Here is a 55,565-nt window from a genome sequence, read left to right on the forward strand (position 1 = left end):
GCTGGTGAAGTTAAAGAAATCTTTGGCGAAATCGAATACCGCACCGTGCGCGAGAACATCGTTAACGGTAAGCCGCGTATCGATGGCCGTGACACCCGTACCGTACGCGGCCTGAACATCGAAGTTGGTGTGCTGGACAAGACCCACGGTTCGGCGCTGTTCACCCGTGGTGAAACCCAGGCTCTGGTGGTTGCCACCCTCGGTACCGCGCGTGACGCTCAGCTGCTCGACACTCTTGAAGGCGAGCGTAAAGACCCCTTTATGCTGCACTACAACTTCCCACCGTACTCGGTTGGTGAGTGCGGTCGTATGGGCGCTACTGGCCGCCGCGAAATCGGGCACGGTCGTCTGGCTCGTCGCTCCATCGCTGCCATGCTGCCGGCTGCTGACGTGTTCCCGTACACCATCCGTGTGGTTTCGGAAATCACCGAATCGAACGGTTCCAGCTCCATGGCTTCCGTTTGTGGTGCTTCCCTGGCTCTGATGGACGCTGGTGTGCCGATGAAGGCGCCGGTTGCCGGTATCGCTATGGGTCTGGTTAAGGAAGGCGAGAAATTCGCTGTTCTAACCGACATCCTCGGCGACGAAGATCACCTGGGTGACATGGACTTCAAGGTAGCGGGTACCGCCAACGGTGTTACTGCACTGCAGATGGACATCAAGATCCAGGGCATCACCGAAGAGATCATGGAGATCGCTCTGGGCCAAGCCTTGGAAGCGCGCCTGAATATCCTCGGCCAGATGAACCAGGTCATCGCGCAGTCGCGTACCGAACTGTCGGCCAACGCACCGACCATGATCGCGATGAAGATCGATCAGGACAAGATTCGCGACGTGATCGGTAAAGGTGGTGCAACCATCCGCGCGATCTGCGAAGAAACCAAGGCCTCGATTGATATCGAAGACGACGGTTCGATCAAGATCTTCGGCGAAACCAAGGAAGCGGCCGAGGCTGCGCGTCAGCGCGTACTGGGCATCACCGCGGAAGCTGAGATCGGCAAGATTTACGTCGGCAAGGTTGAGCGTATCGTCGACTTCGGTGCCTTCGTCAACATCCTGCCGGGCAAAGACGGTCTGGTGCACATCTCCATGCTGAGCGACGCTCGTGTTGAGAAGGTGACTGACATTCTTAAGGAAGGTCAGGAAGTTGAAGTTCTGGTGCTGGACGTGGACAACCGCGGCCGTATCAAGCTGTCGATCAAGGATGTAGCTGCTGCCAAGGCGTCGGGCGTTTAATCGCCGGATTGCTTAAGCGCAGAGTAGAGGGTCCTTCGGGGCCCTCTTTTTTTTGCCCATAAAAAAGCGCAGTGGGATCACCCCGTAGCTGCGGCACATGTCGTGCAATATGCCTTGCTTGGCCGGCCGTAACATGCAGATTGCACGAGCACTGGTGATTTTATTTTTTGTTAAGTTATTGATATTTAAAGGATATATTCTTTTAAAAAGGTTGGCACAGCGCTTGCGATAGTACTGGGGAGGCTGCAGCTCGTAGTGGCTTGCAGATTGTTCAGTACACGCAGGAGGCATTACCCATGAAAAAGCCAATCAAGCATTTTGCAGTAACCGCCATGACCGCCACCGCGCTGGGCCTGTTGCTCGCTGGGCCGGTTCTGGCTGCGGGTACCCCAGCGGTGCAGCCAACTCTGCTGGCCGCCGATGACACGAATGACACCATGGATAAGGCTGGAGACGCAGTCAGCGATACTTGGATCACCAGCAAGGTGAAGTCGACTTTTCTGGCTGACAGCAGCTTGAGCGGTATCGATATCAAGGTGGAAACCAACCAGGGCGTGGTTTCGCTCTCCGGTGTTGTTGCCACCGATGCTGAGCGTGACCTGGCTATTGCCAAGGCATCCGAGATCAAAGGCGTTAACTCGGTATCAGCCGATGCGCTGAAAACTGCCGATTAATCCACGTATGTAAAGCCAGGCGAGTTAGTTGCCTGAGCGCCACGCAACGACGAGGAATGCAAGATGAATAACGACATCATCAAAGGTAAATGGAAGCAGCTCAGTGGTCGTATGAAGGAGCGTTGGGGCAACCTGACCGACGATGACTTAGACGTCGCAGATGGCCATAGCGAGTACCTAGCCGGCAAGCTGCAAGAGCGCTACGGCTGGACCAAGGAAAAGGCTCAGGATGAGCTGCGTGATTTCAGCAGCAAGCTGTAATCCGCTGTTAAAAAAAGCCCCGCAGGTATGTCCTGCGGGGCTTTTTTATGGGCGCTGGCAAGGCTTAGCTCCCGCGTTTACTTTCCACACTCTTCAAACGACCGCCTTCGAATCGCAGGTAGTAGTTCATACCGTTACGTGGGCCATAGACCCACTCCTCGACGAGGAACTCGTTATTGCCGTGGGCATCCAGGGTGTAACCCAGCATGTCGCGGGCAATGGGGTCGCCGCACTTGCTGGCAACCTCCGTCGTTCGGTCGCCGGTGCTGGCGATGCCCTTTTCGCAGCGCAGTGTGCTGGCCTGGGCGCTGCTTGCCAGAGCGAGTAGGGTGAGGCTGAGCGCTATCCGTTGCATGGTGCAATGTCCTTATCGGAAGTTTTGGGTGAGTGCGGTGGAGCTGCTAGTTGCGGCGTTTACTGTCGATCTTGATCAGTCGATTGCCTTGGAAACGCAGAAATTGGTACATGCCGTTGCGCGGTCCGTATGACCATTCTTCGACCGCGACTTCATTGTAGAAACCATATTCATCCAGCACTTCGCGGTAGCCGAGAAAGTCACGGCTCAGTGGTTCGCCGCATTTGCTGCTGACTTCGCTGGTGGTGTCATCGAGGCTGACCAGACCACTATCGCAGCGCAGGGTCGATGAGGCCTGTGCGCAGAAGGGCATAAGTAACAGCAGGGCACTAATCAGGGCTTTCATTGGTTAGCGACTACGACGACGTTCGATGGCGCGCAGGCGCGTGCCTTCGAAGGTAAGAATACTCAGCATGCCGTTATCCGGGCCATAAACCCACTCCTCGATTTGATATTCACGGCGCTCGTTCGGGCCGAGGGAGTAGCCGACCAGATCACGAAAGGCTGGCTCACCGCATTTCTGCATCACCTCGAAGCGCCGGTCACCCAGGCTAACCAGTTGGCTGCCGCAGCGTAACGTTTCGGCCCGGGCCAGGGACGATACCCCTATCAGGGTAAAGAGCAGCGTTGTCGCCAATATGCGCATATACGGAACCTTACTCGCTACCGAGGTGCAGGGTGGTGGCGACGCGGCCATCGGCGCCAGCCTGTGCAATGTTGACATCCAGCAGGTAGATGCGTTCGGCGGCCAGACCGCCACGTTCGACCAGATAGCTCTTTATTTCTGCTGCCCGTGCCTGAGCCAGCTGACGCTGTAGCAATTTGCTCTGTGCCCAGGACTGCAGCACAGCGTCACGCATTTTCGCGCTGCGCTCTTCATCTTCTAGCTCGGCCCATTCGGGCGGTGGTTGCTGCTTGAGGCGGGTGCGGTAGATGCCTTCGAGCAGCACTGCCTTGTCGTCTTCATCCACCAGCAGGTCACTGGCTTCGGCAGGCACATCATCGCCACGGCGTTGTAGCATCTTGTACCAAGTGTTCTGGTATTCGCGCTCCAGGCGCGCGGCAGCCAGTGGCGGGCCGTCGCTGCTCTGCGCGCTCATGCCTTCGACCTCCAAGCGCAGGGTTGGACGTTCCTTCAAGGCGCTGGCCAGGGTATCCAGCGCACTCTGTGCGTCGCCGTCGAGCTCGCTGTTGCCGGCAGTGAAGTGCACCGTGCTGAGGTCGACATCGCTGCCGCCGCTGACCAGCCCGCCAATAAACTTGAACGGCGCCTGGGCCGCGCGCAGCACTAGATTGCGCAGCGTTTGCCAGACTATCGGCATCACGCTGAATTCCGGGCTGTTGAGGTTGCCCTGCACCGGCAGCTGAATTTCGATATTGCCTTTGGTGTCCTTGAGCAGGGCCACGGCCAGGCGAATCGGCAGGTCCATGGCGTCCTTGCTGTCGACTTTTTCACCCAGTTGTAGGTCTTCTAGCAGCAGCTTGTTCGTGGCGTTCAGCTGGCCTTTTTCGATCTGATAATGCAGATCGAGGTTGAGTCGCCCCTTGCGGATGCGGAAGCCGGCGAACTTGCCGGAATAAGGTGTGAGGGTGGTTAACTCGACATTCTTGAAGCTCGTGGCGATGTCCAGGCTGTTCATCGGGTCGAACGGGGTGAGCTGCCCCTTGATACTCACAGGCGCGTACTTGTCGACCTTGCCCTTGATATCGACGCTAGCGGCTTTCGGGCTTTGGTTATCCAGGGTGCCGATCTGGCCGTTGAGTTGACCAATCGCAGTGGCGAAATTGGGACGTAGGCTGAAGTCGGCGAAGTTGGCCGAACCGTCCTTGATACTAATGCCGCCGATGCGGATCGGCAGCGGTTCGTCAGCCGTTGCTTTGGTGGGTTCGGCGTTGGCCGGTTGAGGCACCATCAGGTCGTTGATATTGGTGCTCAGGTCTTCGTTGATGATAAAGCGCACATAGGGTTGTTGCAGTTTGACCTGGTTGATTGCCAGACCCTTGCCGTGCTGGTAGTCGAGCCCTTCAACCACGACCTGTTGCCACTTGAGAAAATCGCGGTCCTTGAGCGTGTCGAGGGTATGCAGCTGGTTGATCTCGGCTTGCCCGATAATGTCGAAGGCCAGCGGCTCGACGCTTTTCAGGTCAACCGCCAGGTCGCTGCCGAGCTTGCCGCTGCGCATTTCCAGACGGACAAAGGGGCTTAGGTAGGTCTGCGCCAAGCGCAGGTCGATATCGCGAGTGGCAACCTGCAGTTTGGCCGTGGTGGGGGTCAGTTGCACCTGGCCATCGGCCTTGATCTGCCCGGTCTTGTTTACCCCGGTATCGAGCTTGAGGGCAAAAGGCGATGTGCCCAGGCTGTCGAAGTCGCTCAGATCGAGATTGAGTGGAGCGAGGTCAATTTTGACTTCAGCACCGCCGGCACGGTCGGCCAGGTGCACCTGATAGTCGCGCAATTGCACGTCACGCAGGATGACTTGCCAAGGTTTGCTGGGCTCTTCCGGCTGGCCAGCAGTGGCGGTTTCTAGCTCCGCTGATTGTTGTGCTGTAGTCGGTTCAATTGGGTTCTTTACCGGCTCGGGTTCCGTCGCTATCGAGCCTGCGCCACCCTCATTTGGAGCCGGAGCCGGAGCCGGAGCCGGAGCCGGAGCTGGTTTAGCGGGTTGGCTGGCCAACAACTTTTGCCAGTCGAGCTGGCCATCGGCTTCGCGCGCGGCCCAGGTTTCCAGCTTCTGGCTACGAATCTTGCCAACGATGACCAGCTGCTTGACCAAGTCCACGCTGGTTTCGCTGATATCCAGGTTTTCCAGGCGCAGCAGCGGTTTGTCAGTCGGGCTCTTGATGGCAAGGCTGCTGACGCTGAGCTGGGTGTTGCTCAGCAGCAGTTCGGTACCTTTGGCGAGGTTTAGGCTGTAGTCGCTACTGAGGTTGACGGTGCCATCCTCCAGCACCAGTGGTACGGCATCGCGCACATAGGGCCACACGCCTTTCAGCTTGCCGTCAGTGACTTTCAGGCTGCCGCTGGAGCTGATCGGCACCAGGCCGATTTGCCCGACCCAGTCGATACGTCCGCCCTGGGGGCCAGTGGCGACCAGATTCATGTCGGCATTGTCGCCTTGCAGGGTGCTGAGGTTGTGCAGTTCGAAATTCAGATCATCGTAGATAAACTCAATCGGCTCGCTGGGGCGCAGATCCTGAAAGTGCAGGTTGCCACCATTCAGCTTGATCCGCGAAATACGCAGCGGGAACGGCTCGCCGGTCGGTTCTTCGACTGCAGGCGCTTTACTAGGCGGGACTTTGAACAGTTGCGCCAGATTGAACCGGCCGTCCTTACCGAACAGCACTTCACTGTGTGGCTGGTCCAGCTCGATATCGGCTAGATGCAATGCGCCGGTCCACAGGCTGTCGAGTTGCAGGTTGGCATACAGGCGTTCGAAGGCGATCTGCTGCTGCTCGGCTTCACCAATCCGCAGTCCCCATAGGCTGAGCTCCAGGCTGAACGGGTTGAACTGCAGACGTTGTAGCGTGGCGGGTACTTCGGCGTATTGAGCCAGCTGCTGGTTGGCAATGCGCAGGCCGATACCGGGCAGAATCAGAAAGCCCAGCAGGCTGTAAAGGGCAACGGCGATGGCAATGGCGCTGGCAGCGCGCTTTATTCCTTTAAGCATAAAAACGTCATCTATCCCGACGAGAAGTGCCTTGGAGTATGGCACGCGTGCGCAGTTCCGCGCCGGCTCTAGGCGGCGTTTTTCTGCGCCCGTGCGGGGCTCAGAACTGCAGGATCAGGGTTTTTAGTGGCGGTTGGCCGTCTTGAGAGGGGAAGTCGCTTGCTGGTGGCAGTACCTGGCAATCCCGCACCGCACGTCCGAGCTTTTCCGCGCAGCGCAGCACCTGTTCGCGCCAATCGGCCATGGCGACTTTTGCCAGGTTATTGCAGCAGATCAGCACGCCATCATCGGCGGTGGCGAGGATCGCTGGCTTGAGCAAGCTCTGGTAATCGCGCAGCAGATCGACCGTACCGAAAGCGCTCTTGGCCCAGGCGGGCGGGTCGAGCAGCACCACATCGAACTGACGTTGCTCAAGGCGCGGATAATGCGGCAGCTTTTGCCCGCGCCGGGCGTTGATTGGCAGGCCGGCGAGTTGGCGGATCGCCGGGAAATAGTCCGACTGGACAAATTGCATGGGCGCAAGCTCGGGATTGAGTGCGCCATTCTCGCGACCGACCGCCAGATTGCCTTCGGCAAAATCCAGATTGACGACTTCACTTGCTCCCCCTGCGGCCGCGCTCAAGCCGACGCCACAGGTGTAGGCGAACAAATTGAGCACCGACTTGCCGGCGCTGTGAGCTTTGACCCAGCCACGTGCGTTGCGCAGGTCGAGAAACAGCAGCGGGTCTTGCCCGGCATGGCGGCCGCGTACGCGGTAATTAAGGCCCCACTCATGGCCGATCAAGTCTTCCAAAGCAGCAGGCTCGGCGTGGTAGACCGAATCAGTGCGGTCGATCCGTGAGTTGTCCTGGGAACGGTCGTTGTACACCAGCAGCAGTTGTGCGCCGAGGCTGGCCTGGCACTGTTCGGCCAGTTGCAGCAGTTCGTTGCGGCTCAGGCTCTGGTGGAAACTCTGCACCAGCAATTGTGGGCCGTAACGGTCGATGGTCAGGCCGCCGGCGCCCTCCTGGCTACCATGGAACAAGCGGTAACAATCTGTGCCTTGGCTATGCAGTTCGGCCAGCAGGTCTTGGCGGTTGAGCAGTGCGGCGCGCAGCGCCTGATCGAGAGAGGACATGCGCGGCGACTCGAAAATGGAGGGTGCGCAGTTTATCAAGATTCATCTGCCGGGACGCAGGCTCGGCAAAAACAGCAAGGGCACCCTAAGGTGCCCTTTAATTTGCGAGTAACTATGTAATCAGACGATGCGGTTGACGCCGGTGCGGTCGGCGCCATCAGCGGCTACGCGGTTGCCACCGGTGCGGTCTGCACCACCCTCGGCGATACGGTTGATGCTGGTACGGTCAAAACCGTCGGCTGCGATACGGTTAGCACCAGTACGCTCAGCGCCGTCAGCAGCTACGCGGTTACCGCCGGTGCGATCAGCGCCACCTTCGGCGATACGGTTAATGCTGGTCCGGTCAAAACCGTCGGCTGCGATACGGTTAGCGCCAGTACGGTCGGCGCCGTCAGCGGCTACACGATTGCCGCCGGTGCGATCAGCACCACCTTCGGCGATACGGTTGATGCTGGTACGGTCGAAGCCGTCGGCGGCGATCCGGTTGCTCAGGGTGCGTTCGGCACCATCAGCAGCGAACACATTGCTGGTCAGGCTGGCGGCAAGCAGGGAAGCGATCAGGTACTTGTTCATCTGGGTGTCCTCGGAAGAGTGGGGTAAGTGGCTACGGGGCTAATGTTGCGCCGCAGCCCGACTCTTGAGAAACGCAGGTGGTCAATAGCAATCATCATTGCTGTCGATGGTAAATAAGAAAGCCGGCCCTCTGATTGATGGGACCGGCTTTTTCTAGCTATAGCTAAGCGCTGTTATCAGGCCCGTTCGATCGCCAGTGCCACGCCCTGACCGCCGCCAATGCACAGGGTGGCGAGGCCTTTCTTGGCGTTGCGTTTGATCATCTCGTGCAACAGGGTCACCAGCACGCGGCAGCCAGAGCCGCCAATCGGGTGGCCGAGGGCGATGGCGCCGCCGTTGACGTTGACCTTGCTGGAATCCCAGTTCAGCTCTTTGCCGACTGCCAGGGCCTGCGCGGCGAAGGCTTCGTTGGCTTCAATCAGGTCCAGGTCGGCCAGCTGCCAGCCGGCCTTGGCCAGGCAACGCTGGGTGGCGCTGACCGGGCCGATGCCCATGATGGCCGGGTCGACGCCAGCGTTGGCGTAGCTGGCGATCTTTGCCAGTACCGGCAGGCCGAGGGCCTGGGCTTTTGCAGCGCTCATCAGCAGTACGGCCGAGGCCCCGTCATTCAGGCTGGAGGCGTTGCCAGCGGTGACGCTGCCGTCTTTTTTGAATGCCGGTTTCAGTTTGCCCAGGGACTCGGCGGTTGTCCCGGCGCGGGGCTGCTCGTCAGTAACGAAGGCCAGCGGATCGCCTTTGCGCTGGGGAATCATGATCGGGGTGATTTCATCGACAAAGCGTCCGGCTTCGATGGCCGCCACGGCTTTTTGCTGCGAGGCGGCGGCAAAGGCGTCCTGCGCTTCGCGGCTGATGTCGTACTTGTCCACCAAGTTCTCGGCGGTGATACCCATGTGGTAATCGTTGAAAGCGTCCCACAGGCCGTCGGTGATCATCGTGTCGATCACTTTGGCATGACCCATGCGCAGACCTGTACGCGCGCCGGGCATGACGTAAGGGGAGAGGCTCATGTTCTCCATGCCGCCGGCGATGATGACGTCGGCGTCGCCACAACGAATCGCCTGAGCACCCAGGTGCAGGGCCTTGAGGCCCGAGCCGCAGACCTTGTTCAAGGTCAGGGCCGGCACAGCGTGGGGCAGGCCGGCAAGAATCGCGGCTTGGCGCGCCGGGTTCTGGCCGCTGCCGGCGGTCAACACTTGGCCGAGGATCACTTCATCAACCTGCGCGCCGTCCAGGCCTGTCTGTTCAAGCAGGCGGCGGATCACTGCTGCGCCCAGCTCAGGGGCCGGGATATTCGCCAGTGAACCTTGGAAGCTACCGATGGCGGTGCGGGTGGCGGCAACGATGACGACGTCTTGCATAGCGTGATCCTCTCAAATAGCCGGTGCGGGCTAGGCCGCGAAAGGCCGCTATGGTGGCACAGCGGCTTTGTGCACGACCAGTACGCGAACTGGCCAGTCAGCTGTTGAATGGCGGTTGCAGGCGTTTGCGCGCGCGGTGGATGGCGCCACTGCGTACGGCCCAGCGCAGCACAGGGGAAAGGCTATGTACGCCGGCCTGGATCATGCGGCTGCGCGCCGGGCTGACCTGTTGGCCAAGCATCTTCTGTCCCCAATCGGGCAACAGGTCGATGCCCGCTTGCATCAATAATTTGGCCACTGGTGCTGCGATAACGCTGGGGGCAGGTGCGTTTAACAGAGTGCGCAGAATCTCCAGCGAACGTTCGTCGCAGAGCAGATCAGGGCGCACAGCCGCTAGGTAGGCCGCGACCTCAGCCCGCGAGCGTGGCACCTGTGTGGCGCCCAGGCGTTCGGCGATCAGAGCGATTTCCGCGTAGTAGCGGTCCTGATCGGCTTCGCTCAGTTGCGGGTTACGGTAACGCAGATGGGCCTGGAGGAAACTGTGTACCTCGGCCACATGCACCCAGGTCAGCAGCGCTGGATCACTGGCAGCGTAGGCTCGGCCATCTGGAGCTGTGCCCGAAACCTTGAGGTGAATGGTTTTGACCTTGTCGATCAGCCAATCTGCATCGGCGCGCGAACCGTAGGTGGTGCCGGAAATAAATTGCCCGGTGCGGCGCAGGCGACCGAGTAGGTCGTCACGAAAGTTCGAGTGGTCCCACACGCCGGCCAGGGCCAGTGGATGCAGGGCCTGCAAGAGCAGGGCGCTGATGCCGCCGATCAGCATGCTGGTGAAGTCGCCATGTACCTGCCAGCTCACCGAGTCCGGGCCGAACAGGCCGGGGTCGCCGTGGGGCTTTTCAAAGTCGATCTGGCCAAGGGCGATGCCGCTCAGGCTAAGGACTTGGCTCTCGATACGGCGGCGAAGGAATTCCATAGGGGCTCTGTGGGACGGCCACGCCGTAAGCATGGCCGCCCCACGTTTGGGTTTAGCGGTTCAGGCGTTGCTCGATCAGCCCGTCAACCACCGTCGGGTCGGCCAGGGTCGAGGTGTCGCCCATGTTTTCCAGCTCGTTGCAGGCGATCTTGCGCAGGATGCGCCGCATGATCTTGCCCGAACGGGTTTTCGGCAGGCCGGGCGCCCACTGGATCAGCTCGGGTTTGGCGAAGCTGCCGATTTCCTTGCCGACCAGTGCCAGCAGTTCCTTCTTCAGCGCGTCGTTGATTTCCACGCCATTCATCGGCGTGACGAAGGCATAGATGCCCTGGCCTTTGAGATCGTGCGGGTAGCCAACCACCGCGGCTTCGGCGACAGCGTCGTGCAACACCAGGGCGCTTTCCACTTCGGCGGTACCGATGCGGTGGCCGGAGACGTTGATTACGTCATCGACTCGGCCGGTGATCCAGTAGTAGCCGTCCTCGTCGCGGCGCGCGCCGTCGCCGCTGAAGTAGTAACCGGGGTAGGGTTTGAGGTAGGTGTCGATCATCCGTTGGTGATCGCCGTAAACGCTGCGGATCTGGCTTGGCCAGCTGTCCTTGATCGCCAGCACGCCTGAGCCAGGTCCGTCGATCTCCTTGCCCTGTTCATCCAGCAGCACCGGCTGCACGCCAAAGAACGGGCGGGTCGCCGAGCCGGGCTTGAGGTCGGTGGCGCCCGGCAGTGGGGTGATCAGAATGGCGCCGGTCTCGGTCTGCCACCAGGTGTCGACGATCGGACAGCGACGTTCGCCGACCACGTTGTAATACCACTCCCAGGCTTCCGGGTTGATCGGCTCGCCGACGCTGCCGAGCAGGCGCAAACTGGTGCGCTCGGTGCATTCGACCGGGCCGCTGCCTTCGCGCATCAGCGCGCGCAGGGCGGTGGGCGCGGTGTAGAAGATATTCACCTGGTGTTTGTCGATCACCTGCCAGAAGCGCGAGGACGTCGGGTAGTTGGGCACGCCTTCGAAGATCAGGCTAGTCGCGCCGTTGGCCAGCGGGCCGTAGACGATATAGCTGTGCCCGGTGACCCAGCCGACGTCGGCGGTGCACCAGTAGATATCGCCTTCGTGGTAGTCGAATACGTACTTGTGGGTCATGGCCGCCATCAACAGATAGCCGCCGGTACTGTGCAGCACGCCCTTGGGTTTGCCGGTGGAGCCAGAGGTGTAGAGGATAAACAGCGGATCTTCGGCGTCCATCGGCTCCGGTGGGCAGTCGCCGCTGACATCCTTGAGTGCCTGGTGGTACCAGATATCGCGGCCCTCCACCCAGTCGATCTCGCCTTGGGTGCGCTCAACCACCACAACGGTGCTGACTGCCGGGCAACTTTGCAGCGCCTTGTCGACGTTGGCTTTGAGCGCTACGTATTTGCCGCCGCGTACGCCTTCATCGGCGGTGATCACGGTGTGGCAGTCGGAGTCCAGGATGCGGTCGCGCAGCGCGTCCGGGGAGAAGCCGCCAAATACCACCGAATGCACTGCGCCGATGCGCGTGCAGGCGAGCATGGCGTAGGTGGCTTCGGGGATCATCGGCATGTAGATGCACACGCGGTCGCCTTTCTTCACTCCACGGCTCTTCAGCACATTGGCCAGTCGGCAGACGTTGTGGTGCAGTTTGTTGTAGGTGATATGCGCTGATTCGCTGGGGTTGTCGCCCTCCCAGATCAGTGCGATCTGTTCGCCGCGTTGTTCCAGATGGCGGTCGATGCAGTTGTAGCTGACGTTCAACTGGCCACCCTTGAACCAGGAGCCTTGACCACTGAGCAGGTCGCCCTGCTGCACGCTGGTCCAGGGTTTGCTCCAGTCGAGGAATGCCTTGGCCTGTTCGGCCCAGAAAATTTCCGGCTGTTCAATCGACTGCTGGTAAAGGCGCAGGTAGTCGTCGTTGTTCAGATGGGCGCGTTGGCGCACGGCGTCGGGCACGGGGTGGCGGGTAATGTCGAACATGGCGGGTCCTTGTCGTTGTGTTCCGCGATGCCCATAAGGGTGCACCCAAGCGAGTGCTTGGTACAAGTGCTGTGGCCGCTCAGGGCGCCGTGACCGAGGCAAGGTAGGGGCTGGGGTATTCCAGCTGCAGGGCGACCAGGCGCGCAGTCGCTGCGCCATGACGATTGGCAATATCCGCCAGGGCTTGGTGCAAGGCATGGCTTGCCGGGCCCTTGCCGATGCTCAGGCTGTGCATGCCCGGCTCGCCGTGTACGCGGTCAGGTATCAGGCGCAGGCCGCTACGTGTTAGCAGTGGCGCAGCGGCAATGCTTAGCACCTGTGAGCGGTAGGTTCGCGCGTGAGCGTCGGCAGTCAAGGCCAAGGCAATTTCATCAATCCCGGCCTGTACGGGGATGATCAGCGTTTCATGCCCCCAAAACGCCAGCCAGTTGCCGGCCAGGGTCAGGTAGTCGGCGCGCTGCAGGGTAAAGGCGCGGCTATCGTGTGTGGCCGACCAATCGGCCAGCCCAAGTTCATCGGCCAGCTGTTGCGCCCGTGTGCGTCCGGCAATGGCCTCGACCAGAGCCAGGGTTACCGGCATGGCCGCGCTGACTCCCGAGCTGCTGATCATCGCGCCATCGACCACATAGCGGCGTTGTTCCAGCCACTGGGTCTGTGGGAATTGTGCCTGGCGGTTGCTGGCCGAGTACCAATGCCCGGTGGCGCGCCTGCCGTTCAGCAGGCCGGCGTGGGCCAGGCTGAATACGCCGTCGCAGATTCCCAGCAGGGTCGCGCCTTTATCCGCTTGCGCACGGATCCAGGCGAGCAGGCGCGCGTCGTCATTATGGTGAGTGGCCGCGACGATCAGATAGTCGGCGCCCTGCGGATAGCGTGCATCGAACTCGGCCGTGCTGAAATCGGCGGCAAAGCTCAACGCCGGCAGCATCTTGATGGCGCCAGGATCGGGGGCGACGGCCAGCACCTCGGCAATATCGGCGCGCTTGAGAATCCCGTAGGGCACCACGAAGTCGACCAGTTCAGTCATGCGGTTCTCGCCCAGCACGGCGATTACCGGACGCTCGCGGCCGTGGCGCGGCACATAAGCGGCGATGGCTTCGTTGTTTACCTGTGGCGGTGTTGCGGCGCGCGCTGTGGTTGTTTCGAGCAATAGGCTGAGGCACAGGCTGAGCAGCAGAAGGCGAGTAGGCATGGGTAGTCTCCAGTCGAGGTTTGAGTCTCGCCTGGCTGTGCTTGGCAGTAATGCCATTGTTGAGTGAATATCTGCCAGTGCCACAGGCTCGCGCGCCTTTGAACAGGCGCCAAGGATGATTGAGATGCACGAATTGCCACTGTCGCCGCCTGGTGAGCTGCAGGATGTTTTGCTGCTGGTCTTCGACAACTTCCAGTTGCTCGATGCCAGTGGGCCGCTGGAAGTCTTTGCCGTGGTTAATGACCGGCTGGCGGCTGCCGGCTTGCCGCCGCGTTATCGCCTGCGCCTAGTCTCGCAATATGGCGGCGAGGTGCGTGCTTCGGCGGGTGTGGTGGTGCTCACAGAGCCCTTACCGCCGATTGCTCAGCTGGCTGGGGCGACGCTGCTGGTGGCCGGTGGTTTCGGCGTGATGCAGGCGCTGGCGGGTGGGCAGCTGGCCGCCTGGTTGCGTCAGGCCGCCGGGCAGCTGGCGCGCTGTTGTTCGGTGTGCACTGGGGCATTTTTGTTGGGCCAGGCCGGGCTGCTGGATGGCCGTATGGCGGTTACCCATTGGCGCTATGTCGAGCTGCTGCAGCGCAGCTTTGGGCAAACCGAGGTGTGTGCCGATGCGCTGTTTATCAAGGATGGCAACTGCTACAGCTCGGCGGGCGTGACCGCCGGGATTGACCTATGCCTGGCCCTGGTAGAAGAGGATTGCGGGCCGACAATGGCCTTGGATGTGGCCAAGGACTTGGTACTGCCACTCAGGCGCAGTGGTGGGCAACGCCAGTTCAGCGCCGAGTTGCTGGCGCAGGGCGGGGCGCCCGGCGGCCTGGCGGAAAGCCTCAAACAGTGGTTGCAGCCCAGGCTGCAGCAGCAACTGGATACCCAGGCGATGGCGGCGGGGCTGGCGCTGTCAGTGCGTACCTTGCACCGTCGTTGCCGCGATGAGCTGCAGATGACGCCGGGGCACTTTCTGCAGCAACTGCGCCTGGAGGCAGCTTGTCGTCAGTTGGAGCAGGGCGCCCGCTCCCTCAAGCGCGTGGCTGAGCAGTGCGGCTTTATTTCGCTGTACAACCTGCGGCGCTGCTTTAGTCAGCGCCTGGGGGTTACTCCCGATGAGTATCGTCAGCGATTCTGCCGCAGCTAGCCGCGGTGACGATCACGGAAATGCTGGATCAGACCCTCGGTCGAGGCGTCACTGGCAGGCTCCTCGAGCTGCCCGGTCAGGCGTTGATAAACGCCCTGGCCCAGCTCCTTGCCTAGTTCGACGCCCCACTGATCGAAGGCGTTGATGCCCCAGATGGCGCTTTGCACAAAGACCTTGTGCTCATACAGCGCCACCAGTGCGCCGAGGCCGAACGGGTCGATCCGGTTGAGCACAAGGATATTGCTCGGCCGGTTGCCGGGAATCATCTTGTGTGACGCCAGGCGTTGTACTTCAGCTTCATCCAGCCCCTTGCCGCGCAGCTCGCTTTCAGCTTCGGCGCGGGTCTTGCCGTGCATCAATGCCTGGCTCTGCGACAGGCAGTTGGCGAACAGCCACTGATGATGGTCGGCCAACGGACTGAAGCTGTTGACCGGGACGATAAAGTCCGCCGGGATCAGCTCGGTGCCCTGGTGCAGTAGCTGGTGGTAGGCGTGCTGACCGTTGCAGCCGACGCCGCCCCAGATCACCGGCCCGGTGCTGAAATCTACCGGGCTGCCGTCCTGGCGCACACTTTTGCCGTTGGATTCCATGTCCAGCTGTTGCAAGTGTTTGGTGAAGTTACGCAGGTAGTGATCGTAGGGCAGGATCGCCTGACTTTTCGCGCCCCAGAAGTTGCCGTACCAGATACCCAGCAGGGCCATCAGCACCGGCATGTTCTCGGCCAGCGGCGCCTGGGTGAAGTGCTGGTCCATGGCATAGGCGCCGGCCAGCAGCTCCTTGAAGTTGGAGATGCCGATGGCCAACGCAATGGGCAAGCCGATGGCCGACCACAGCGAATAACGCCCGCCGACCCAGTCCCACATCGGGAAGATATTTTCCTCCTTGATGCCGAAATCGATCGCGGCAGTGGGGTTGCTGGTGACGGCAATAAAATGTTTGTGCAGTTCAGCTTCCGGGGCGCCCATGGCCAGGTACCAGTCGCGTGCGGCCAGGGCGTTTTTCAGGGTTTCCAGGGTGCTGAAGGATTTAGATGACACGATAAACAGAGTGGTTTCCGGGTCCAATCGCGCGGTCAGCTCGCGAAATTCGCTGCCATCGATATTGGCTAGGTAATGGCAACGCACGCCGCGTTGGGTAAAGGGACGCAGCGCTTCGGAGACCAACTGCGGGCCAAGGAATGAGCCACCGATACCGATATTCACCACTTCGGTGATCGGTTTTTCACTGTAGCCGCGCCATAGGCCGCTGTGGATGCGGCTGACCAGTTCGGTCATCTGATGCAGTACGCGGTGGACTTGCGGGATCAGGTCGACGCCATCGAGTTTCAGGCAGCGGCCAATCGGGCTGCGTAGGGCGGTGTGCAGTGCGGCGCGGCCCTCGGACGCGTTGATCTGCTCGCCGCTGAACAGCGATTGAATGGACTCCTCCAGCCCGGTCTGTTCGGCCAGTTGCACCAGCAGTTCGAGGGTCTTTTCGTCGATCAGGTTCTTCGAATAATCCAGCAACAGACCGCAGCTGCTTAAGGAGAAACGGTTAAAGCGTTGCGGGTCACTGGCAAAGGCCTCACGCATGCTGAAGTCGTTCATCTGCTCGCGCTGCTCGCGCAGCGCCTGCCAGGCGGACAGGGTGGTGACGTCATGTGGCTGCTGGGAATAGGCCATTGGTGCGTGTTCCTTGTGCTGGGTGCGGCAAATCATACAAAAAAGCCCGGAGTGATCCGGGCCTTGAGTGTAACTGGAGGGTGTGGGGGGGAGGCAACCTGCTGCTCAGGTTGGCGCATCGAGGTCGAAGGCCAGGTTGTCGATCAGCCGGGTGTTGCCGATAAAGGCGGCCACCAGAATCACCAGCTGACGATCATCGGCGGTGGCCGGTCGCAGGCTATTTGCTTCGCGCACTTCCAAGTAATCCGGACGAAAACCAGCAGCACTGTGTTGCCGCTGCGCTGCGGTAATTAGCGTGGCGTAGTCACGTTCGCCAGCGCGAATCGCCGTGGCCATCTCCTGCAACGAACGGTACAGCGCCGGCGCCGCTTCACGCTGTTCGGCGTTCAAGTAGCCATTGCGCGAGGACAATGCCAAACCATCTTCGGCGCGAACGGTGGGTTCGCCGATGATCTGGATCGGCATATTCAGATCACGTACCAGGGTGCGGATCACTGCCAGTTGTTGGAAGTCCTTCTGGCCGAAAATCGCCAGATCCGGCTGCACCATATTGAACAGCTTGCTGACAACGGTGGCGACGCCTTCGAAGTGTCCAGGGCGGCTGGCGCCGCACAGTCCTTCGGAAACGCCTGGCACGCTGACGCGGGTCTGGCCGTCCATGCCGTGCGGATAGATTTCTTCGACATCGGGGGTAAACAGCAGGTGGCACCCGGCTTCGACCAGTTTTTCCTGGTCGGCGAGCAGGGTTCGCGGGTACTTGTCGAGGTCTTCGCTAGGGCCGAACTGCAACGGATTGACGAAGATGCTGGCGACCACGAAGTCAGCGCGCTGGGCGGCTTTCTCCACCAGTGCGGCGTGGCCGGCGTGCAGGTTGCCCATGGTCGGGACGAAGGCGATCTGTTTGCCTTCGGCGCGTGCCTGGGCGACAGCGGCGCGCAATTCGCGCACGCTTTTAACTGTGTTCATGCAGAAAATCCGTGTTCGGCTGCTGGGAAGCTCTGGTCTTTGACCGCTTTGACGTAGGCGCTGATGGCGTGCTGGATGCTGCTCTGGCCGGCCATAAAGTTCTTCACGAACTTCGGCGTGCGGCCGCTCAGGGACAGCCCAAGCATGTCGTGCAGCACCAGTACTTGGCCGTCTGTTGCGCCACCGGCACCAATGCCGATCACCGGGATCTTCACTGCCTGGCTGATCTCGGCGGCCAGCTCGCTGGGAACGCATTCCAGCAGCAGCATGGCCGCGCCGGCTTGCTCCAGGGCCATGGCGTCGGCGCGCATCTGCCTTGCCTGGGCTTCCTGACGCCCCTGAACCTTGTAGCCGCCGAGGATATTCACTGCCTGCGGGGTGAGACCGAGGTGGGCACAGACCGGTACGCCACGTTCGGCCAGTTGGCGAATCGGTTCGGCCAGCCAGGCCGCGCCTTCGAGCTTGACCATATGTGCACCGGCCTGCATCAGCGCGGCGCTGTTATTGAGGGTTTGCTCAATGGTGGCGTAAGCCATGAAGGGTAGGTCGGCGAGGATCAGCGCGCCCTGGTTGCCACGTTTGACGCAGGCGGTGTGGTACGCCATCTCGGCGACAGTGACGGGCAGCGTGCTGTCATGGCCTTGCAAGACCATGCCGAGGGAATCGCCCACCAGCAGCACATCGACACCGGCCTGGCAGGCCGTCTGGGCGAACGTGGCGTCATAGCAGGTCAGCATGGCGATCTTCTCGCCGCTCTGCTTGAGGCTTTGCAGGGTGGTCAGGGTTACATCAGGCATGAAAACTGTCCTCACTCAGGCGTTCAGTCAGCAGTTGTGCTGCTTCAAGTTGGCCTGCATTGGCCTCGAATTGCACCGGTGCGGGGCAACGGGACGCCTATAGTCCTGATGGGGGGGCTCGAAGTCAATTGCAGGTGTTACCGGCCTGTTACGGGCGTTACCGCCAATGAAATCTGCTGCGCTCGGCTATAGCACGTTCAAGCAGGCTCAACGTGGCGGTTCGCCTATGCGCTCAAGGCCTTCGAAGGGGCAGTCGCCAAGCAGTTCGGTTAGCGCGCGGCCATCCGGCAGGTGCAGCGCGGGGGCAATCTCGGCCAGTGGATAAAGGACAAAGGCGCGGGCGTGCATATGGTAGTGCGGCACGGTCAGGCGTGGTTCATCCAGCTGGCGTTCGCCGAACAGCAGGATATCCAGGTCGAGGGTGCGTGGGCCCCAGCGTTCGGCCTTGCGCGTGCGGCCCTGTTCCAGCTCGATGGCTTGCAGGGCATTGAGCAACTCCAGAGGGCTGAGCTGGGTATCCAGCGCGGCCACCGCGTTTACATAGCGCGGCTGATCCGCCGGGCCCAGTGGGTCGCTGGCATAGAAGGACGATTGGGCGACCAGGCTGGTGTGCGGCAGCGCGGCCAGGGCGGCCAGGGCGCTGCGCAGTTGGAGAAACGGGGTGGCCAGGTTACTGCCCAGGCCGATATACACGCGCTCCATTATTCACTCGCGGCGGTGCTGGCGCCGTCACCTGCAGAGCCGCGCTTGCGTTTGCTGTTACTGCGTTTGCGCTTGCGCGGCCCGGCGGGGCCATCGTCCTTGCTACTGAGGTCGCGGATCATATTGCGCCGTTCGCTGTCGCTGACATCCTGATAACGGGTCCACCAGTCGCCGAGGCCGCCGGTTTGCTCGCCAGCGCTTTCACGCAGCAGAAGGAAGTCGTAACCGGCGCGGAAGCGTGGGTTTTCCAGCAGCATATCGGCGCGTTTGCCGCTGCGACGCGGCAGGCGTTCCTGCATATCCCAGATTTCGCGGATCGGCATGGTGAAGCGCTTGGGCACGGCGATACGCTGGCATTGCTCGCTGATCAGCTCGTGAGCGGCTTCCTGCATGGCCGGGATCGGCGGCATGCCGCGATCCTGCAGCTTGATCACGCGGGCCGGCAGGGCTGGCCACAGCAGTGCGGCAAGGAGGAACGCCGGGGTGACTGTTTTACCCTGTTGAATGCGCAGGTCGGTGCTGTCCAGCGCATTACGGATCAGCTGGTCGGTGTAGTCCGGGTTGAGTTTCAGCGCTTCGGCGCTGGCCGGGAACAGCTGGCCGAACAGGCCGTAATCGACCAGCAGCTCGTAGGTGTACACCGCGTAGCCGGCGAGAAACAGCTTGAGCACTTCATCGAAAAGGCGCGCGGCGGGAATGCCGCCGAGGAGAGGAGCCAGCTTGTAGATCGGTGCGGCGCTGTGTTTCTCGATGTCGAAATCCAGTTTGGCGGCAAAACGCACGGCACGGAGCATGCGCACCGGATCTTCCTGGTAGCGTTGGGTGGGGTCTCCGATCAGGCGGATCAGGTGATTGCGAATGTCGTGCACGCCATTGGCGTAATCGAGAATGCGCTCGGTGCTTGGGTCGTAATACAGCGCATTGATGGTGAAGTCGCGGCGCTGAGCATCGTCTTCCAGGCTGCCATAAACGTTGTCGCGCAGGATGCGCCCGCTCTCGTTGCGTGAGGACAGGTTGCTGTTCTCTTCTTCATCGCCTTCGGGGTGATTGGCGCGGAAGGTGGCGACTTCGATGATCTCGCGGCCGAAATGCACGTGAACCAGCTTGAAGCGCCGACCGATTACCCGGGCGTTGCGGAACTCGGCACGCACTTGTTCCGGCGTGGCACTGGTGGCCACGTCGAAATCCTTGGGGTCGATATCCAATAGCAGGTCGCGCACGCAGCCACCGACCAGATACGCCTGATAGCCCGCCTGTTGCAGGCGTTCGACCACGCTGATGGCGTAGCGGCTGATTTCACCGCGCTCGATCGGATGCTGGCTGCTGCTCAGCACTTCGGGTGTGCTGTGCGAGTGTTTGCCACGGCGGATGGGGGTACGAAAGGACTTGAACAGCTTTTTCAGCATGGGAGGCACTGTTTGACTAAATGACTGGCCAGAGTATATGCCGGCCGCAGGAATGGCGCGGATTCTAGCATTGAGTCGGGGGTTGATGCAGGAAACGGCGGGAGACTGCTGCAGGCGGGGAGTTTGAAGCTACTGGGGGAGCCGAAGCTCCCCCCCAAATTGGTGCGTGCTCTTTTTTTATTATTATGGCGGGCTTGTTGTTTTTGTTGATTTACCCGTTCCATCCAGTCAAGGACTTTTGGAAAATTTCCCAAGTTGGGAATCAAGAGCAAACGGATTGCTTTGGATGCTGATGCTGCCATGATCACACAGTGACCCAACCAGTTCTGGCGCTGCCTTAGGGCAGTTTTATTATTCTCAGCCTGGTTTTGGGGCGAACCCCAAAGGCAATTCCTTTCCAAAAGAATCAGTTAGCTGCGCCTCCGCGTTGTTGTTTTTATTGTGCTGGAGTCGGTACGTCTTATTTTTATTAGGTTTGGAGCGTGCTTGTTATTGTTGTTGTGCCAGCAGTAAAGCAGAACCCGTGCCAGCTTTTACAATTCCTTTAAAAACAAGGGCTTGAGCTGGGATGGTGGTGGCGGGGTCGCATAAAAAAGCCGGGTTCTCGTTACCATAAGACCCGGCTTTTGTTACTAAGTGTTGAATGGGTAACAGGCCGTGGAACCTCTCACGCACACATCTGTCACCCTGCAGCGACGCTCTAGCCCGCGGTGGCGCCCGAGGATTTGCGCCGCGGGATGCCCAGGCGCTGGCGGCGCTCCCACAAGCATTTGCGGCTGATACCGAGTTTGCGCGCCAGTTCGGTCTCGGTCATGTGGTCCTGGTGTTCCAGTACGAAGTGCTGAAAGTAGTCTTCCAGTGACAGGTCTTCGGTCGGTTCGCTTGGTTCATGCCCCAGACCGCCACTTTGCGCGGGCAGACCGGTGAAGTCGTCTTCCAGGTCATCCAGCTCGATATCGATCCCCAGCAGCTCGGCCGAGATGCTGTTGCCTTCGCAGAGAATCACCGAGCGCTCGATGGCGTTTTCCAGCTCGCGCACGTTGCCCGGCCATGGGTAATGACGGATGGCCTGTTCTGCATCGTTGGCAAAGCTCAGGTCGAGACGGCCCTGGCGGGTGCTCTGGCGGATCAGGAAGGCACGGGCGATTTCGATTACGTCCGCCCCGCGCTCACGCAGCGGTGGCAGTTTCAGAGCGATCACGTGCAGGCGGTAATACAGGTCTTCGCGGAACTGGCCGATCTTCGACAGGGTTTTCAAGTCGCGGTGTGTCGCAGCGATCAGGCGTACATCAACCTTCTGTGACTGCACCGAGCCAACCCGGCGAATTTCGCCTTCCTGCAATACGCGCAGCAGGCGGGCCTGGGCTTCCAGGGGCAGTTCACCGATTTCATCGAGGAACAAAGTGCCACCGTCAGCGGCTTCGACCAGGCCGGCACGGCCGGCGCTGGCACCGGTAAAGGCGCCCTTCTCGTGGCCGAACAGTTCGGATTCAATCAGCGATTCCGGGATGGCGGCGCAGTTCACCGAAATCAGCGGCGCCTTGGCGCGGCGCGATAGGTTGTGCAGGGCGCGGGCAACCAGCTCTTTACCGGTGCCGGACTCGCCTTGAATCAGTACGTTGGAGTCGGTGGGCGCGACTTTGCGGATCTTGCTGTACATCTCCTGCATGGAGGCGCAGGAGCCGATGATGCCGATTTCGCCGTTACTGTTATCCACCACCTTGTCGGCACTGGCTTTCGTCGTGCCGGTAGCAGGTGCTGGTGCGCTTTTGGCCTGTTGGTGGTCGCGCAGAATGCGTGCCACGGCCTGGAGCATTTCGTCGTGGTCGAAGGGTTTGGCGATGTAATCCACCGCGCCCATCTTCATCGAGTCGACCGCCGAACGCAGGCTGGCGTAACTGGTCATGATCAGCACCGGAGTGCCCTGACCGAGCTTGATCAGCTCGGTGCCGGGTGCGCCCGGTAGACGCAGGTCGCTGACAATCAGGTCGAAGCTGGGGATGCTGAAGCGTTCTTGCGCTTCCTGCACCGAGCCCGCTTCGCTGACTTCGTATTGGTTACGTTCCAGCAGGCGACGCAAGGCAGAGCGGATAATGGTTTCGTCTTCGACGATCAAAATATGAGGCATCAATTCGGTCTCTCGACGGTCTCGGGGCATGCCGCTGGACTAAGGGGCCTGGCAGGCATGCTCGCTGGTAGCTGGTTTAAGTCGCTATGGACGTCGCCTCGACATGCCTCGGCAGGCTGACCCTAATGCGGGTGCCGCGTTGAAGCTCGGGGTCGGCCGGGCTGTCGATTGTTATCTGTCCATAATGCTCTTCCACGATCGAATAGACCAGTGCAAGGCCCAGTCCCGTACCTTTGCCCGGGTCCTTGGTGGTGAAGAAAGGTTCGAACAAACGGTCGATGATTGCTTTGGGAATACCGCTGCCCTCGTCCTCGACGATGAGGTCGACGGTGTGCTCGAAACGTTCGCTCTTGACCCGGATCGCGCTGCCTGGCGGTGAGGCATCGCGGGCGTTGGACAGCAGATTGATCAGCACCTGGGCCAGACGTTGCGGGTCACCCACTACCCAGTGGTCGGAATCGCAGAGGTTGAAAAACTGCACTTCGACGCTGCGCCGGTTGAGCGCCAGCAGCGCAATAGCATCCTGGGCGACCTGGGCTAGGCAAACCGGCTCCTCACTGTTCTGGTGGCTGCCAGAATGGGCAAAACTCATCAGCGACTGGACGATCCGCGACACGCGTTTAGTCTGTTCGATGATCTGTTCGCTGATCTCGGTCAGCTCGCTGTCACCTTCGCGCTCTTCGCGCAGATTCTGCGCCAGGCAGGCGATACCGGTGATTGGGTTGCCGATTTCGTGAGCGACCCCGGCGGCCAGGCGACCGATAGAGGCCAGGCGTTCGGAATGCACCAGCTTGTCTTCCAGCATCTGCGTTTCGGTGAGGTCTTCAACCAGCAATACCAGGCCGCTGTTACCGGGCGCCAGGGGCTCGTCGATGGCCGCCTTGTGCAGGTTGAGCCAGCGTGTCTGGCCGTCGAGGGCCAGGCGCTGTTTGTGCAAGTGCTCGTCGGGCAGTTCGATAAAGTTCTGCAGCAGGCCGCGCCAGGGCTCGCCGAGGGTAGCCAGGCGCGAGCCGACCACGCGCTGCGCGGGGATTTCGGTGAGCTCCTCCATGGCCTTGTTCCACATCAGGATTTCCTGATCCTTGGCCAGCGAGCAGACGCCCATGGGCAACTCCTGCAGGGTCTGACGGTGATAGCGGCGCAGGGTGTCGAGTTCGGCCGCGAGGCCGGTGAGGCGGGAGTGGTAGTCCTCCAGGCGGTTCTCGATAAAGTGGATATCTTCGGTGACATAGGTTTCGCTGCCGGCTTTATAAGGCAGGAAGGTTTCGACAATGTCCTGGGCCACGCTGGGGCCCATCAGCCCGGAGAGGTTGGCCTCGATGCGATCACGCAGGCGGCGCAGGGCATAGGGGCGACCTTCATCGAACGGCAAATGCAGATCGCGCAGCGCCTGTTCTATTTCATGCTGGGCGGTTTTCGCCCCCAGGGGTTTGGCCAGTTGCGCAGCAAATTCCTGCGGCGAGGCGGCCAGCAGTTCACGGCGTTGCGGGCGGCGTACGTTGTCCACGGCGCAGGCTTCGGCGGCACTCTTTTCTTCCGGGCTGGCCTCGGTAAACAGCGACACCAGAGTAAACACCAGTACGTTAGCCGCCAGCGAACCGATGGCTGCCAGGTGCCAGCTGCTGTCATCCAATACATAGATGACGTTGAACCAGGGCAGGTACAGCCCCTGCAGGTTGCCGAGCATCGGCAACAACATGCTCACCACCCACACGCCGATCCCCGCCAGCAACCCGGCGATAAAGCCTTTGCGGTTGGCGGTCGGCCAGTACAGCACCGAGAGCACGCCAGGGAGGAACTGCAGGGTGGCGACGAAGGCAACGATGCCCAGGTTGGCCAGGTCCTGTTCGGCACCGAGCAATAGATAGAAGCCGTAGCCGGCCATGATCACCAGCAGGATCAGCGCGCGGCGGGTCCACTTCAGCCAGCGGTAGATATTGCCTTCCGACGGTGGTTGGTACAGCGGCAGCACTACATGGTTGAGCACCATGCCGGACAGCGCCAGGGTGGTGACGATGATCAAGCCGCTGGAGGCTGAGAGGCCGCCGACATAGGCGATCAACGCCAGGGTCTGGCTGTTGACCGCGATGCCGACGCCGAGGGTGAAGTATTCCGGGTTGGTGGTTGCGCCCAGTTTCAGCCCGGCCCAGAGAATCAGCGGTACCGCCAGGCTCATTAGCAGCAGAAATAGCGGCAGGCCCCAGCTGGCGCTGACCATGGCGCGCGGGTTGAGGTTCTCGGTAAAGGTCATGTGGTACATGTGCGGCATGACAATGGCTGAGGCGAAGAACACCAGCAGCAGAGTGCGCCAGGGACCTTCCTGCAGCGGGGTGTGCAGGCTGGTCAGCGAGGACTGGTTCTGTACCAGCCAGGATTGCAGCTCTTGCGGGCCATCGAATACGCCATACAGGGCGTACAGGCCGATAGCGCTGATTGCTACCAGTTTGACCACCGACTCGAAGGCGATGGCGAACACCAGGCCTTCGTGTTTCTCGCGGGTGGCGATATGCCGGGCGCCGAAGAGGATGGTGAACAGAATGATCAGCCCGCAATAGGCCAGCGCCACGCGCTCCTGCACCGGTTCACGGGTGAGGATGCCGATGGAATCCGCTACTGCCTGAATCTGCAGGGCCAGTAACGGCAACACGCCAACCAGCATAAACACCGTGGTCAGGGCGCCGGCCCAGGTGCTGCGAAAACGGAAGGCAAACAGGTCGGCCAGTGATGACAGCTGGTAGGTGCGGGTGATGCGCAGGATCGGATAGAGCAGCACCGGCGCCAGCAGAAACGCGCCGGACACCCCCAGATAACTGGCGAGAAAACCGTAGCCGTATTGGTAGGCCAGACCCACTGTGCCGTAGAAGGCCCAGGCGCTGGCGTAGACGCCGAGCGACAGGGTGTAGGTCAGCGGATGGCGGATCACCCAGCGCGGGATCAGGCCGTGTTCACTGATCCAGGCCACGCCGAACAGAATAAGTAGATAGGCAGCGCTGATCAGAATCAGCTGGCTCAGGCTAAAGCTCGTCAGCATCACGTTGGCTCTGGAGAATAAAGGTCACGACTATCAGGATCAGCCACAGCAGGTAGGGGCGGTACCAGGCCCCATTGGGGTCGATCCACCAGTCCATGATGGCCGGGGAGAACAGGTAGATCCCCACCACCAGGATCAGCACCAATCGATAGATATACATGCCGCATCTCTTCGCTTAATTGCCGGCGATGGTAACGGATGCATCGCGCTCTGCGTAGGCTGGCTGTTGGTCGGGAGGGTTGCGCTGTGCTGGCGCGGGGCTTGGCTTTTTTTTATTAGTTGGTACTATCGTTCCACTTAATAAGAAAAAACCGCTGGAGATTGCCATGCGCTTTGCCCCACTTTCCGTGCTTGCCCTGTCCTTGCTGCTTGCCGCTTGCAGCGAAGAACCGGCCCCGGTGGCCGATCTGGACTTCCAGAGAGACCTGCAGACGCAGCTGATCAAGGCCAAGCCTGGGAGCGTGATCGAGATTCCTGCCGGCACCTATCAGCTCGACCGCAGCCTGAGCCTGAAAGTCAGCGGTGTGACCATCAAGGGCGCAGGCATGGACCAGACCATCCTCAGCTTCAAGGGGCAGAAGTCCGGCGCCGAAGGCCTGCTGGTGGACGCCTCGGATTTCACCATTGAAGACATCGCCTTCGAGGACACCCTGGGTGACTCGCTGAAAGTGGTGGGCGGCAAGAACATCATCATCCGCCGCGTGCGCACCGAGTGGACCAACGGCCCGGCCACCGAGAACGGCGCCTACGGCATCTACCCGGTGCAGACCGAGAACACCCTGATCGACGGCGCGGTGGCCATTGGCGCCTCCGATGCCGGCATTTATGTCGGCCAGTCGCGCAATGTGGTGGTACGTAACAGCCGCGCCGAGCGCAACGTCGCCGGCATCGAGATCGAAAACACCATCGACGCCGATGTGTATGACAACGTCGCCACCGGCAACACCGGCGGCATTTTGGTGTTCAACATGCCCAACCTGCCGCAGGCCGGCCGGGTGACACGAGTGTTTCGCAATAAGATCGAAGGCAACAACCACAAGAACTTCGGCCACAAGGGCACGCCGGTTGCCAGCGTGCCGGCAGGCTCCGGGGTGGTAATCAACTCCAATGACGATGTTGAGGTGTTCGACAACGATATCGGCGATCACAAGACCGCCAACATCATCATCAGCAGCTACTTCAGCACCGGTTACACCGACCTCTCTACCGCCGAGAACTTTGACCCCTATCCCGAAGGTATCCATATCCACGGCAACCGCTTCGGCCCGGGTGGCGACAGCCCGGATCATCTGGAGCTGAAGGCGCTGAAGGTCAGCCAGTTCGGCTTGAATGGCCGCCTGCCGGATATTCTCTGGGATGGCTACGTCAACCTCGACATTCTGGTCGACGGCAAGCTGCCGGCTGACCGGGCGATCTGCATCAATAACGGCGAGGCGGGGATGATCAACGTCGACGGGCCGAACAACTACAAGAACATCAGCACCGACATGACCAACTACCGCTGCAGCCTGCCGCCGCTGCCAGAGGTCAAGCTGGCCTCGGCTGACGCCGACCAGGGGGCCTGATGCGTCGTCTGTTACTGGGAGCGTTATTGCTGCTCGCCGGTTGCGAGCAGCAGCCGGCGCCGCTGTACCTGCTGCAAGGGGACAACTACCCGGAAAAACTCAGCGAGTGGGGCATGCTGCAACGCGCCGACGGCTTTATCGCACCCACCGCCGAGGCGTTGCCCTATGACCTGAATACCCCGCTGTTTACCGACTACGCGCACAAGTTGCGCAGTGTGTGGATGCCGGCGGGTACGGCGGCGACCTACGGTGAGGCGCACTTTGACTACCCGGTCGGCACGGTTCTGAGTAAGACCTTCTACTACCCCAAGGACGCCCAGGGCCGTCTGTTGCTTAATGAGCAGGATGACCGCGACCCGCAGCGCGGCCTGGATTTGGCACGGGTACAGTTGATCGAGACGCGCATCCTGCTGAAGCAGCAAGACGGCTGGGTCGCATTGCCCTATGTGTGGGATGAACAGCAACAGGAGGCGCACCTGGAGTGGGCTGGCGACAGCCGCCAGCTGAGCCTGCTGAATGCCGAGGGCAAGACTCAGGCGGTGGCCTATCAGGTGCCGGACGCCAACCAGTGCGCTGGTTGCCACGAGGAAACTGCAGGCAAGGGCGTTAATCCGCTGGGCCCGAAGGCGCGCCATCTGAACAAGGACTTCGCTTACGCCGATGGCACGCATAACCAGTTGCAGCACTGGCAACAGCAGGGACGTCTGCAAGGCTTGCCGGCCGAGTTGCAGGGCGTGCCGCAGAACGCTTTATGGCCGACCCCGCGGCCAGACGAGAGCCTGGAGCAGCAGGCGCGCAGTTATCTGGATGCCAACTGCAGCCACTGTCACAACCCCAAGGGACCGGGTCGTACCTCGGGTCTGCTGCTCGCCCCGGCCCCGGCCATCGGCATCAGTTATGGCCTGTGCAAGCAGCCGGTGGCTGCGGGTAAAGGTTCGGGTGACCGGCTGGTGGATATTCACCCGGGCCAGCCGGATAAGTCAGTGCTGCTGTTTCGTGTGGAGAGCGTCGACCCGAGCATCATGATGCCGGAGTTGGGCCGCTCCACTGTGCATGCCGAAGGCGTCGAGGTGCTGCAGCGCTGGATTGCCAGCCTGCAAGGGGATTGCTGAGTCTGAATCTATCGCGCCCCTAGAAAGGGGCGCGGGCAGGCCGCTGTCGGCCTAGCGCTTGATGGTTTTCCACAGGCGCGTGGCTAGATTGACCAGCAGCAGGGCGATGGCGCCGGCGATTATCCCAGCGATGGCGTTGAGTAAGGTTGGTAGCAGGGCCGCGAGCAGGCCGTTGCTAGTTGCCAGTTCGGCGGCGAGGTGTTCGATGCCGTGGTGCAACGCAGGCACACCATGGGTGAGGATGCCACCACCGACCATAAACATCGCCGCGGTGCCGAGAATCGACAGGCCCTTCATCATGTACGGTGCGGTAAATAGAATGCCCCGACCGAAGCTTCGTTGCAGGCGGCCGCCCAAGCCTTCGCCGCCGTGCTGGTTAAGGTACAGACCGGCATCATCCAGTTTGACGATACCCGCCACCAGCCCATACACGCCGATGGTCATCACGATGGCAATGCCCGACAGCACGGCCACTTGTTTGCCGAAACTGGCCAGGGCCACGGTGCCGAGGGTGATGGCGATGATTTCCGCCGAGAGAATAAAGTCGGTGCGGATCGCGCCTTTGATCTTATCCTTCTCAAAGGCCAGCATATCTACTTCAGGGTCGGACACGGCGTGCAGCAGTTCTGCGTGCTGCGCCTGATCGTCGGCTTTGCTGTGGAGAAACTTGTGCGCCAGCTTCTCGAAGCCTTCGTAGCAGAGGAAGGCGCCGCCGAACATCAGCAGCGGGATGATCGCCCAAGGCGCGAAGGCGCTGATTAGCAGGGCGGCAGGCACCAAAATCAGCTTGTTCTTGAACGAACCCTTGGCCACGGCCCAGACCACCGGCAGTTCACGTTCGGCGCGTACGCCGCTGACCTGCTGGGCATTCAGCGCCAGGTCGTCGCCGAGTACCCCGGCGGTTTTCTTGGCAGCGACTTTGGTCATTACCGCTACATCGTCAAGAACGGCGGCAATATCATCGAGCAGGGTTAACAGGCTAGCGCCGGCCATGGGTCGGATTCCTTTCTACGGTTTCTGGGGCGAATCGCCTGGCAGAACTGCAGGCAGATCTGTAGGCAATAGTGCGCAGATTTATACGTGAGTCAGCACGCATCAGCCATAGGCGGCAAACCCAGGTTTGCCGCAGTGCACGAAAAAACCGACGGTGCAGGTCAGTCGCAGCAATTGCCACAGGCTCCGCTGGCGCCACTGGCATAGGCGGCAAGCAGGCTGCGTAACAGGTCATTGAGGGGCATGGACGTATCTCCTTGGTGGGTGGAGTGACGTTACGCCTGTGCTCTGCGGCTGGGCTGTTGATTGTCTTGATGGGGTCCATAGCCAGAAGCCGCTTTGGCGTTATGCACAACCCTGGCGGCAGCGCGCGGCGAGTTGTGCACAAAGACTGTGGGGCGAACTGTGGATAAGGTGGGCGTAGGCGCTTGCAGGCTTAGTGGCGCGGCTTCTTGCGGCCTTTGTACGCTTTTTGATCAGCCCGTTATTGATTGTAGAAACAACAGGTTAGCCTGGTTATTCAGGGTGTTATGGGGTAGCGCTAAAGTTGTCCACGACTACTGTGGGTAGAGCTGTTGATAACTCTGGTATGCCTGGCTGTGAGGCTTATAAGGCCTGGTTTTGCGCGATTTGATCGCTTTTTGAGCAGCTTGCCGAGGTCTCGAAATACGTCATTTACGCTCTGCCGAGTCAAGCAATAATCGCGCTATTTCAAGGGTTTGCCGCAGTGCTGCGGCGCACGGTGGATAACTTATCCCAGGTTGCTGTGGAGCGATCTGTGGATAAGCTGCGTACGCTTGCGTTCAGGCCACAGCATGCGTGGTCTGAACGCGGTAGGTTGTTTTTTATACAGAGTGGGGCGTTTAGTCTTCGAGGGCGCTGATCTGCGTCGAGCGTCCGAGCACCTGCAGGGCGCGGTCCGGGTAGTCGGTGATCAGCGCATGGGCGCCCTGGTCGAGCAGGCGGCGCATGTCCGGCTGTTCATTGATGGTCCACAGCTGCACGTTCAACCCGCGTTGCGCAGCGGTCTTAAGCAAGCCGGGGCTGGCGACTGGTAGGCCGCCGTGGGTTTCGGGAATCTGCAGCGCCTGATAGGACGGCGACAGCAGGCTGCCCAAGCCGACCCAGTTGAGCGCCACCAACAGGCGTACCGAGCCCGGCCCGGCGGAGGTGGCAACGCCAGGGCACTGTTCGCGGAACAACTGCAGGCTGCGGTCATAGAAGCTGCCGACAATCACTAGGTCGCGTTGCTGGTACGCCTCCAGGGCATCACACAGCAGCGCTTCCATGCCGACATCCGGCACCTTGATTTCAATCACCTTGGGGGTGTCGGGAAAGCCGTCGAGTACCTCGGCAAAGCGTGGGATGCGAATGCCCTGGCCACGGTAGGGGTAGCTTTGGCCGCCATCGGCGCTCCAGCGGTAACCGGCATCCAGCGCTTGCAGCTGTTCCAGGCTGAGCGCGGCAACTGGGCCTTCACCGTTGGTGGTGCGCTCCAGGGTGCTGTCGTGGATGACCACCAGCTCACCATCACTGGACAGGTGCAGATCCATCTCCAGCATGTCCACGCCCAGGGCGCTGGCGCGCTGGAAGGCAAACAGGCTGTTCTCCGGCCACAGGCCTTTGCCGCCGCGGTGGGCGATAACCAAAGGTTGTTCGGCAAAGCTGCTGAGTACCGCTGCCGGTTGCGCGGGTTTGCTGGTCATGACCAGTACGCCGAGGGCGATGGCAAGCAACAGCAGTGGAGCAGAGAGAAAGCGGGCGACGCGCAGCATGGTCAGGGTCCAGGGCAGTCAATGGGGGAGGGGGTTTAATACGCCTCGACTATGACAAAGCCATGGCGGCTGAGCGAGAGGCGAAATGCGCCAGCCTAGCGACCTTTGCGGTCAGGGGCGGTTGGTATGGCGGATGTGGGTGGACGTTGGCCGTCCACCCGAGCCAGCAACTCAGCCTGCCAGCAGCCAGGCGCCGGTTACTGCCGAGGCGGCGCCGAGTACGCGCACCACCGGTGCAGCGGCCTGGGGCAGTAGACGCACCAACGCGTAACCACTGGCGTGCAGGGCTGCAGTGGCGACTACGAAACCTGCGGCATAGCCCCAGGGGCTGGCCAGCTCCGGCAGCTCCAGGCCGTGGGCGACGCCGTGAGTCAGGGCGAACAGCGCTGTGAGGGCGATGGATATCACCATTGGTAGGCGAATGGCCACAGCGACCAGCAGACCGAAAGCCAGCACCGAGGCAGCGATACCGGTTTCCATCAGTGGAATCTGCAGGCCGTTAAAGCCGAGCAGGCCGCCGACCAGCATGGTGCCGACAAAGGTCAGCGGCAGCGCCCAGCGCGCCGCGCCGGATTGCTGCGCGGCCCACAGGCCGACGGCGAGCATCGCCAGCAGGTGGTCGAGGCCGAATACCGGGTGCGCCATGCCGGCCATCAACCCCGAGTGGTCGTGGCCGGCATGGGCGAAGGCCACCGCAGGGCTAAGAAACAGGGCAATGGCGAACAGGGTTTTGCGCAGGTTCATGGGGTATCTCCTTGACTGAATGTGAGGCGTAATCACGCTGCGGTGAGCATGCCGTGTCGTTCTATAAAGGCGATGATCTGCTCAAGACCCTGGCCGATCTTCTGGTTGCTGAACACAAACGGCTTGTCGCCACGCATCTTCAGGGTGTCGCGCTCCATCACTTCCAGCGAGGCGCCGACCAGTGGAGCCAAGTCGACCTTATTGATCACCAGCAGGTCGGACTTGCAGATGCCCGGGCCGCCTTTGCGCGGCAGCTTGTCGCCGGCCGACACGTCGATCACGTAGATGGTCAGGTCCGACAGCTCAGGGCTGAAGGTGGCCGAGAGGTTGTCACCGCCGGACTCGACGATGATCAGGTCCAGCCCCGGAAAGCGTCGGTTGAGCTGGTCGACCGCTTCCAGGTTGATCGAGGCGTCTTCACGAATCGCCGTGTGCGGGCAGCCGCCGGTTTCCACACCGATGATCCGCTCCGGCGCCAGGGCTTCGTTGCGCACCAGAAACTGCGCGTCTTCCTGGGTGTAGATATCGTTGGTCACCACCGCCAGGTTGTAGCGCTCGCGAAGGGCCAGGCACAGGGCCAGAGTCAGTGCGGTCTTGCCGGAGCCGACCGGGCCACCGATGCCGATACGCAGGGGTTGGCTGTTCATAGCGTTGTCTCACTCCCATCTTCACTTGAGTGTCGGCCGAGGCTATTGCCATGGGCGACTGAGTTCGTTCGCGTAGGAGCGGGGGCGACGCCTAGTTCCTACAGGTTTATTTGTTATGACCTGAATAGCCGGCTGTACTGGCGCTCATGCGCCATGCTCGCCAGGGCCAGGCCGAACGCGGCGCTGCCCCAGTGTTGTGGTTGCAGTTCACTGGCCTGGCGCTGCGCCTGATCGAGCAGCGGCAGCAGTTGCGAGGTCAGGCGCTGGGCGGCTTGCTGGCCCAGCGGCAGGGTTTTCATCAGCACCGCCAGCTGGTTTTCCAGCCAGCCCCAGAGCCATGCAGCGAGGGCATCCTCTGGCGCGATCTGCCAGGCACGCGCCGCCAGCGCCCAGCCGACGGCCAGGCCGGGTTCGTCCAGCTCACTAAACAGCTGCTGCGCCGGCTGATCCAGCTCCGGCAGGCCACTGAGCAGCTGCTGCAGGGAGTAACCCATCTGCCGGCTTTCCAGGCGCAGCTCGCGGGTTTCGCGGCTGGCGCGTTGTTGTTCGGCCAAGCTGCGCAGCTGCGCCCAGTCCTCGCTCGCGGCGGCTCTGCAATGGGCGAGCAGCAAAGGTGCTTCAAAGCGCGCGAGATTCAGCAGCAGCTGATCGGCAATCCAGCGTTCGGCGCTTTCTGCGTTATCGACAAGGCCCTGTTCCACGGCCATTTCCAGGCCCTGGGAATAGCTGTAGCCGCCAATAGGTAATTGGGGGCTGGCGAGCCGGAGGAGCTGCCAGGCTTTATTCACTTGCGCGCACCAAACTGATGCAGACGCGGGGCGTAGCTGAATTCGGCATCGCCGGCATGCGAGTGGTGATGGCCGCCGCCGTAGGCACCTTGTTCGGGCTGGTAGGGCGCTTCGATCAACTGCACCGTCGCGCCAAGCTGTTCGAGCATGGCCTTGAGCACATAGTCATCCGGCAGGCGCAGCCAGCCATCGCCGAGTTGCAGGGCGACATGGCGATTGCCCAGGTGATAGGCGGCGCGCATCAGTTCGAAAGGGTTGGCGCAGGTGACGTGCAGCAGCGGCTCGGCGCGGGCGACCACGCGGACGATACGGCCGTCTTCGGCTTGCAGGCATTCGCCGTCTTGCAAGGCGGGTTGGCCGCGTTCGAGGAACAGGCCGACATCCTCACCCGTGCGGCTGAAACAGCGCAGGCGGCTTTTGCTGCGTGCCTCGAAGCTCAGTTCGAGTTCGGCGTCCCAGTGCGGCTGGGCGGCAATACGGCGGTGGATCACCAACATGGGGCAGTTTCCGGCAGGTCAATGCCGGTTACAGAGCAAGGGCCTTGCCAAGCTGCCGTTGCGCCACGCAGGGCGGGCCGCGTGGGTGTTGGTGTGGCTGAAATTGGAGCGAGATGGGGTTGGGTTTGGTGCGCGCGCTGGTTTAATGCTCGATTTTGGTGCGGCTAGTCGCGGGTCTGGCCGAGACCCTGCCAATGCTTGGCACCGATAAAGATAAAGCGCAGCTGCTCGATCATCTTCACCTCGGGCGAGGCGTGCATCGGCAGGGGCGCTGCGGGTGGGTCGATCAGCTCGGGCAGGGTGGCGAATACGGTTTTTACCACCAGGTCGGCGATCACGTTCTGCGCTGGGGCGTCGAAGTGCTGCAGTTTCGGCATGGCCGCCAGATCCGCCACCAGGTCGGCAGTGATACGTTCGCGCAGCGCGCCCACGGCCTGGCGCACCAGCAGCGAGCCGCCGTACTGCTCGCGGGCGAGAAACAGAAATTGCGAGCGGTTGGCCGCCACGGCGTCGAGGAAGATGCGCACCGAGGCGTCGATCACGCCGCCCACTTCGAACTCGTGATGACGTACCTGGCGAATGGTTTCGCGGAAGGTCTCGCCGACTTCGGCGATCAGCGCCAGGCCCAGCGCGTCCATATCCTCGAAATGCCGGTAGAAGCCGGTCGGCACGATGCCGGCGCAGCGCGCCACCTCGCGCAGGCTCAGGCTGCCAAAACCACGGCCGCTGTCCATCAGGCTGCGCGCGGCGTCCATTAAGGCGTGGCGGGTTTGCAGTTTTTGTTCGGCGCGCGGTTGTAGTGGTTTCAAACGGGCATGGCTCTGCATTGCGAAATCAGCGCCGCACTCTAACAAATGGCCGTTGTTTACGTCGAACCGCGGTTGCTTATCCGAATTTGAGTGAACGAGTGTTGACTGAATAAACATGCTCTGCCAGTCTAGTGAACAATTGTTCACTGGAGTCTTGCCATGGCCCTTCTTCCTTTTGCTTGGGTACGCGGGCTTGTAAGCCTGCTGTACCCGTTGCGCGTGCTGGTCGCTCATGGCTGGTTGCGAGAAAGTGATGTCGACGCGGGGCTGGCGTTATTGCATCCGGCGCTGCGGCTGAATCGCGCATTTGCCCGGGTGACCCAGCGTCAGTGGGTTGCCGAGGACATGCTCGAATTGACTCTGCAGGCCAACGGCAACTGGCGCGGCGCGCAGCCGGGCCAGCATCTGCAGCTGTATCTCGAACGTGATGGCGTACGCCTGAGCCGCAGTTACAGCCTGACTGCGGTGCAAGCGAAAGGTCGCCTGCAGATCGCGATCAAGCATCAGGCCGCTGGACGCGTTTCGCCCTACCTGCTGGAGCATCTGGCAGTGGGCGATGTGCTGGAGCTGGGCCCGGTGTATGGCGAGCTGAGCTGGCCCGAGGCGCAACAGGGCGTGTTGCTGCTCGCCGCTGGCAGTGGCATCACGCCGCTGCTGGGCATGCTGCGCGCTGCGCTGGCTCAGGGTTTCAGTGCGCCGATCACGCTGCTGCATTACGTCCGCGAGCAGGGCCAGCGCAGTTTTGTCGCCGAGTTGCAGGCCCTGCAGGCGCAGCACAGCAATCTGCAGGTGTGTTGGTCACTGACCACCGGCGGATCTGATCCGGAAGGGTTGGCTGGGCGTTTTGCTGTCGAGCATCTGGCCGAGGTTACGCAGTTGGACCAGCGCCGTGTGCTGGCCTGCGGCCCGGCGGGGTTTGTTGCCCAGGTGCAGCAGTGGTGGCAGGCCGCCAAATTGCCTGGCGCGCTGCAGGTCGAGGCCTTCACTGCGCCCGTAATGCGCGCCGACGTCAGCCTGCGCCAGGTGCGCCTGGGGTTTGCCCGCAGCCACCAGCAGGTGACTGCCAATAATCAGCACAGCCTGCTGGAGCAGGCCGAGGCCCATGGCCTGCAGCCGGTGCATGGCTGTCGCCAGGGTATCTGCGCCAGCTGCACCTGCACCTTGCTGAGCGGCACGGTGCGCGATTTGCGCAGCGGGGTGTTGTTCAGCGAGCCGGGTCAGCCGATCCGCCTATGCGTTAGCGCGCCGCACACCGATGTCGAGATTGATCTTTAACTTGCGAGGGAATCCCCATGCGTCGTGATCGCGAACTTTCCATGGATGAAATGAACGCCTTCGGCAACGAGCTGGACGCCCTGCGCCAACGCACCCTGGCCGATCTGGGCGAGGCGGATGCGCGCTATATCCGCCGGATTCGCGTGGCGGTGCGCTTCTGTTGCTGGGGCGGGCGCGGCCTGCTGATGCTCGGTTGGTTTCCGCCGACCTGGCTGCTCGGCACGCTGCTGCTGGGCCTGGGCAAGATTCTGGAGAATATGGAGCTGGGCCATAACGTCATGCACGGCCAGTACGACTGGATGAATGACCCTGAATTTGCCGGGCGCAGCTATGAGTGGGATATCGCCGGACCCAGTGATTTCTGGCGGCACACCCACAACCATGTGCACCACACCTGGACCAATGTGCTGGGCATGGACGATGACGTCGGTTATGGCGTGGTGCGGCTGTTTCCCGAGCAGCGCTGGAAGCCGTTCTATCGCTGGCAGCCGCTGTGGGTGACGATTCAGGCGGTGCTGTTCCAGTACTCGATCGCGGTGCAGCATCTGCGTCTGGATAAGCTCTACAAGGGCCGGTTGAGCAAGGACGAGGTGCGCCCGCTGATCAAGCAGTTCAACGCCAAGATTCTGCGTCAGTGGGGCAAGGATTACCTGTTCTTCCCGTTGCTGGCGCTGCTGATCGGGGCCAATGCCGTGGCGGTGTTGGCCGGTAATGTGTTGGCCAACCTGATCCGCAATCTGTGGACCTTCGCGGTGATCTTCTGCGGTCACTTTACCGAGCAGGCGGCGGTGTTCAGCAAGGAGTCGGTGGTCGGTGAGAGCCGTGGCCACTGGTACCTGCGTCAGCTACGCGGGTCCAGCAACCTCAACGGCGGACCGCTGTTCCATATCCTCACCGGCAACCTCAGCCACCAGATCGAACACCACCTGTTCCCCGATCTGCCGGCGCGGCGTTATGCGGCGTTGGCCGTGGAAGTACGCGGGATCGCCGAGCGTTACGGCCAGGTCTATAACAACGGCAGCTTGTGGAGCCAATTCGCCACGGTGCTTAAGCGGATCTGGATCTACCGCCGGCGTCCGGTCGAGGCTATGCCGGCTGGCGCTTAACTGCGCGACCCAAGCTCCGTAGGGTGGATGACGCTGTTTTCATCCACCATCCACCATTGCCGTTGGTGGATGGGTGAAGCGTCATCCACCCTACATGGGTTTGGTAAACACGCAGGTCAGATAGCGGTTGCTGAAGCCGTAGCGCAGCATCGAATACAGGCGGCTGAACAGGTACAGCGGGCGTTTGCGGTAATACAGCAGCACAGCATTGCCAACCCCTTCGGAGCGGTGCTGCTTGTGCTGATCGGCCTGTTTCGAAAACAAACCTTTGAACTGCCACCACTGAATCTGTTCCAAATGCTGGCAGGCATGCAGCCCCTGCTGGCGGAACAGTGCATAAAAGCTGCGTTTGCTGAAATCGTGCAGGTGGTGCGGGTTGCCGTCCAGGGTTGGGGTGATCGGCACCGAGGCGATAACCTTGCCGCCTTCAGCCAATAAACGCGCATAGTTGGCCAGCAGCACCTGTGGGCGCGGCAGATGCTCGATGGTTTCCAGGCTGACGATGCAATCGAAGCCTTGGTCGCTGTTGAACTGTTCGGCATCGGCGCATTCGTAACGCAGGTTGGCCAGCTGGTAATGCTCGCGAGCGTAGGCGATGGCCGCAGGGTCAATGTCCACCCCAGTGATCTGCTTGTCTGGGTTGCGCTCGGCCAGCAGCGCCGTGCCATAACCACAGCCGCAGGCCATATCCAGCACGCGCTGGCCGCTGAGGTGCTTGGCGGCGAACTCATAGCGCTGCATGTGAATGTGCAGGCTGGCTTGGTCGTCTGGGTTCTGCGGGTTGAGATCCTTCGGGTAAATCCGTTCGATGGTATGCATGGTCATGGCAGCGCAAAGAGGAGCCAGGACTATATGTCAGGCAGCGCACTTTGCCCACGAGCTGCATTGGCATGCTTCGTGGTTCAGCACTTTCTTTCTCGGCGGTATGACACAAGGATGGTTTGCTATGTCGACATCTTCTGCTCCCCGTTATCCCCTGGTCCTGGTGCCTGGTTTACTCGGCTTTGTCAGTCTGCTCGGTTACCCCTACTGGTACGGCATCGTCACGGCGCTGCGCCGCATCGGTGCAAAAGTCTTCCCGGTGCTGGTGTCTTCGGTGCATTCCACCGAGGTGCGCGGCGAGCAACTGCTACTGCGCATCGCCGATGTGATGCAGCAGACCGGCGCCGAAAAGGTCCACTTGATCGGCCACAGCCAGGGAGCCCTGACGGCGCGCTATGCAGCTGCGCTAAAACCCGAGTGGGTAGCGTCCGTTACCTCGGTGGCAGGGCCTAACCATGGCTCGGAACTGGCGGATTTTCTCAAGCGCAAAGCCCCGCACGGCAGCTGGCGCGAGCGTTTGTTGGCGCGGCTGTTGCGTGGTGTGGCGCGTTGCATGGCCTGGCTGGAGCGTGGTTACAAAGGCGAGCCCCTGCCGATGGATGTGGACGCTGCGCAGAAATCGCTGACCAGCGAAGGCGTGGCGGCCTTCAATGCCCAATATCCGCAGGGCTTGCCGGAAGTCTGGGGCGGTGAGGGTGCGGCCGAGGTCAATGGTGTGCGCTACTACTCCTGGTCCGGCACCATTCAGCCGGGGATCACCGATAAAGGCGGTAACCGCTTCGACGGGCCGAATGTCGCCTGCCGGATGTTTGCCAAAACCTTTCAGCGCGAGGTGGGGCAGTGCGATGGTATGGTCGGGCGCTACAGCTCGCATCTGGGCACGGTGATTGGTGATCAGTATCCGCTGGATCACTTCGACATCATCAATCAGACCTTCGGTCTGGTCGGTAAGGGCGCCGAGCCTGTGAAACTGTTTGTCGAGCATGCGCATCGCCTGCAGGCTGCCGGTCTCTAACTCGTAGGATGGGTATCGCTGTGCTCAACCCACCCCTACAAAGGCTTATCCCAACCGTTCGCCCAGATCGACCCAGATGCCCTGATCATCCTCGCGTATGGCAAGCTCTTGCAGCGCTTGCCCAGCGCAGGGACCGGCGACGCATTCGCCGGATTCAATGAGAAAAAGTGCGCCGTGGGTGGCGCACTGAATCAGGCTGGCGCTGGCGTCGAGAAACTGGTCGGGCAGCCATTCCAGCGGAATGCCACGGTGCGGGCAGCTATTACGGTAGGCATACAGCTGGCCGTCCTTGCGTACGGCAAACAGCTTCTTGCCAGCAACCTCAAAGCCCCGGCTTTGGCCCTCGGCCAGTTCATCCGACGCACATAAACGCAACATAGTGATCTCCACGACAGGCCGGCATTATGCCGCGCTGGCGAGGAAGTGAAAGAGGAGGGCGCATCCGTGCGCCAAGTGGAACTCAGTATTGCCAGGAGACAGAGAGGCGGACGTTACGTCCGACTTCGCTGTAGTAGTCGTCGGGTTGCACCAGATTGCCGGTCGGCACGTTTAGGGCGTTCCAGTACTTCTTGTCGAAGGCGTTGAACAGGCCAGCCTGCAACTTCACGCCTTGCAGTTCGGTGGGTTGCCAGTAACCGGTGAGGTCGACCACGCCGTAGCCGGGCGCCTCGAAGTCGCCGTCGCTCTCCACCTTGTCACGCGTGGCAGCTGCTCGCAGCATCAGGTCGGCGCCATAGTGGTCGCGCTCGTAGCTCAGGCCGACCAGGCCGCTGAGCGGTGCCACCGAGCTGAGGTGCTGATTGGTTTCGCGATCTTGACCATCAGTCCAGGCCAGCGAACCCCAGACCTTCCAGTGCGGCACGAATTCCCAATGGGCGGCCAGTTCGGCACCGTAGATTTGCACTTTGGCACGGTTCTCGGTGCGGCTTACGCCCAGCGGGTAGTCCGCGAGGTCGAGACCAATGGCGGCCAGGGTGGCGGCATCGGTGATCGGCACATCGTCGTCGATAAAGTTCTTGTAGTGGTTGTCGAACAGGCTGATCGAACCGCCGAGCTTGTCGTTACCCAGTTGTGCGCCGATTTCATAACCGCTGCTTTCTTCGGGTTTTAGACCGGCGTTGCCCAGGCGCAAGTAGCTGCTCTCGGCGCCGTAGTTCATGTACAGCTGGGTGGCGTCCGGAGCCTTGAAGCCATGCGCCCATTGGGCATACAGCATGGTTTCTTCGGCTATCTGCCAGGTTGCCAGCAAGCTGCCGGAGAGTTTGTGGTCGCTGCTGGTCTCCAGGGTTTGCTGATTGGCCGGGTTGATGTTGTTGGCGAAGTCGCTGGTGGACTGTGGGTTCTGCTCGTAGTGGTCGTAGCGCAGGCCGGGAGTCAGCTTGACCAGGCCGTCGGCGAAGCTGATCTCGTTAGTGGCATACAGCGCCCACAGGGTGCCTTCAGCCTTGGGCATGTCGGCCTGGTTGGTGTGCAGGAAGCTGCAGGCGCTGGGGCCCATCAGTTCGTTAAGCACGGCGGGGCAGTTGTCGTAACCCTCGGACACCTGTTCGGTATTGACCTGATACAGCTCACCACCGAGGGTCAGTGCGTTAGGCAGGCCGGCAATCTCGAAGGTCTTGCCGATATCGCCGGACACCCCGTACAGCTCCTTCTCGATCTGATTGTCGCGACCAAAGGCGCCGCTGGGAAACTTGTACGGGTTACCGCTGGGACCGAAGACGAAGTCCGGTATCGCTGCGCGGGCGTCGGTGACGGTGCGGATGCCACTCTGGTCGTCATGCCGGCGCAGCTTCTGCCAGTAGGCAATGGCGTTGGCGCTGTCAATCAGGCTGTTGTCGTCTTCTGCGCGGAAGGCGTAATCCACGGACAGGCGCTGGCGTTTGACGTGTTCATCGGTGCCGTTCTCGCCGATCAGGTAGTTGCTGCCTTGGCCGGTGCGGCTGTCGATGGCGTTTTCGCGCTCGAAGAGTTCGCCGGTGAGACCGAGCTTGTGGCCACCGTCGAAGCGTTGCTGCAGCTTGATCAGCAGGCTCTGCTGTTCAGTGTCGGCCGGGTTGGCCTCGGTGCGTGAGGGGCCGTAGCTGTTGTCGCGACCGCGGCTTTCCAATTCATGACCTTGGCGCTGACCAGCTTGGAGCAGCCAGGCGGTGTCTTGGTAGCGACCCGCTAGCGCGCCATTCAGGCCCCAGCTGTGGTCGGCGCTGTCGTAGTCGGTTTTGATCAAGGTGCCGAAGTCTTTGCCCACGCGCAGCAGATCCTCTGGATTGAGGGTGTACAGCTCAACTGCGCCCCCCAGCGCGCCGGAGCCAACCACGCTTGAGTTAGCGCCCCGCACGATGTCCACCGAGGACAAACCGTTGAAATCAATTGAGTCCAAGCCGCCCTGGGCACCCCCCGTTGGGCCCTGGCTGCGCGCGCCGTCAGTCATCCATGGCACGCGGATGCCGTCGATGGTGGTCAGCACGCGGTCGCGATCCAGGCCGCGAATGTTGATGCTTTCACTGCTGCGGCTGTAGTTCACCCCCGGTTCGGCGCGTTTGCCAAGGTCGTCAAAGTTGCGGATCTGGCGCTTATCCAAGGTTTGCGCGTCAGTGCGGGTGGTGATGGGCAGAGGCTCTTCAACCACGTTACCGATGATCTGCGTGTCGGGCAGGGTCGCCGGCTGTTCGGCCAACGCCAGCGACGGGGTGAGTAACAGCAGGGCAAGCCAGGGGCGGCGGGCAAAGGGAGGGCGTATGGGCATGGGACTACTCCAAGAACATGCGGACGGGTTCTGTGACCGTTCGGGTTGGCGACGGCGCAAACCATAATGAGATTGACAGTCATATGCAAATGATTATCAAATAGCTTTCGTCTTGAAGGTCAGCCAGCGCTGTCCCTTCTGCATGGCAAGGTTTTACCCATTCCTGTACGTGCTTTTGCACGGCAGTTGGGTGGTCGTGCGCGAATAATTAAATGGCCTGTTTGTCGCTCAGGCAGGCCCGTGATGAAGGAGTTTTCATGATCAATACCCAAGCCCCCGGCCTACCGGCCAATGACCTCTACCTGGCGTGGCAAGTGCTGCGCAGCGAGCAGCCGCGCTTGCGTGCGCGGGATGCTGCTGAGCAATTGGCGGTCAGCGAGGCCGAGTTGGTCGCCAGCCGCATGGGCGTCGATACCCTGCGCCTTCGGCCCGTCTGGGCGGAATTGCTGCCTGCGTTGGGCGAGTTGGGGTATGTGATGGCGCTGACGCGTAACGAGCATTGCGTGCATGAGCGCAAAGGCTATTACCACGAAGTAACCGTGATGGCGAATGGGCAGATGGGCCTGGTGGTGTCGGCGGATATCGACCTGCGCCTGTTCCTCGGCGGATGGGCTAGTGTGTTTGCGATTGAAGAGCAAACCAGTAAGGGCACTCAGCGCAGCATTCAGGTGTTTGATCGCCAGGGTACGGCCGTGCACAAGGTGTTCCTCACGGAGGACAGCCAGTTGTCCGCCTGGGAGCCTTTGCTTGAGCGTTTCGCCGAGGTGCAGCAAAGCGTTGTATTGGATCTGCAGCCCCAGCCATCCACTACACCGAGCCAGCCTGATGCGGTGATTGATGCCAATGCCTTGCGCGTGGGCTGGTCTGCGCTGAAGGACACTCACCATTTTTTCGCCCTGCTGAAAAAGCACGGCACGACACGGACCCAGGCGTTACGTCTGGCCGGCCGCGAATGGGCGGAGCCGCTGCCTGTCAGCGAGCTACCGAAGCTGATGGAGCAGGCAGGCGCGCGTGAAGTGCCGATCATGGTGTTTGTGGGGAATCGGCACTGTATTCAGATCCACTCTGGGCCAGTGAAGAACCTGCGTTGGATGGACACCTGGTTCAATGTGCTGGACCCCGAGTTCAACCTGCATCTCAAGACCACTGGCGTGACCGAACTGTGGCGTGTGCGCAAGCCCAGCAGCGATGGTGTGATCACCAGCTGGGAAGCTTTTGATGCCGATGGCGAGCTGGTGGTGCAGCTGTTTGGTGCGCGCAAACCGGGCATTCCAGAACGTGAAGACTGGCGGGCTCTGGCTGAAGAAGTCGTGGCTCTGCCGGCCTGATTCGGTTTGTCGCCTGTAGTTGCAGCGCCGTGCCACTGGCTTTGTCACGGTCGGCGTTCACGTCTGTTTTCTTAGAGAGTGCTCATGAAACCCCTTAATTCTTTGTTCGCCCTGTGCGCGAGCCTGTTGTCCTGTGCCTCGCTGATGGCCGCCGAGCCGTTACCGCAACGTTGGATCAGCTCTGGCGGTTCGCTCAGTGAGTGGATGGTGGTGCTGGGCGGCGAAAGCCGACTGGTCGGGGTGGACAGCACCAGCCAGCATCCAGAGTCGCTGCGTGCGCTGCCGAGCATCGGTTATCAGCGTCAGCTGGCGGCCGAAGGCATGCTGACCCTGCGCCCGGATATGCTCATAGGTAGCGAAGAAATGGGCCCGCCGCCAGTGCTGGCGCAATTGCGCGGTGCCGGTGTACGGGTGGAAATGCTCTCGTCCAAGGCGGATCTGGCCAGCCTGCAAGCCAGCCTGCAACGCATCGGCACTTTGTTAGGCGAGCCGCAGCGCGCCGATCAGGCCTTTGCGGCTTATCAACAGCGCTTGCAGCAGCAGGCCGACTGGCTGATGGCCGCGCAGCGTCAGCAGGCGGCTCCTGGTGTGTTGCTGTTGCTCGGTCATGCTGGCGGTAGCCCGATGGCGGGCGGTAAGGACACCTCGGCCGATTGGCTGATCGCGCGCGCCGGCGGGCGCAATCTGGCCAGCCATATCGGTTACAAGGCGCTGTCCACCGAAGCCTTGTTGGCGCTTGATCCGGAGGTGGTGATCATTGCTGATCGCAGTCTTTCTGGTGATGCCGCGCGTGAGGCGCTGTTGCAGCAGAACCCGGCTCTGGCGGCTACCCGGGCGGCGCGTAAGCAACGTTTGCTGATGCTCGACCCTACGCTGCTGGTCGGTGGTCTCGGCCCGCGTTTGCCGGATGGGCTGGCGGCCTTGTCCGCAGCCTTTTATCCTGCCAGCCAACCTCTGGTCGCCGAAGCTAAGCCCACGCCATGAATCCTGTTATTCGTCCGCGCTCACTGTTTATCGCACTGAGCCTGTTGCTGGCGCTCGCGCTCTGGTTATCCCTGGCGCTGGGGCCGGTCAGCCTGCCGCTGCTCGATACCCTTAAAGCGGCATTGCGCCTGCTGGGCCTGGCACAACCGGGTGATGATCTGGCCCAGGCGGAACTGATACTTGGGCAAATACGCTTGCCGCGTACCTTGCTCGGACTGCTGGTCGGCGCGGTGCTGGCGCTGTGCGGGGTGGCGATGCAGGGGTTGTTTCGTAACCCGCTGGCTGACCCGGGTCTGATCGGCGTATCCAGCGGCGCGGCGCTCGGCGCGTCGATTGCGATTGTCGGCGGCGCGGCCCTTGGCGGCTTGCCGGAAGCCTTTGCGCCTTACCTATTATCGTTGTTCGCCTTTATCGGCGGCCTTGGGGTAACAGCGCTGGTCTATCGCCTGGGTCGGCGTGACGGCGAAACCAATGTGGCGACCATGCTGCTGGCCGGTATCGCCCTGACTGCACTGGCCGGTGCTGCCATCGGCCTGTTCACCTACCTGGCCGATGACGCCACCTTGCGCACTTTGACGTTCTGGAACCTGGGCAGCCTTAATGGCGCCAGCTACGCGCGCTTGTGGCCGCTGTTGCTGGTGACGGCGGCGGTGGCGCTGTGGTTGCCGCGGCGGGCCAAGGCGTTGAATGCCTTGCTGCTGGGCGAGTCCGAAGCGCGTCACCTGGGCTTTGCCGTGGAACGGGTCAAGGCCGAGTTGGTATTTTGCACCGCACTTGGTGTGGGCGCGGCTGTGGCGGCGGCGGGGATGATCGGCTTTATCGGCCTGGTAGTGCCGCATCTGGTGCGCCTGCTGGTAGGGCCGGATCATCGCGTGCTGTTGCCAGCCTCGGCCCTGGCAGGTGCCAGTCTGTTGCTCTTGGCGGATCTGGCGGCGCGACTGGTGCTGGCGCCGGCCGAATTACCGATTGGTATCGTTACGGCGCTAATTGGCGCGCCGTTCTTCCTTTATCTGCTGCTGCGGGGGCGTACCTGATGCTGCGCGCGGAAAATCTGGCGGTACAGCGTGGCCCGTGCACGGTGTTGGCGGATATCAACCTAGAGCTGCGTCCAGGCGAAGTGCTCGGCGTGCTGGGGCCCAATGGCGCCGGCAAGAGCACCTTGCTCGGCGCTTTGTGTGGCGAGCTGCAGCCGAGCCACGGCGATGTCTGGCTGGATCAGCGGCGCTTGCAGGACTGGCCCGGCAGCGAGCGTGCGCAGCGTCTGGCGGTATTGCCGCAGACCTCGACGCTGAACTTTGCCTTTCGCGTGGAAGAGGTGGTCGGCATGGGCCGTTTGCCCCACGCCAGTGGCCGTGTGCGTGATGCACAGATCATCAAGCAGGCGCTGGAGGCGGCCGATGCCTTGCACCTGGCTGGGCGCAGCTACCTGGCGTTATCCGGTGGCGAGCGCCAGCGTGTGCACCTGGCGCGGGTGCTGGCGCAGCTCTGGCCGGGCGGTGAAGGGCAGATGTTGCTGCTCGACGAGCCAACCTCAATGCTCGATCCGCTGCATCAGCACACCACGTTACAGGCGACGCGAACCTTTGTTGAACAGGGCGCAGCGGTGCTGGTGATTCTCCACGACCTCAACCTGGCTGCGCGTTACTGCGATCGCCTGTTGTTACTGGAGCGCGGCCGGCCCCATGCGCTCGGTACCCCTGAGGAAGTGCTGCGTGCTGAGCCGCTGCAGGCCGTGTTCGGTCTTGAAGTGCTGGTGCAGCAGCATCCAGAACGGGGTCATCCTTTAATTGTTGCTCGCTAAGGTTGTGTCTATGCGTATTGCATTACTGCTGGTGGCGGCGCTGCTGAGCGCCTGCCAGGCCTCGTTACCGGCTTTGCCCACTTGGCAAAGCCCCGAGGGTTTGCAGCATCCAGAACTCGGGCAGATTGTCGAGTTGCGTACTGGCGCGCAGCTCACCCCGGCGCAGTTGCTTGAGCGCTTGGCCGCAGCGCCCAAGTTGCTGGTGGGCGAGCGGCATGACAATCCCGATCACCACGCGCTTCAGCTCTGGCTGTTGCGCGCCCTGGCAGCGCAGCGCCCGCAGGGCAGCCTGCTACTGGAAATGCTGACGCCGGATCAGCAGGCCAAGGTCGATAAGGTGCGCACTGCCATCGCTGTCGGGCAGGCGCCACAGGATATTCTCGATGCCCTGGCTTGGCAGTCTGGCTGGTCCTGGTCGCTGTACGGGCCGCTGGTGCAGCATGCTCTGCGTCAGCCTTATCCGCTGCTGGCGGCCAATCTCGAGCGCCGGGAAATCATGCAGATCTACACCCAGGTGCCGCAGCTGCAAGGCCAAGCTTCTACGGCGCAGCCGGTGCGTGAGGCGCTGTTTGAACAGATTCGGGAGTCGCATTGCAACCTGCTGCCGGAAAGTCAGTTGCCCGCCATGCTTGCCGTGCAGCAGCAGCGTGACCGGCGTATGGCTGAAGCCCTGCTGGCTGCGCCGGCGCCAAGTCTGCTGTTTGCCGGTGCCTTCCATGTGCGTCGTGAGCTGGGTGTGCCGCTGCATCTGCTGGATTTAGGTGCAGCTGAAGGTGTGCAGGTGCTGATTCTGGCGGAGGTCGGCAGCCAGGTTGCAGCCGAGTCGGCCGATTACGTCTGGTTCACCCCGGCGCAACCTGAGCAGGACCACTGCGCAAAACTGCGACCCTAGCCCGATTTGCCTGTGGCTGAGCAGGTAGTCTGCGGTTTTCACCGGAGACTGCTGATGCCAGCCGCTGCCCACGCCCTGCTTACCCGCTATTTCAACGCCCTCAATGAGCGCGACAGTCGCGCCTGCCTGGCCTTGCTCAGCACTGACGTGCTGCTGGATATCAACCAGGGCCCGCGCGAGCAGGGCGTACAAGCTTTTGCCGACTATCTGGAGCGCACGCAGCGCTGCTACCGCGAAAGCATCGATAACCTGCAGATACTCACCGAGCCGAGCGGGCAGCGCGCCGCCTGCGAATTCACCCTGAGCGGTGAATACCTGAGCACTGATGATGGCCTGCCGGACGCCTGTGGCCAGAGCTATCAGCTGACGGCAGCGAGTTTCTTCGAGATTCGCGACGGCAAGATCTGCCGCGTAAGCCAGCATTTCAATCTGCCGGAATGGTTGGCGCAGGTCGATTTCTAAAGGCTGGTAAGCGTACTTTTCGAAAGGGAAAAAAAGACCCGGCAAGAGCCGGGTCAATAACCGTGATTAGCCTGATGAGGAGATAATCTGAAGAGGCCGACTGAAGGTCTCTTAAGCTTATCGGCTGATCTCGCGACCAGTTGCGGTAATAATAACAATTCTCATTTTCAAGTCAACACCCTTAGTCCAACTTTTTATCAGCCTGCCGAATGTTTATTCGCCCCATAAACGAACAACCCGACACGAGGTCGGGTTGTTTGCTCAGCAAGCGGGTTTCAGGATACTTCGGCCGGCAGGCGCAGCTGGGTGACTTCCTTGTTCAGTAGGTCGATACGCTTGGCCATACTCTCGATCAGGCTGTGGGCAATCCGCGGGTTGCTTTGCATCAGGCTGAGGAACTGCTCTTTCGGGATCACCATGACCGTGCATGGCTCGCTGGCCAGCACCGTGGCGCTGCGCTTCTCGCGGGTGAACACCGCCATGGCGCCGAAGATTTCATCCTTCTGCACGTCACCGACCTTGTGTCCGTCGACGTAGGCCTCGGCATGACCTTCGATGATGATAAATACGTTGTCGGCGACGTCGCCCTGATGGATCAGCTCTTCACCCGCAGCAAAATGCTGGAAGCCGGTGGAGGGACGAATTTCCGGCTGTTTCAAGCGTGCCAGGGCATCGGAAAGCAGGGCTGTATGGCCGATCAGATACTGGATAAACAGTTCCTGGCGCTGTTCGCTGGCATAGATGTGCTTGAACACTTCGCTGCGCGAGTAGGGAATCAGGCTCAGCTGTTCTTCGCTGCTGTAACGGCAGCTGGGCATGTCCAGGCCCTGGCGCAGGCCAACCAGATCGCCTTCCTGCAGGTAAAACAGCGGACGTTCATCGACTACGGCATGCAGCAGGCCATTTTCAATGATGAATAGCTGATTACCTGGCAGCATCTTGGCCAGATCGTCCGCACGTTCAAGCTGTAGTGGCGATCCAGCAGGTGCAAGCCCGTCGAGCAATTGAGTGGGGATGCTTTGTAGTCGGTTGATCAGCTGATCGGCGTAAGCCGGTTGCTCCCCGAGTAAATACATGAGCGAATTTCCTTGAACTGGCTGGGCATACTAAACCGCACGAACGTCCCTAAAACAATAGTTGCCAGCGCGTTTCAGGTAAATCAAAAGCCTGAGAGGTTGTGAGCTAGCTCTTGTTGTGCGACGAACTTTCATCGAGCTGGCCATTCAGTTCGGCTTTATGGCCGGGTGGCAGTTCGTTCCAGTGCACGTCCAGCAGTGCGCCTTCAATCGCATACAACAGCACCTTGGATGCCCTGAAGCCCCGCGCGCGTACCGCTCGATAGGCACTGACCGCGCCCAAGCGACGCAGGTCATTGGCGCTGTGGATACCGACTGCGTGTAACCACTGGGCCGAGGTTTTGCCGAGGTTCTTCAGGTGTTGCAGTTCATCGTTCATCAAGCCTCCTTGCGCTGCTGGGCAGTCGTGCGTGTGGAGTCAGTTTGGCGTGCCTGCCAGAAAGTGTAGCGGCCAGCGGACAAAACGTGGCTGTTTGGCATCACCCCATGCCTGGCGCAGCTTTGGTTGCAGTTGCAGCAGTGGATCGGCGCCGTTCTGTTGTTCGTAGCGCTGCACGGCAGACCAGGTGCGCAGGTAGCCCAGCAGCTGTTCCAGCGGCCAGCTGCTTTCAATAGCCGAGGCGGGCGGAGAAAGCGGGGCAAAGGGATTGTCGATATCACGGTAGCCTGCATCGACACTTGCGCGGCCCGCTGGCCAATAGCCGCCGAGGGTATTCCAGTAAAAATCGTCGATCAGCGCGTCCAGCTCATCGTCGATGCGCATCAGGCTGTAACACCAGGCGCAGAACACCCCGCCAGGCTTAAGCAGGCGGCGTACTTCGCTAAAGAACGCCGGTGTGGCGAACCAATGCAGCGCCTGCGCTACTACTATCAAATCCAGGCTGTGGCTGGGCAGAGGTTGCGTCTGCGCCTCGGCGACGAATAGCTGCAATTCTGCCTGGCCTGCGCCTGCCTGCAATTGCTCAAGGCTCGCATCGCAGGCCAGCACCTGTTGGAAGTACTTGAGCAGTGGCCTACTGGCCTGACCGTTGCCGCAGGCAATATCCAACGCCCGCAGGCGTTCTGGGCATTGCGCAGCCAGCCAGGCAAACAGACTTGCTGGGTAGTGCGGGCGGAAGCTGGCATAGGCATCTGCTCGCGCGCCGAACAGTCGGCTGACGGGGTTGCCGCTCAACGGGTGTTATAGCGCAGGCGGGTGCCGAAATTTACCGACATAAGAATCTCGTCAGCCGTCAGCTCGACGGGGAAGTAGGCCCCGGAGATCTGTGCGTGGGCCAGGCTGGCGCCTTCGAGCTGAGCATCGCGTAGGTCTAGGCCGCGCAGGTCCGTGCCGCGAAAGTAGGCATTGGTGAAGTTGATGCCTTGGGCATCCAGGGCGCGCAGGTCTATGCCGCGAAAATCACCGTCGCTCAGATCGACGACTGTGTCTTTGGGCTTTTGCGCATTAAAAGCGGAGATTTGTTCGTTGCGGATCAGGATATACAGCGGGTTATCCAGTTGTCGGGGCTGGCTCATGGTGCATCTCCTTATGGACTCACCGCCAGTATAGAAGCCGCGGCGCGCTCTGCTCGCGCCGCACCTCTATTGCCCGTGCTGCGTATTACAGGCCCGTCAGGCGTTGGCGAATGCGTGCGATCAGAGTGTCCAGGCTGGCGCTTTCGTGGGTGTCTACGCGCTTGCTGTGCAGCAGTTCATGGTCACTCAGCGCTTCGCGGCTGGCCTGCTGGGCGTGTACCACGTCCATGGTGGCGTCGGAGGGGTCGCTGCCGGCGGCCTTGCGCTGTTCCAGCCAGCTGGCGATCACCTCGTCCGGGGCGCTGCATTCCAGAATCAGGAAGGGCGCGCCGCAGGCTTCGACAACCTGGCTGGCTGCTTCGCGCTGGGCTTGCTTGAGGTAAGTGGCATCGATGACTACCGGAAAGCCGGCATGCAGGACCGCTTCGGCTAGCTGGTGCAGGCGCTGGTAAGTGGCGGCGCTGGCGTCCTGGGTGTAGATGCCGGCCCTGAGCTTGCCGAGGTCGGCATTTTTCTGCTCGCCGAACAGGCGCTTACGCTCCACATCGGAGCGCAGGCGAATAGCGCCCAGTGCCTCGACCAGGCGCATGGCCACATGGCTTTTGCCCACTGCGGAAACACCGTGGGTAATGACCAGGAAGTTGGAGGGGATGGCGCTGTAGCTTTCCGCCAGGTTGGCGTAGTTGCGGTATTGGCGCAGGGTCACGGCTTTTTGTACCGCATCGGTCTGATGCGCCAGGCTGAACAGCGCGACCTTGGCGCGTACCAGGGCGCGGTAAGCCTTGTAGAAATTCAGCAGCTCCAGAGCGGCGTAATCACCGGTATGCTCCAGCCAGGCGTTGACGAAGCGCCAGGCGTGGGCTTTGAGGCCGCGGTCTTCCAGGTCCATGGCGAGGAAGGCTGCGTCCGAGGCGATATCGATCAGGCGGAATGGCTCGTTGAACTCGATGCAGTCGAACAGCACCACCTGATCATCCAGCAGGGTGGCGTTTCCTAGGTGGATGTCGCCGTGGCATTCGCGGATCGAGCCATTGGCCGCGCGTGCGGCCAGCAGCGGCTCAAGACGCGCGCAGTTGGCTTCGGTCCAGGCTTCCAGGGCTTCCAGCTGCTGCAGGTCGGCTGCGTCACTGAGCATCGGGCGGATCTGCTCGAAGTTCTGCCGCATCGGCGCGACGATTGCCTCAGGTGTGCACAGTGCGTGGCTGGTTGCGACGACTGGGGTCGAGCCGTGGAAGTCGGCAATCTGTTTGGCCAGGGCATCGATATGCGCCTCGCTCAATTCACCGCGTGCCTGTACGTCACTGAGTAGCTGGCTTTGCGGGAATTGGCGCATTTTCAGCGCGTACTCGATGGCCGGGCCGCTACCGCCGAGTTGTGGCGCATCAACGCTGCCACTGATCGGCAGTACGTCCAGGTAAAGGCCTTGGGTCAGGCGCTGATTGAGGCGCAGCTCTTCCTTGCAGAAGTGTTCGCGGGCACTTAGCTCGGTGAAGTCGAGAAAACCGAAGTTCATCGGCTTCTTGATTTTGTAGGCAAAAGGGCCGGTGAGCACCACCCAGGAAATATGGGTTTCGATAACCTGGAACTGCTCCACGGGATGAGGGTAGAGGGCCGGGTTCTGCAGTGCTGCGATCAGAGCTTGGCTCACGGGCGATCCTTGGCGTTGTGCTGAATAAGAGGCGGCCATTATGGCCGCTAAGGTCCCGTCTGCAAACCGCTGCTATGGCCTGCTGGCAAACAGGCAAAGTGCGTATAATGCCGCGCCATGACTCGTACCCGATCTTCCCGTCCCCGTTCTAAACGCCGTTCCGGCGGTATGCGCCCCTGGTTGGGCTGGGCTATTAAGCTCGGTCTGGTGGGTTTGGTGGTGCTCGCCGTGTTTGCGGTTTATCTCGATGCAGTGGTGCAGGAGAAATTCTCCGGCAAGCGCTGGACTGTGCCCGCCAAGGTCTATGCCCGGCCGCTTGAGCTGTTCGTTGGGCAGAAACTGGCCAAGGATGACTTCCTCAAGGAGCTGGATGCCCTGGGCTATCGCCGTGAAAACGCGGTGGCTGGCCCCGGTGGTGTGTCGGTGGCAGGCAACAATATCGAGCTGCATTCTCGCGGTTTTCAATTCTACGAGAGTACCGAGCCCTCGCAGCGCGTGCGCGTGCGCTTCTCGGGTGACTATGTAGCGGCTTTGACTCAGGCTGGCGGCGGCAATCTGGCAGTAGCGCGGCTTGAGCCGTTGCTGATCGGCGGGCTGTACCCGGCGCACCAGGAAGATCGCGTGCTGATCAAGCTGGAGCAGGTGCCGCCTTATTTGGTGGAGACCCTGGTGGCGATTGAGGATCGTGAGTTCTTTAATCACTTCGGTGTGTCGCCCAAAGGTATCGCCCGCGCGGTGTGGATCAACGCTACTGCCGGTCAGCTGCGCCAAGGCGGCAGTACTCTGACTCAGCAGTTGGTGAAAAACTTCTACCTGACCAATGAGCGCACCTTGGTCCGCAAAGCCACTGAAGCCATGATGGCGGTGCTGCTGGAGTTGCATTATGAGAAGAAGGACATTCTCGAGGCGTACCTCAATGAAGTGTTCCTCGGTCAGGACGGTCAGCGTGCGGTGCATGGCTTTGGTCTGGCCAGTCAGTATTTCTTCAGCCAGCCGCTGTCCGAGCTGAAGCTTGATCAGGTGGCGCTGCTGGTGGGGATGGTCAAAGGACCGACCTACTACAATCCGCGGCGCAACCCTGAGCGCGCCTTGGAGCGGCGCAATCTGGTGCTCGATGTACTGGCAGCACAGGGCGTAGCCAGTGCTGCAGAAGTGGAAGCAGCGAAACAGAAGCCGCTGGGCATTACTCGGCGAGGCAGTCTGGCGGACAGCTCGTTCCCGGCCTTTCTTGATCTGGTCAAGCGTCAGCTGCGCGAGGATTATCAGGAGCAGGACCTTACCGAAGAAGGTCTGCGCATCTTCACCAGCTTTGATCCGATCATGCAGCTCAAGGCCGAAAGTGCCTTGGCCGACACCCTGAAACGCCTGTCCGGGCGCAAAGGGGTTGATCAGGTCGAGGCTGGGATGGTGGTGACCAGTCCGGAAAGTGGTGAGGTGCAGGCGATTATTGGCAGCCGTCAGCCGCGTTTTGCCGGTTTCAACCGAGCGCTGGATGCGGTAAGGCCGATTGGCTCACTGATCAAGCCGGCAATCTATCTGACGGCTCTGGAGCGTCCTAGCCAGTACACCTTGACCAGTCTGCTGGAAGATCAGCCGTTCTCGATCAAGGGTCAAGACGGTCAGGTGTGGAGCCCGCAGAACTACGACCGCAAGGCCCACGGCACGATTTACCTATATCAAGGGTTGGTCAATTCTTACAACCTGTCGACCGCCAAACTCGGTCTTGAAATGGGCGTGCCAGAGGTGCTCAAGACCCTGAATCGATTAGGTGTCGAGCAGAAGTGGCCGGCGTATCCGTCGATGTTGCTCGGCGCTGGCGGGCTGAGCCCGATGAACGTGGCAAATATGTATCAGACCCTGGCCAATGGCGGCTTCAACACACCATTGCGCGGTATTCGCAATGTGCTGACGGCAGATGGCGAGCCGCTCAAGCGGTATCCGTTCCAGATTCAACAGCGTTTTGACAGTGGCGCCATCTACCTGCTGCAGAACGCCATGCAACGTACGATGTCAGAAGGTACAGGGCGCTCGGTCTACAGCCAGCTGCCGCGTTCTCTGGCGTTGGCCGGCAAGACTGGTACCAGTAACGACTCGCGCGATAGCTGGTTTGCCGGTTTCAGTCAGGATGTTCTGGCGGTGGTGTGGCTGGGGCGTGATGACAATGGGCCGACACCGCTGACCGGTGCCACTGGTGCGCTGCAGGTGTGGACGGACTTTATGCGCAAGGCCGACCCGCTGCCGTTGGATATGCCCGTGCCGGATAACGTGGTACAGGCCTGGGTGGATGCCAGTAGCGGTCAGGGTACCGACCCGAGTTGTCCGAATGCAGTACAGATGCCGTATATTCGCGGCAGCCAACCTGTCGCCGGGCCGGCCTGTGGTATTCAGGCGCCGGTCAACGAAGTGATGGATTGGGTACGCGGCTGGTTGGATTAAGTGAAGAGGGTGTGATGTGAATAAGTGGTTGATTCCAGCTGTAACGGCTTCGTTGATGTTGGCTGGTTGCAGCAGTGTGCCGCGCGGCTCAATTCCGGTAGTTGAAGGCGGCAGTGCGGTAGCCGGCGCTCAGTCGGGTACGCCAGGCGGCTATGGTGCCCCCGCTGCACAGCCTCAGGCCCTGCCGGAAGATTCTGGTGTGGTGGTGATGGTGCCTGGCGGTGGCGGTAGTTCCGCGCCGATTCAGTCGTTCCCTGCAGGCAATGCTCCGCTGGATACCGGCACCTCCACGCAGCCCTGGAGTGCTACGCCGCCCGCCACAACCCAAGGCGGCTATGCCGCGCCGTCGCCCAGTGGTATTCCAAATGGTGGCTTGGCCATGGATGAGCAGTTGGATGGCCCAGTCCTGGCCTTGTTGACTACGGCTCAGCAGCAGCAGGGCGGTGGCGATCTGAATGGCGCCGCTTCTAGTTTGGAGCGCGCCCAGCGTATTGCCCCGCGTGAGCCGCAGGTGCTCTATAAGCTTGCCGAAGTACGCTTGGCTCAGGGTGACGCGGCGCAGGCCGAACAATTCGCTCGTCGTGGCTTGAGCTATGCCAGCGGTCGTCCTGCATTACAGGCCAGTCTGTGGAATCTTATCGCCCAGGCTCGTGAACAACAGGGTGATGCTGCTGGTGCCGCACAGGCCCGTGAGCAGGCGCGAGTCAACCTCTGATGGATGCACGTGTGCTTGCTCTGGCAGAGCAGTTGCTGCTGATCGAACGCGAGTTGCGTGTGCTGGGCTGGTGGGAGGGACAAGCGCCCAGCGCTCAGGCACTTTCCAGTCAGGAGCCGTTTTGCGTCGATACGCTGGCGTTCGAGCAGTGGCTGCAGTGGATCTTCCTACCAAGGATGAAGCAGGTTCTGGAGGCTGGGGCTGCATTGCCCAGTGTTTCCGGGATTCAGCCGATGGCCGAGCAGGTGTATGGCGGTCAGGCCAAGAAGGCCAGAGCGCTGATCAAACTGCTGGGTGAATTTGATCAGCTGATTGTTGGCGCGACCTGAGCCGCGCCCACAGACTTACTTACAGTTTTCGCTAATCGACTTCTGCGCTTCGCTGATACGGCTCTGGCGCTCTTCTTCGCTTAGACGACGCACTTCACCATCTACATCCACTCGTACGCGTGGGTTGTTCTGCAGCTGTGCCAGGTTGGTGCGTACATCTTCGCAGTACTTCTTACGCTCCGCTTCTTTGGCGGCAACTTCCTGCTTGACCTTCTCATCAATGGCCGCCTGCTCGGGGTCTGCGATGCTTTCGAAGGTCGGCGCCGCTTTCTTCTCTTCTGCTGCTACAGGTTTTGGCGGCGGTGTTGCGGTATTGATGCTGGTGGCGTCTTGGCCTTGTGGCGGTTGTGCGCTGAAGTGCGTTACGCCTTGGGCGTCGACCCACTTGTAAACCTGGCTGGCCATGGCGGTGGCGCTCATGGCGAGCAGCAAGCTGCTGGTGATCATCATGCGGCGCATGCGGTTTCCTTATATTGAGCTGCGGTGCCTGCCGACTACTATAACCAAAATGTTCGAATCGTCATCCTGCGCTGCGTCACAGCAGAAGATTGCAGATTCAATCACGGATTGCTTGACTTGGCAGCGCTGAATCCGAACAATTCCACGCTCGCTGTAGTGGAGTCCGCCGCAAGCAGGCTTTAGCTCAGTAGACATGAGGTGCACACCCGCGCCGACCTGTTACACCCGCAACGCGTTACCTCGCGCTGGGTGGGAAAACCCCGCAACACTTTGGGGCATTCCCAATACTTGCTCAGTTGTAGCTGACGTAGTCGGCGACCACCGTCGCTCATGCTCTGCTGACAGTAAACCTATCTTAGGCCGTCCTCCTTGTTGGGCGGTTTTCTGGCGTTTTAGAGGTGAACAACGTGGAGCTTTTATCCGGCGCTGAAATGGTCGTCCGCTTTTTGCGTGACGAAGGCGTTAAGAACATCTATGGGTACCCGGGCGGTGCTCTTCTACACATCTACGATGCCCTGTTCAAAGAGCCGGAAGTCCAGCACATCCTGGTTCGTCATGAACAAGCGGCAACCCATATGGCTGACGGTTATGCCCGTGCCACCGGTAAAGCCGGTGTGGTGCTGGTAACGTCCGGTCCTGGCGCAACCAATGCCATCACCGGTATTGCCACCGCTTATATGGATTCCATTCCGATGGTGGTGTTGTCTGGCCAGGTGCCAAGCAACATGGTCGGCACTGATGCGTTCCAGGAAACCGATATGATCGGTATCTCCCGGCCGATCGTGAAACACAGTTTCATGATCAAGCATGCC

Annotated in this window: 53 protein-coding genes (2 of these 53 running past the window's edge); 19 read left to right on the plus strand and 34 right to left on the minus strand. The window is 61.1% G+C overall.

Annotated features, from left to right (window positions below):
- From pnp to AACY25_RS17330, 3 genes are all read left to right on the plus strand, one after another.
- A protein-coding gene (pnp, locus tag AACY25_RS17320; protein ID WP_339526186.1) for a polyribonucleotide nucleotidyltransferase crosses the window boundary here: on the plus strand, nucleotides 1–1,236 show its 3' portion. 870 nt of this gene lie to the left of the window's left edge; only the last 1,236 of its 2,106 coding nucleotides appear in the window; the start codon falls outside the window, past its left edge; it ends in the stop codon at nucleotides 1,234–1,236.
- A 296-nt stretch (nucleotides 1,237–1,532) separates the two neighbouring features.
- Complete coding sequence (locus AACY25_RS17325) at nucleotides 1,533–1,910, plus strand: BON domain-containing protein (RefSeq protein ID WP_339526187.1); 378 nt, start codon at nucleotides 1,533–1,535, stop codon at nucleotides 1,908–1,910.
- A gap of 63 nt (nucleotides 1,911–1,973) precedes the next feature.
- Nucleotides 1,974–2,171 carry a CsbD family protein gene (locus AACY25_RS17330; RefSeq protein ID WP_339526188.1) on the plus strand — a complete coding sequence of 66 codons (198 nt, stop codon included), beginning with the start codon at nucleotides 1,974–1,976 and terminating at the stop codon, nucleotides 2,169–2,171.
- Between the two features lie 64 nt (nucleotides 2,172–2,235).
- On the opposite strand, the gene AACY25_RS17335 is transcribed toward AACY25_RS17330, so the two are convergent.
- From AACY25_RS17335 to AACY25_RS17380, 10 genes are all read right to left on the minus strand, one after another.
- Nucleotides 2,236–2,526, minus strand: a complete 291-nt coding sequence (locus AACY25_RS17335) for a DUF2845 domain-containing protein (RefSeq protein ID WP_339526190.1) — start codon at nucleotides 2,524–2,526, stop codon at nucleotides 2,236–2,238.
- Between the two features lie 46 nt (nucleotides 2,527–2,572).
- Complete coding sequence (locus AACY25_RS17340) at nucleotides 2,573–2,872, minus strand: DUF2845 domain-containing protein (protein ID WP_339526192.1); 300 nt, start codon at nucleotides 2,870–2,872, stop codon at nucleotides 2,573–2,575.
- A 3-nt stretch (nucleotides 2,873–2,875) separates the two neighbouring features.
- Complete coding sequence (locus AACY25_RS17345; RefSeq protein ID WP_339526194.1) at nucleotides 2,876–3,172, minus strand: DUF2845 domain-containing protein; 297 nt, start codon at nucleotides 3,170–3,172, stop codon at nucleotides 2,876–2,878.
- A gap of 10 nt (nucleotides 3,173–3,182) precedes the next feature.
- On the minus strand, nucleotides 3,183–6,194 hold the full coding sequence (locus tag AACY25_RS17350) for a DUF748 domain-containing protein (RefSeq protein WP_339526196.1): 3,012 nt from the start codon (nucleotides 6,192–6,194) through the stop codon (nucleotides 3,183–3,185).
- A 100-nt stretch (nucleotides 6,195–6,294) separates the two neighbouring features.
- Nucleotides 6,295–7,311 (minus strand): class I SAM-dependent rRNA methyltransferase, encoded by a 1,017-nt coding sequence (locus AACY25_RS17355; RefSeq protein WP_339526198.1) that lies wholly within the window; start codon nucleotides 7,309–7,311, stop codon nucleotides 6,295–6,297.
- 120 nt (nucleotides 7,312–7,431) lie between these two features.
- Complete coding sequence (locus AACY25_RS17360) at nucleotides 7,432–7,884, minus strand: phage infection protein (RefSeq protein WP_339526200.1); 453 nt, start codon at nucleotides 7,882–7,884, stop codon at nucleotides 7,432–7,434.
- A gap of 176 nt (nucleotides 7,885–8,060) precedes the next feature.
- On the minus strand, nucleotides 8,061–9,242 hold the full coding sequence (locus AACY25_RS17365) for an acetyl-CoA C-acetyltransferase (RefSeq protein WP_339526202.1): 1,182 nt from the start codon (nucleotides 9,240–9,242) through the stop codon (nucleotides 8,061–8,063).
- A 97-nt stretch (nucleotides 9,243–9,339) separates the two neighbouring features.
- On the minus strand, nucleotides 9,340–10,218 hold the full coding sequence (locus tag AACY25_RS17370) for an oxygenase MpaB family protein (protein WP_339526204.1): 879 nt from the start codon (nucleotides 10,216–10,218) through the stop codon (nucleotides 9,340–9,342).
- A gap of 52 nt (nucleotides 10,219–10,270) precedes the next feature.
- Entirely contained in the window at nucleotides 10,271–12,208 is a 1,938-nt protein-coding gene (gene acs / locus AACY25_RS17375) for an acetate--CoA ligase (protein WP_339526206.1), read from the minus strand.
- 79 nt (nucleotides 12,209–12,287) lie between these two features.
- Nucleotides 12,288–13,397 (minus strand): DJ-1/PfpI family protein, encoded by a 1,110-nt coding sequence (locus AACY25_RS17380; RefSeq protein ID WP_339526208.1) that lies wholly within the window; start codon nucleotides 13,395–13,397, stop codon nucleotides 12,288–12,290.
- A 124-nt stretch (nucleotides 13,398–13,521) separates the two neighbouring features.
- Here AACY25_RS17380 and AACY25_RS17385 point away from each other — a divergent pair, with 124 nt between their 5' ends.
- Nucleotides 13,522–14,526, plus strand: coding sequence for a GlxA family transcriptional regulator (locus AACY25_RS17385; protein WP_339526210.1), 1,005 nt, complete (start codon nucleotides 13,522–13,524; stop codon nucleotides 14,524–14,526).
- Here AACY25_RS17385 and pgi read toward each other — a convergent pair.
- The 8 genes from pgi to AACY25_RS17425 all read right to left on the minus strand — a co-directional run bounded on the left by pgi (nucleotide 14,523) and on the right by AACY25_RS17425 (nucleotide 25,377).
- The gene (pgi, locus tag AACY25_RS17390) at nucleotides 14,523–16,187 is read right to left on the minus strand and encodes a glucose-6-phosphate isomerase (RefSeq protein WP_339526211.1); all 1,665 of its coding nucleotides are present in this window, start codon (nucleotides 16,185–16,187) and stop codon (nucleotides 14,523–14,525) included. The two genes, AACY25_RS17385 and pgi, sit on opposite strands and share 4 nt — an antisense overlap.
- A gap of 105 nt (nucleotides 16,188–16,292) precedes the next feature.
- The gene (gene panC / locus AACY25_RS17395) at nucleotides 16,293–17,153 is read right to left on the minus strand and encodes a pantoate--beta-alanine ligase (RefSeq protein ID WP_339526212.1); all 861 of its coding nucleotides are present in this window, start codon (nucleotides 17,151–17,153) and stop codon (nucleotides 16,293–16,295) included.
- Nucleotides 17,150–17,950: a 3-methyl-2-oxobutanoate hydroxymethyltransferase gene (gene panB / locus AACY25_RS17400; protein ID WP_339526213.1), complete on the minus strand. Its 801-nt coding sequence runs from the start codon at nucleotides 17,948–17,950 to the stop codon at nucleotides 17,150–17,152. Before panB ends, panC begins: the two co-directional genes overlap by 4 nt.
- Nucleotides 17,951–18,157: 207 nt before the next feature.
- Entirely contained in the window at nucleotides 18,158–18,652 is a 495-nt protein-coding gene (gene folK, locus AACY25_RS17405; protein ID WP_339526214.1) for a 2-amino-4-hydroxy-6-hydroxymethyldihydropteridine diphosphokinase, read from the minus strand.
- Nucleotides 18,652–20,058: a polynucleotide adenylyltransferase PcnB gene (locus AACY25_RS17410; RefSeq protein ID WP_339526216.1), complete on the minus strand. Its 1,407-nt coding sequence runs from the start codon at nucleotides 20,056–20,058 to the stop codon at nucleotides 18,652–18,654. The genes folK and AACY25_RS17410 overlap by 1 nt, the downstream gene beginning before the upstream one ends.
- Nucleotides 20,059–20,758: 700 nt before the next feature.
- Nucleotides 20,759–22,186, minus strand: a complete 1,428-nt coding sequence (locus AACY25_RS17415; RefSeq protein WP_339526218.1) for a sigma-54-dependent transcriptional regulator — start codon at nucleotides 22,184–22,186, stop codon at nucleotides 20,759–20,761.
- Nucleotides 22,187–22,262: 76 nt separating this feature from the next.
- Nucleotides 22,263–25,217: a sensor histidine kinase gene (locus AACY25_RS17420; protein WP_339526220.1), complete on the minus strand. Its 2,955-nt coding sequence runs from the start codon at nucleotides 25,215–25,217 to the stop codon at nucleotides 22,263–22,265.
- Nucleotides 25,201–25,377, minus strand: a complete 177-nt coding sequence (locus tag AACY25_RS17425) for a hypothetical protein (RefSeq protein WP_003244646.1) — start codon at nucleotides 25,375–25,377, stop codon at nucleotides 25,201–25,203. The genes AACY25_RS17420 and AACY25_RS17425 overlap by 17 nt, the downstream gene beginning before the upstream one ends.
- A 166-nt stretch (nucleotides 25,378–25,543) precedes the next feature.
- Here AACY25_RS17425 and AACY25_RS17430 point away from each other — a divergent pair, with 166 nt between their 5' ends.
- Together AACY25_RS17430 and AACY25_RS17435 are read left to right on the plus strand one after the other, a co-directional pair.
- Nucleotides 25,544–26,782: a parallel beta-helix domain-containing protein gene (locus AACY25_RS17430; RefSeq protein ID WP_339526222.1), complete on the plus strand. Its 1,239-nt coding sequence runs from the start codon at nucleotides 25,544–25,546 to the stop codon at nucleotides 26,780–26,782.
- Nucleotides 26,782–27,894, plus strand: coding sequence for an SO2930 family diheme c-type cytochrome (locus tag AACY25_RS17435; protein WP_339526224.1), 1,113 nt, complete (start codon nucleotides 26,782–26,784; stop codon nucleotides 27,892–27,894). The genes AACY25_RS17430 and AACY25_RS17435 overlap by 1 nt, the downstream gene beginning before the upstream one ends.
- Before the next feature lie 51 nt (nucleotides 27,895–27,945).
- On the opposite strand, the gene AACY25_RS17440 is transcribed toward AACY25_RS17435, so the two are convergent.
- From AACY25_RS17440 to AACY25_RS17470, 7 genes are all read right to left on the minus strand, one after another.
- The gene (locus tag AACY25_RS17440) at nucleotides 27,946–28,887 is read right to left on the minus strand and encodes a DUF808 domain-containing protein (protein ID WP_339526226.1); all 942 of its coding nucleotides are present in this window, start codon (nucleotides 28,885–28,887) and stop codon (nucleotides 27,946–27,948) included.
- An 863-nt stretch (nucleotides 28,888–29,750) separates the two neighbouring features.
- Nucleotides 29,751–30,662, minus strand: a complete 912-nt coding sequence (locus AACY25_RS17445; RefSeq protein WP_339526228.1) for a glycerophosphodiester phosphodiesterase — start codon at nucleotides 30,660–30,662, stop codon at nucleotides 29,751–29,753.
- Nucleotides 30,663–30,833: 171 nt separating this feature from the next.
- Nucleotides 30,834–31,406 carry a HupE/UreJ family protein gene (locus AACY25_RS17450; RefSeq protein ID WP_339526230.1) on the minus strand — a complete coding sequence of 191 codons (573 nt, stop codon included), beginning with the start codon at nucleotides 31,404–31,406 and terminating at the stop codon, nucleotides 30,834–30,836.
- 32 nt (nucleotides 31,407–31,438) lie between these two features.
- Nucleotides 31,439–32,053 (minus strand): urease accessory protein UreG, encoded by a 615-nt coding sequence (gene ureG, locus AACY25_RS17455; RefSeq protein ID WP_296222197.1) that lies wholly within the window; start codon nucleotides 32,051–32,053, stop codon nucleotides 31,439–31,441.
- Nucleotides 32,054–32,166: 113 nt separating this feature from the next.
- Nucleotides 32,167–32,841: an urease accessory protein UreF gene (locus AACY25_RS17460; protein WP_339526234.1), complete on the minus strand. Its 675-nt coding sequence runs from the start codon at nucleotides 32,839–32,841 to the stop codon at nucleotides 32,167–32,169.
- Nucleotides 32,838–33,338, minus strand: a complete 501-nt coding sequence (gene ureE, locus AACY25_RS17465) for an urease accessory protein UreE (RefSeq protein ID WP_339526236.1) — start codon at nucleotides 33,336–33,338, stop codon at nucleotides 32,838–32,840. Before ureE ends, AACY25_RS17460 begins: the two co-directional genes overlap by 4 nt.
- Before the next feature lie 164 nt (nucleotides 33,339–33,502).
- Nucleotides 33,503–34,165: a TetR family transcriptional regulator gene (locus AACY25_RS17470; protein ID WP_269383389.1), complete on the minus strand. Its 663-nt coding sequence runs from the start codon at nucleotides 34,163–34,165 to the stop codon at nucleotides 33,503–33,505.
- Nucleotides 34,166–34,306: 141 nt separating this feature from the next.
- Here AACY25_RS17470 and AACY25_RS17475 point away from each other — a divergent pair, with 141 nt between their 5' ends.
- Nucleotides 34,307–35,422, plus strand: coding sequence for a ferredoxin reductase (locus tag AACY25_RS17475; protein WP_339526240.1), 1,116 nt, complete (start codon nucleotides 34,307–34,309; stop codon nucleotides 35,420–35,422).
- Between the two features lie 17 nt (nucleotides 35,423–35,439).
- Nucleotides 35,440–36,528 (plus strand): fatty acid desaturase family protein, encoded by a 1,089-nt coding sequence (locus AACY25_RS17480; RefSeq protein ID WP_339526241.1) that lies wholly within the window; start codon nucleotides 35,440–35,442, stop codon nucleotides 36,526–36,528.
- Nucleotides 36,529–36,618: 90 nt separating this feature from the next.
- On the opposite strand, the gene AACY25_RS17485 is transcribed toward AACY25_RS17480, so the two are convergent.
- Nucleotides 36,619–37,353 (minus strand): class I SAM-dependent methyltransferase, encoded by a 735-nt coding sequence (locus AACY25_RS17485; protein ID WP_339526242.1) that lies wholly within the window; start codon nucleotides 37,351–37,353, stop codon nucleotides 36,619–36,621.
- Nucleotides 37,354–37,474: 121 nt separating this feature from the next.
- On the opposite strand from AACY25_RS17485, the gene AACY25_RS17490 reads away from it, so the two are divergent.
- On the plus strand, nucleotides 37,475–38,365 hold the full coding sequence (locus tag AACY25_RS17490; protein ID WP_339526244.1) for an esterase/lipase family protein: 891 nt from the start codon (nucleotides 37,475–37,477) through the stop codon (nucleotides 38,363–38,365).
- A 45-nt stretch (nucleotides 38,366–38,410) separates the two neighbouring features.
- On the opposite strand, the gene AACY25_RS17495 is transcribed toward AACY25_RS17490, so the two are convergent.
- Nucleotides 38,411–38,743 carry a Rieske (2Fe-2S) protein gene (locus tag AACY25_RS17495; RefSeq protein ID WP_339526246.1) on the minus strand — a complete coding sequence of 111 codons (333 nt, stop codon included), beginning with the start codon at nucleotides 38,741–38,743 and terminating at the stop codon, nucleotides 38,411–38,413.
- Nucleotides 38,744–38,825: 82 nt separating this feature from the next.
- Nucleotides 38,826–41,108, minus strand: coding sequence for a TonB-dependent hemoglobin/transferrin/lactoferrin family receptor (locus tag AACY25_RS17500; RefSeq protein WP_339526248.1), 2,283 nt, complete (start codon nucleotides 41,106–41,108; stop codon nucleotides 38,826–38,828).
- A 257-nt stretch (nucleotides 41,109–41,365) separates the two neighbouring features.
- Between AACY25_RS17500 and AACY25_RS17505 the strand changes: the two genes are divergently transcribed.
- The 6 genes from AACY25_RS17505 to AACY25_RS17530 all read left to right on the plus strand — a co-directional run bounded on the left by AACY25_RS17505 (nucleotide 41,366) and on the right by AACY25_RS17530 (nucleotide 46,575).
- Complete coding sequence (locus tag AACY25_RS17505; RefSeq protein ID WP_339526250.1) at nucleotides 41,366–42,436, plus strand: hemin-degrading factor; 1,071 nt, start codon at nucleotides 41,366–41,368, stop codon at nucleotides 42,434–42,436.
- An 84-nt stretch (nucleotides 42,437–42,520) separates the two neighbouring features.
- On the plus strand, nucleotides 42,521–43,420 hold the full coding sequence (locus tag AACY25_RS17510) for a heme/hemin ABC transporter substrate-binding protein (protein WP_445262162.1): 900 nt from the start codon (nucleotides 42,521–42,523) through the stop codon (nucleotides 43,418–43,420).
- The gene (locus tag AACY25_RS17515; protein WP_339526252.1) at nucleotides 43,417–44,454 is read left to right on the plus strand and encodes a FecCD family ABC transporter permease; all 1,038 of its coding nucleotides are present in this window, start codon (nucleotides 43,417–43,419) and stop codon (nucleotides 44,452–44,454) included. Before AACY25_RS17510 ends, AACY25_RS17515 begins: the two co-directional genes overlap by 4 nt.
- The gene (locus AACY25_RS17520; RefSeq protein WP_339526254.1) at nucleotides 44,454–45,221 is read left to right on the plus strand and encodes a heme ABC transporter ATP-binding protein; all 768 of its coding nucleotides are present in this window, start codon (nucleotides 44,454–44,456) and stop codon (nucleotides 45,219–45,221) included. Before AACY25_RS17515 ends, AACY25_RS17520 begins: the two co-directional genes overlap by 1 nt.
- A 10-nt stretch (nucleotides 45,222–45,231) precedes the next feature.
- Nucleotides 45,232–46,113, plus strand: a complete 882-nt coding sequence (locus tag AACY25_RS17525) for a ChaN family lipoprotein (RefSeq protein ID WP_339526256.1) — start codon at nucleotides 45,232–45,234, stop codon at nucleotides 46,111–46,113.
- 54 nt (nucleotides 46,114–46,167) lie between these two features.
- Nucleotides 46,168–46,575: a nuclear transport factor 2 family protein gene (locus tag AACY25_RS17530; protein WP_339526257.1), complete on the plus strand. Its 408-nt coding sequence runs from the start codon at nucleotides 46,168–46,170 to the stop codon at nucleotides 46,573–46,575.
- A gap of 275 nt (nucleotides 46,576–46,850) precedes the next feature.
- Here the strand turns inward: AACY25_RS17530 and AACY25_RS17535 are convergent, their stop codons facing one another.
- From AACY25_RS17535 to AACY25_RS17555, 5 genes are all read right to left on the minus strand, one after another.
- On the minus strand, nucleotides 46,851–47,651 hold the full coding sequence (locus AACY25_RS17535) for a Crp/Fnr family transcriptional regulator (RefSeq protein ID WP_339526258.1): 801 nt from the start codon (nucleotides 47,649–47,651) through the stop codon (nucleotides 46,851–46,853).
- A gap of 106 nt (nucleotides 47,652–47,757) precedes the next feature.
- Nucleotides 47,758–48,030 (minus strand): TfoX/Sxy family protein, encoded by a 273-nt coding sequence (locus AACY25_RS17540; RefSeq protein WP_339526259.1) that lies wholly within the window; start codon nucleotides 48,028–48,030, stop codon nucleotides 47,758–47,760.
- Nucleotides 48,031–48,069: 39 nt separating this feature from the next.
- The gene (locus AACY25_RS17545; RefSeq protein ID WP_339526261.1) at nucleotides 48,070–48,825 is read right to left on the minus strand and encodes a class I SAM-dependent methyltransferase; all 756 of its coding nucleotides are present in this window, start codon (nucleotides 48,823–48,825) and stop codon (nucleotides 48,070–48,072) included.
- A complete protein-coding gene (locus AACY25_RS17550) occupies nucleotides 48,822–49,166 on the minus strand; it encodes a pentapeptide repeat-containing protein (protein WP_339526263.1) in 345 nt (114 codons plus the stop codon). The genes AACY25_RS17545 and AACY25_RS17550 overlap by 4 nt, the downstream gene beginning before the upstream one ends.
- Nucleotides 49,167–49,251: 85 nt before the next feature.
- Entirely contained in the window at nucleotides 49,252–50,814 is a 1,563-nt protein-coding gene (locus AACY25_RS17555; protein WP_339526264.1) for a bifunctional aminoglycoside phosphotransferase/ATP-binding protein, read from the minus strand.
- A gap of 117 nt (nucleotides 50,815–50,931) precedes the next feature.
- Here AACY25_RS17555 and mrcB point away from each other — a divergent pair, with 117 nt between their 5' ends.
- Genes mrcB through AACY25_RS17570 form a run of 3 tightly spaced genes read left to right on the plus strand, consistent with a single transcriptional unit; the run spans nucleotide 50,932 to nucleotide 54,294 of the window.
- Nucleotides 50,932–53,250 (plus strand): penicillin-binding protein 1B, encoded by a 2,319-nt coding sequence (mrcB, locus tag AACY25_RS17560; protein ID WP_339526265.1) that lies wholly within the window; start codon nucleotides 50,932–50,934, stop codon nucleotides 53,248–53,250.
- Nucleotides 53,251–53,266: 16 nt separating this feature from the next.
- The gene (locus AACY25_RS17565) at nucleotides 53,267–53,965 is read left to right on the plus strand and encodes a tetratricopeptide repeat protein (protein WP_339526266.1); all 699 of its coding nucleotides are present in this window, start codon (nucleotides 53,267–53,269) and stop codon (nucleotides 53,963–53,965) included.
- A complete protein-coding gene (locus AACY25_RS17570) occupies nucleotides 53,965–54,294 on the plus strand; it encodes a YqcC family protein (protein ID WP_339526267.1) in 330 nt (109 codons plus the stop codon). Before AACY25_RS17565 ends, AACY25_RS17570 begins: the two co-directional genes overlap by 1 nt.
- 15 nt (nucleotides 54,295–54,309) lie before the next feature.
- Here the strand turns inward: AACY25_RS17570 and AACY25_RS17575 are convergent, their stop codons facing one another.
- On the minus strand, nucleotides 54,310–54,753 hold the full coding sequence (locus AACY25_RS17575; RefSeq protein ID WP_339526268.1) for a DUF4124 domain-containing protein: 444 nt from the start codon (nucleotides 54,751–54,753) through the stop codon (nucleotides 54,310–54,312).
- Between the two features lie 407 nt (nucleotides 54,754–55,160).
- Here AACY25_RS17575 and AACY25_RS17580 point away from each other — a divergent pair, with 407 nt between their 5' ends.
- On the plus strand, nucleotides 55,161–55,565 hold the 5' portion of the coding sequence (locus AACY25_RS17580; RefSeq protein WP_339526270.1) for an acetolactate synthase 3 large subunit. It continues 1,320 nt past the right edge of the window; 405 of the gene's 1,725 nt are visible here — the first part of the coding sequence; it begins with the start codon at nucleotides 55,161–55,163; its stop codon lies beyond the right edge, outside the window.

It is taken from the genome of Pseudomonas sp. EA_35y_Pfl2_R111, assembly GCF_963970955.1.
In the GTDB taxonomy this organism is placed as follows: domain Bacteria; phylum Pseudomonadota; class Gammaproteobacteria; order Pseudomonadales; family Pseudomonadaceae; genus Aquipseudomonas.

Bases quoted from the DNA above. Each gene is read 5' to 3' on its own strand.
- AACY25_RS17325 (WP_339526187.1), top strand. From the start codon at position 1,533: ATGAAAAAGCCAATCAAGCATTTTGCAGTAACCGCCATGACCGCCACC.
- AACY25_RS17330 (WP_339526188.1), top strand. From the start codon at position 1,974: ATGAATAACGACATCATCAAAGGTAAATGGAAGCAGCTCAGTGGTCGT.
- AACY25_RS17335 (WP_339526190.1), bottom strand. From the start codon at position 2,526: ATGCAACGGATAGCGCTCAGCCTCACCCTACTCGCTCTGGCAAGCAGC.
- AACY25_RS17340 (WP_339526192.1), bottom strand. From the start codon at position 2,872: ATGAAAGCCCTGATTAGTGCCCTGCTGTTACTTATGCCCTTCTGCGCA.
- AACY25_RS17345 (WP_339526194.1), bottom strand. From the start codon at position 3,172: ATGCGCATATTGGCGACAACGCTGCTCTTTACCCTGATAGGGGTATCG.
- AACY25_RS17350 (WP_339526196.1), bottom strand. From the start codon at position 6,194: ATGCTTAAAGGAATAAAGCGCGCTGCCAGCGCCATTGCCATCGCCGTT.
- AACY25_RS17355 (WP_339526198.1), bottom strand. From the start codon at position 7,311: ATGTCCTCTCTCGATCAGGCGCTGCGCGCCGCACTGCTCAACCGCCAA.
- AACY25_RS17360 (WP_339526200.1), bottom strand. From the start codon at position 7,884: ATGAACAAGTACCTGATCGCTTCCCTGCTTGCCGCCAGCCTGACCAGC.
- AACY25_RS17365 (WP_339526202.1), bottom strand. From the start codon at position 9,242: ATGCAAGACGTCGTCATCGTTGCCGCCACCCGCACCGCCATCGGTAGC.
- AACY25_RS17370 (WP_339526204.1), bottom strand. From the start codon at position 10,218: ATGGAATTCCTTCGCCGCCGTATCGAGAGCCAAGTCCTTAGCCTGAGC.
- acs (WP_339526206.1), bottom strand. From the start codon at position 12,208: ATGTTCGACATTACCCGCCACCCCGTGCCCGACGCCGTGCGCCAACGC.
- AACY25_RS17380 (WP_339526208.1), bottom strand. From the start codon at position 13,397: ATGCCTACTCGCCTTCTGCTGCTCAGCCTGTGCCTCAGCCTATTGCTC.
- AACY25_RS17385 (WP_339526210.1), top strand. From the start codon at position 13,522: ATGCACGAATTGCCACTGTCGCCGCCTGGTGAGCTGCAGGATGTTTTG.
- pgi (WP_339526211.1), bottom strand. From the start codon at position 16,187: ATGGCCTATTCCCAGCAGCCACATGACGTCACCACCCTGTCCGCCTGG.
- panC (WP_339526212.1), bottom strand. From the start codon at position 17,153: ATGAACACAGTTAAAAGCGTGCGCGAATTGCGCGCCGCTGTCGCCCAG.
- panB (WP_339526213.1), bottom strand. From the start codon at position 17,950: ATGCCTGATGTAACCCTGACCACCCTGCAAAGCCTCAAGCAGAGCGGC.
- folK (WP_339526214.1), bottom strand. From the start codon at position 18,652: ATGGAGCGCGTGTATATCGGCCTGGGCAGTAACCTGGCCACCCCGTTT.
- AACY25_RS17410 (WP_339526216.1), bottom strand. From the start codon at position 20,058: ATGCTGAAAAAGCTGTTCAAGTCCTTTCGTACCCCCATCCGCCGTGGC.
- AACY25_RS17415 (WP_339526218.1), bottom strand. From the start codon at position 22,186: ATGCCTCATATTTTGATCGTCGAAGACGAAACCATTATCCGCTCTGCC.
- AACY25_RS17420 (WP_339526220.1), bottom strand. From the start codon at position 25,217: ATGCTGACGAGCTTTAGCCTGAGCCAGCTGATTCTGATCAGCGCTGCC.
- AACY25_RS17425 (WP_003244646.1), bottom strand. From the start codon at position 25,377: ATGTATATCTATCGATTGGTGCTGATCCTGGTGGTGGGGATCTACCTG.
- AACY25_RS17430 (WP_339526222.1), top strand. From the start codon at position 25,544: ATGCGCTTTGCCCCACTTTCCGTGCTTGCCCTGTCCTTGCTGCTTGCC.
- AACY25_RS17435 (WP_339526224.1), top strand. From the start codon at position 26,782: ATGCGTCGTCTGTTACTGGGAGCGTTATTGCTGCTCGCCGGTTGCGAG.
- AACY25_RS17440 (WP_339526226.1), bottom strand. From the start codon at position 28,887: ATGGCCGGCGCTAGCCTGTTAACCCTGCTCGATGATATTGCCGCCGTT.
- AACY25_RS17445 (WP_339526228.1), bottom strand. From the start codon at position 30,662: ATGCTGCGCGTCGCCCGCTTTCTCTCTGCTCCACTGCTGTTGCTTGCC.
- AACY25_RS17450 (WP_339526230.1), bottom strand. From the start codon at position 31,406: ATGAACCTGCGCAAAACCCTGTTCGCCATTGCCCTGTTTCTTAGCCCT.
- ureG (WP_296222197.1), bottom strand. From the start codon at position 32,053: ATGAACAGCCAACCCCTGCGTATCGGCATCGGTGGCCCGGTCGGCTCC.
- ureE (WP_339526236.1), bottom strand. From the start codon at position 33,338: ATGTTGGTGATCCACCGCCGTATTGCCGCCCAGCCGCACTGGGACGCC.
- AACY25_RS17470 (WP_269383389.1), bottom strand. From the start codon at position 34,165: ATGCAGAGCCATGCCCGTTTGAAACCACTACAACCGCGCGCCGAACAA.
- AACY25_RS17475 (WP_339526240.1), top strand. From the start codon at position 34,307: ATGGCCCTTCTTCCTTTTGCTTGGGTACGCGGGCTTGTAAGCCTGCTG.
- AACY25_RS17480 (WP_339526241.1), top strand. From the start codon at position 35,440: ATGCGTCGTGATCGCGAACTTTCCATGGATGAAATGAACGCCTTCGGC.
- AACY25_RS17485 (WP_339526242.1), bottom strand. From the start codon at position 37,353: ATGACCATGCATACCATCGAACGGATTTACCCGAAGGATCTCAACCCG.
- AACY25_RS17490 (WP_339526244.1), top strand. From the start codon at position 37,475: ATGTCGACATCTTCTGCTCCCCGTTATCCCCTGGTCCTGGTGCCTGGT.
- AACY25_RS17495 (WP_339526246.1), bottom strand. From the start codon at position 38,743: ATGTTGCGTTTATGTGCGTCGGATGAACTGGCCGAGGGCCAAAGCCGG.
- AACY25_RS17500 (WP_339526248.1), bottom strand. From the start codon at position 41,108: ATGCCCATACGCCCTCCCTTTGCCCGCCGCCCCTGGCTTGCCCTGCTG.
- AACY25_RS17505 (WP_339526250.1), top strand. From the start codon at position 41,366: ATGATCAATACCCAAGCCCCCGGCCTACCGGCCAATGACCTCTACCTG.
- AACY25_RS17510 (WP_445262162.1), top strand. From the start codon at position 42,521: ATGAAACCCCTTAATTCTTTGTTCGCCCTGTGCGCGAGCCTGTTGTCC.
- AACY25_RS17515 (WP_339526252.1), top strand. From the start codon at position 43,417: ATGAATCCTGTTATTCGTCCGCGCTCACTGTTTATCGCACTGAGCCTG.
- AACY25_RS17520 (WP_339526254.1), top strand. From the start codon at position 44,454: ATGCTGCGCGCGGAAAATCTGGCGGTACAGCGTGGCCCGTGCACGGTG.
- AACY25_RS17525 (WP_339526256.1), top strand. From the start codon at position 45,232: ATGCGTATTGCATTACTGCTGGTGGCGGCGCTGCTGAGCGCCTGCCAG.
- AACY25_RS17530 (WP_339526257.1), top strand. From the start codon at position 46,168: ATGCCAGCCGCTGCCCACGCCCTGCTTACCCGCTATTTCAACGCCCTC.
- AACY25_RS17535 (WP_339526258.1), bottom strand. From the start codon at position 47,651: ATGTATTTACTCGGGGAGCAACCGGCTTACGCCGATCAGCTGATCAAC.
- AACY25_RS17540 (WP_339526259.1), bottom strand. From the start codon at position 48,030: ATGAACGATGAACTGCAACACCTGAAGAACCTCGGCAAAACCTCGGCC.
- AACY25_RS17550 (WP_339526263.1), bottom strand. From the start codon at position 49,166: ATGAGCCAGCCCCGACAACTGGATAACCCGCTGTATATCCTGATCCGC.
- mrcB (WP_339526265.1), top strand. From the start codon at position 50,932: ATGACTCGTACCCGATCTTCCCGTCCCCGTTCTAAACGCCGTTCCGGC.
- AACY25_RS17570 (WP_339526267.1), top strand. From the start codon at position 53,965: ATGGATGCACGTGTGCTTGCTCTGGCAGAGCAGTTGCTGCTGATCGAA.
- AACY25_RS17575 (WP_339526268.1), bottom strand. From the start codon at position 54,753: ATGCGCCGCATGATGATCACCAGCAGCTTGCTGCTCGCCATGAGCGCC.